This is a genomic window from Streptomyces sp. NBC_01255, assembly GCF_036226445.1.
GTDB lineage: Bacteria > Actinomycetota > Actinomycetes > Streptomycetales > Streptomycetaceae > Streptomyces.
Map to the genome: position 1 here is coordinate 5,521,548 of NZ_CP108474.1, position 56,858 is coordinate 5,578,405.

General features: G+C 71.8%; 51 protein-coding genes and 1 tRNA gene (2 of these 52 cut by a window edge). 16 read left to right on the forward strand and 36 right to left on the reverse strand.

Going from position 1 to position 56,858, the window contains the following annotated elements:
• Window positions 1-182 carry the start of a hypothetical protein gene (locus tag OG357_RS25045; RefSeq protein WP_329623281.1) on the reverse strand. The gene continues 1,411 nt to the left of window position 1, outside the view, so 182 of the gene's 1,593 nt are visible here — the first part of the coding sequence; its start codon is at window positions 180-182; the stop codon falls past the left edge of the window.
• Complete coding sequence (locus tag OG357_RS25050; RefSeq protein ID WP_329623282.1) at window positions 173-1,351, reverse strand: hypothetical protein; 1,179 nt, start codon at window positions 1,349-1,351, stop codon at window positions 173-175. Before OG357_RS25050 ends, OG357_RS25045 begins: the two co-directional genes overlap by 10 nt.
• A 124-nt stretch (window positions 1,352-1,475) precedes the next feature.
• Between OG357_RS25050 and OG357_RS25055 the strand changes: the two genes are divergently transcribed.
• Window positions 1,476-2,069, forward strand: a complete 594-nt coding sequence (locus OG357_RS25055) for a histidine phosphatase family protein (protein WP_329623283.1) — start codon at window positions 1,476-1,478, stop codon at window positions 2,067-2,069.
• 24 nt (window positions 2,070-2,093) lie between these two features.
• Here the strand turns inward: OG357_RS25055 and OG357_RS25060 are convergent, their stop codons facing one another.
• Window positions 2,094-3,380: a tetratricopeptide repeat protein gene (locus tag OG357_RS25060; protein ID WP_329623284.1), complete on the reverse strand. Its 1,287-nt coding sequence runs from the start codon at window positions 3,378-3,380 to the stop codon at window positions 2,094-2,096.
• Between the two features lie 224 nt (window positions 3,381-3,604).
• Here OG357_RS25060 and OG357_RS25065 point away from each other — a divergent pair, with 224 nt between their 5' ends.
• Both OG357_RS25065 and OG357_RS25070 read left to right on the forward strand, forming a co-directional pair.
• Entirely contained in the window at window positions 3,605-4,051 is a 447-nt protein-coding gene (locus OG357_RS25065) for a hypothetical protein (protein ID WP_329623285.1), read from the forward strand.
• A 36-nt stretch (window positions 4,052-4,087) separates the two neighbouring features.
• A complete protein-coding gene (locus OG357_RS25070) occupies window positions 4,088-4,963 on the forward strand; it encodes a spermidine synthase (RefSeq protein ID WP_329623286.1) in 876 nt (291 codons plus the stop codon).
• 15 nt (window positions 4,964-4,978) lie between these two features.
• Here the strand turns inward: OG357_RS25070 and OG357_RS25075 are convergent, their stop codons facing one another.
• Window positions 4,979-5,584, reverse strand: a complete 606-nt coding sequence (locus OG357_RS25075) for a hypothetical protein (protein WP_329623287.1) — start codon at window positions 5,582-5,584, stop codon at window positions 4,979-4,981.
• 87 nt (window positions 5,585-5,671) lie between these two features.
• On the opposite strand from OG357_RS25075, the gene OG357_RS25080 reads away from it, so the two are divergent.
• The 3 genes from OG357_RS25080 (at window position 5,672) to OG357_RS25090 (ending at window position 9,511) form a co-directional block, all read left to right on the forward strand.
• Window positions 5,672-6,373, forward strand: coding sequence for a response regulator transcription factor (locus OG357_RS25080; protein ID WP_055643319.1), 702 nt, complete (start codon window positions 5,672-5,674; stop codon window positions 6,371-6,373).
• On the forward strand, window positions 6,370-7,782 hold the full coding sequence (locus OG357_RS25085) for a HAMP domain-containing sensor histidine kinase (protein ID WP_329623288.1): 1,413 nt from the start codon (window positions 6,370-6,372) through the stop codon (window positions 7,780-7,782). The genes OG357_RS25080 and OG357_RS25085 overlap by 4 nt, the downstream gene beginning before the upstream one ends.
• 184 nt (window positions 7,783-7,966) lie before the next feature.
• The gene (locus OG357_RS25090) at window positions 7,967-9,511 is read left to right on the forward strand and encodes a glycoside hydrolase family 18 protein (RefSeq protein ID WP_329623289.1); all 1,545 of its coding nucleotides are present in this window, start codon (window positions 7,967-7,969) and stop codon (window positions 9,509-9,511) included.
• A 71-nt stretch (window positions 9,512-9,582) separates the two neighbouring features.
• Here the strand turns inward: OG357_RS25090 and OG357_RS25095 are convergent, their stop codons facing one another.
• The 7 genes from OG357_RS25095 to OG357_RS25125 all read right to left on the reverse strand — a co-directional run bounded on the left by OG357_RS25095 (window position 9,583) and on the right by OG357_RS25125 (window position 18,745).
• Complete coding sequence (locus OG357_RS25095; RefSeq protein ID WP_329623290.1) at window positions 9,583-10,068, reverse strand: nuclear transport factor 2 family protein; 486 nt, start codon at window positions 10,066-10,068, stop codon at window positions 9,583-9,585.
• 74 nt (window positions 10,069-10,142) lie between these two features.
• Window positions 10,143-11,792, reverse strand: a complete 1,650-nt coding sequence (locus OG357_RS25100) for a bifunctional aspartate transaminase/aspartate 4-decarboxylase (RefSeq protein WP_329623291.1) — start codon at window positions 11,790-11,792, stop codon at window positions 10,143-10,145.
• Window positions 11,793-11,824: 32 nt separating this feature from the next.
• Window positions 11,825-13,528, reverse strand: a complete 1,704-nt coding sequence (gene aspT / locus OG357_RS25105; RefSeq protein WP_329623292.1) for an aspartate-alanine antiporter — start codon at window positions 13,526-13,528, stop codon at window positions 11,825-11,827.
• Window positions 13,529-13,537: 9 nt separating this feature from the next.
• Window positions 13,538-15,220, reverse strand: a complete 1,683-nt coding sequence (aspT, locus tag OG357_RS25110; RefSeq protein ID WP_329623293.1) for an aspartate-alanine antiporter — start codon at window positions 15,218-15,220, stop codon at window positions 13,538-13,540.
• A 152-nt stretch (window positions 15,221-15,372) separates the two neighbouring features.
• Complete coding sequence (locus OG357_RS25115; RefSeq protein ID WP_443066820.1) at window positions 15,373-16,284, reverse strand: carbohydrate ABC transporter permease; 912 nt, start codon at window positions 16,282-16,284, stop codon at window positions 15,373-15,375.
• On the reverse strand, window positions 16,194-17,213 hold the full coding sequence (locus OG357_RS25120; RefSeq protein WP_443066724.1) for a carbohydrate ABC transporter permease: 1,020 nt from the start codon (window positions 17,211-17,213) through the stop codon (window positions 16,194-16,196). The genes OG357_RS25115 and OG357_RS25120 overlap by 91 nt, the downstream gene beginning before the upstream one ends.
• A 191-nt stretch (window positions 17,214-17,404) precedes the next feature.
• A complete protein-coding gene (locus OG357_RS25125; protein WP_329623295.1) occupies window positions 17,405-18,745 on the reverse strand; it encodes an ABC transporter substrate-binding protein in 1,341 nt (446 codons plus the stop codon).
• Between the two features lie 191 nt (window positions 18,746-18,936).
• Here OG357_RS25125 and OG357_RS25130 point away from each other — a divergent pair, with 191 nt between their 5' ends.
• Together OG357_RS25130 and OG357_RS25135 are read left to right on the forward strand one after the other, a co-directional pair.
• Complete coding sequence (locus OG357_RS25130; protein WP_329623296.1) at window positions 18,937-21,582, forward strand: cellulose binding domain-containing protein; 2,646 nt, start codon at window positions 18,937-18,939, stop codon at window positions 21,580-21,582.
• The gene (locus OG357_RS25135; RefSeq protein WP_329623297.1) at window positions 21,567-22,910 is read left to right on the forward strand and encodes an endo-1,4-beta-xylanase; all 1,344 of its coding nucleotides are present in this window, start codon (window positions 21,567-21,569) and stop codon (window positions 22,908-22,910) included. The genes OG357_RS25130 and OG357_RS25135 overlap by 16 nt, the downstream gene beginning before the upstream one ends.
• Before the next feature lie 69 nt (window positions 22,911-22,979).
• On the opposite strand, the gene OG357_RS25140 is transcribed toward OG357_RS25135, so the two are convergent.
• From OG357_RS25140 to OG357_RS25155, 4 genes are all read right to left on the reverse strand, one after another.
• Window positions 22,980-23,052 (reverse strand) — tRNA-His (locus OG357_RS25140).
• Between the two features lie 116 nt (window positions 23,053-23,168).
• Complete coding sequence (gene orn / locus OG357_RS25145; protein WP_329623298.1) at window positions 23,169-23,771, reverse strand: oligoribonuclease; 603 nt, start codon at window positions 23,769-23,771, stop codon at window positions 23,169-23,171.
• A 124-nt stretch (window positions 23,772-23,895) separates the two neighbouring features.
• Entirely contained in the window at window positions 23,896-25,065 is a 1,170-nt protein-coding gene (locus OG357_RS25150) for a helix-turn-helix domain-containing protein (protein WP_329623299.1), read from the reverse strand.
• A gap of 409 nt (window positions 25,066-25,474) precedes the next feature.
• The gene (locus OG357_RS25155; RefSeq protein WP_329625836.1) at window positions 25,475-25,870 is read right to left on the reverse strand and encodes a hypothetical protein; all 396 of its coding nucleotides are present in this window, start codon (window positions 25,868-25,870) and stop codon (window positions 25,475-25,477) included.
• 343 nt (window positions 25,871-26,213) lie between these two features.
• Between OG357_RS25155 and OG357_RS25160 the strand changes: the two genes are divergently transcribed.
• On the forward strand, window positions 26,214-26,735 hold the full coding sequence (locus tag OG357_RS25160; protein WP_024758120.1) for a universal stress protein: 522 nt from the start codon (window positions 26,214-26,216) through the stop codon (window positions 26,733-26,735).
• 165 nt (window positions 26,736-26,900) lie between these two features.
• Window positions 26,901-27,467: a GPR1/FUN34/YaaH family transporter gene (locus OG357_RS25165; protein WP_329623300.1), complete on the forward strand. Its 567-nt coding sequence runs from the start codon at window positions 26,901-26,903 to the stop codon at window positions 27,465-27,467.
• 122 nt (window positions 27,468-27,589) lie between these two features.
• Here OG357_RS25165 and glmS read toward each other — a convergent pair whose 3' ends face one another.
• Complete coding sequence (gene glmS, locus OG357_RS25170; RefSeq protein WP_317595425.1) at window positions 27,590-29,407, reverse strand: glutamine--fructose-6-phosphate transaminase (isomerizing); 1,818 nt, start codon at window positions 29,405-29,407, stop codon at window positions 27,590-27,592.
• A gap of 46 nt (window positions 29,408-29,453) precedes the next feature.
• On the reverse strand, window positions 29,454-29,729 hold the full coding sequence (locus tag OG357_RS25175) for a hypothetical protein (protein WP_329625692.1): 276 nt from the start codon (window positions 29,727-29,729) through the stop codon (window positions 29,454-29,456).
• Between the two features lie 222 nt (window positions 29,730-29,951).
• Here OG357_RS25175 and OG357_RS25180 point away from each other — a divergent pair, with 222 nt between their 5' ends.
• On the forward strand, window positions 29,952-31,589 hold the full coding sequence (locus tag OG357_RS25180) for a beta-N-acetylhexosaminidase (protein WP_329623301.1): 1,638 nt from the start codon (window positions 29,952-29,954) through the stop codon (window positions 31,587-31,589).
• An 81-nt stretch (window positions 31,590-31,670) separates the two neighbouring features.
• Here OG357_RS25180 and OG357_RS25185 read toward each other — a convergent pair whose 3' ends face one another.
• From OG357_RS25185 to OG357_RS25230, 10 genes are all read right to left on the reverse strand, one after another.
• Window positions 31,671-32,357, reverse strand: a complete 687-nt coding sequence (locus OG357_RS25185) for a hypothetical protein (RefSeq protein ID WP_329623302.1) — start codon at window positions 32,355-32,357, stop codon at window positions 31,671-31,673.
• Entirely contained in the window at window positions 32,350-32,877 is a 528-nt protein-coding gene (locus tag OG357_RS25190; RefSeq protein ID WP_329623303.1) for a SigE family RNA polymerase sigma factor, read from the reverse strand. The genes OG357_RS25185 and OG357_RS25190 overlap by 8 nt, the downstream gene beginning before the upstream one ends.
• 152 nt (window positions 32,878-33,029) lie before the next feature.
• Window positions 33,030-33,434: a cupin domain-containing protein gene (locus OG357_RS25195; RefSeq protein WP_329623304.1), complete on the reverse strand. Its 405-nt coding sequence runs from the start codon at window positions 33,432-33,434 to the stop codon at window positions 33,030-33,032.
• 97 nt (window positions 33,435-33,531) lie between these two features.
• Entirely contained in the window at window positions 33,532-33,897 is a 366-nt protein-coding gene (locus OG357_RS25200) for a hypothetical protein (protein ID WP_329623305.1), read from the reverse strand.
• A 104-nt stretch (window positions 33,898-34,001) separates the two neighbouring features.
• Window positions 34,002-35,792: an IucA/IucC family protein gene (locus tag OG357_RS25205; protein ID WP_329623306.1), complete on the reverse strand. Its 1,791-nt coding sequence runs from the start codon at window positions 35,790-35,792 to the stop codon at window positions 34,002-34,004.
• On the reverse strand, window positions 35,789-36,319 hold the full coding sequence (locus tag OG357_RS25210) for a GNAT family N-acetyltransferase (protein WP_329623307.1): 531 nt from the start codon (window positions 36,317-36,319) through the stop codon (window positions 35,789-35,791). The genes OG357_RS25205 and OG357_RS25210 overlap by 4 nt, the downstream gene beginning before the upstream one ends.
• Complete coding sequence (locus tag OG357_RS25215) at window positions 36,316-37,599, reverse strand: lysine N(6)-hydroxylase/L-ornithine N(5)-oxygenase family protein (RefSeq protein ID WP_329623308.1); 1,284 nt, start codon at window positions 37,597-37,599, stop codon at window positions 36,316-36,318. The genes OG357_RS25210 and OG357_RS25215 overlap by 4 nt, the downstream gene beginning before the upstream one ends.
• Window positions 37,586-39,025, reverse strand: a complete 1,440-nt coding sequence (locus OG357_RS25220; RefSeq protein ID WP_329623309.1) for a pyridoxal phosphate-dependent decarboxylase family protein — start codon at window positions 39,023-39,025, stop codon at window positions 37,586-37,588. The genes OG357_RS25215 and OG357_RS25220 overlap by 14 nt, the downstream gene beginning before the upstream one ends.
• A 149-nt stretch (window positions 39,026-39,174) precedes the next feature.
• Complete coding sequence (locus OG357_RS25225; protein WP_329623310.1) at window positions 39,175-40,023, reverse strand: siderophore-interacting protein; 849 nt, start codon at window positions 40,021-40,023, stop codon at window positions 39,175-39,177.
• A 3-nt stretch (window positions 40,024-40,026) separates the two neighbouring features.
• Window positions 40,027-41,079: an ABC transporter substrate-binding protein gene (locus OG357_RS25230; protein WP_329623311.1), complete on the reverse strand. Its 1,053-nt coding sequence runs from the start codon at window positions 41,077-41,079 to the stop codon at window positions 40,027-40,029.
• Between the two features lie 195 nt (window positions 41,080-41,274).
• On the opposite strand from OG357_RS25230, the gene OG357_RS25235 reads away from it, so the two are divergent.
• On the forward strand, window positions 41,275-42,828 hold the full coding sequence (locus tag OG357_RS25235) for a hypothetical protein (protein WP_329623312.1): 1,554 nt from the start codon (window positions 41,275-41,277) through the stop codon (window positions 42,826-42,828).
• A 105-nt stretch (window positions 42,829-42,933) separates the two neighbouring features.
• Here OG357_RS25235 and OG357_RS25240 read toward each other — a convergent pair whose 3' ends face one another.
• The 4 genes from OG357_RS25240 to OG357_RS25255 are packed head-to-tail and all read right to left on the reverse strand — an operon-like array spanning window position 42,934 to window position 48,588.
• Window positions 42,934-44,094 carry an acyl-CoA dehydrogenase family protein gene (locus OG357_RS25240; protein ID WP_329623313.1) on the reverse strand — a complete coding sequence of 387 codons (1,161 nt, stop codon included), beginning with the start codon at window positions 44,092-44,094 and terminating at the stop codon, window positions 42,934-42,936.
• Between the two features lie 8 nt (window positions 44,095-44,102).
• Window positions 44,103-45,020 (reverse strand): hydroxymethylglutaryl-CoA lyase, encoded by a 918-nt coding sequence (locus OG357_RS25245; RefSeq protein ID WP_329625693.1) that lies wholly within the window; start codon window positions 45,018-45,020, stop codon window positions 44,103-44,105.
• A 17-nt stretch (window positions 45,021-45,037) separates the two neighbouring features.
• The gene (locus OG357_RS25250) at window positions 45,038-46,966 is read right to left on the reverse strand and encodes an acetyl/propionyl/methylcrotonyl-CoA carboxylase subunit alpha (protein ID WP_329623314.1); all 1,929 of its coding nucleotides are present in this window, start codon (window positions 46,964-46,966) and stop codon (window positions 45,038-45,040) included.
• A 14-nt stretch (window positions 46,967-46,980) separates the two neighbouring features.
• Window positions 46,981-48,588 (reverse strand): carboxyl transferase domain-containing protein, encoded by a 1,608-nt coding sequence (locus OG357_RS25255; RefSeq protein WP_329623315.1) that lies wholly within the window; start codon window positions 48,586-48,588, stop codon window positions 46,981-46,983.
• Window positions 48,589-48,675: 87 nt separating this feature from the next.
• On the opposite strand from OG357_RS25255, the gene OG357_RS25260 reads away from it, so the two are divergent.
• Together OG357_RS25260 and OG357_RS25265 are read left to right on the forward strand one after the other, a co-directional pair.
• The gene (locus OG357_RS25260) at window positions 48,676-49,263 is read left to right on the forward strand and encodes an SACE_7040 family transcriptional regulator (RefSeq protein ID WP_317595390.1); all 588 of its coding nucleotides are present in this window, start codon (window positions 48,676-48,678) and stop codon (window positions 49,261-49,263) included.
• Window positions 49,264-49,335: 72 nt separating this feature from the next.
• Entirely contained in the window at window positions 49,336-50,109 is a 774-nt protein-coding gene (locus tag OG357_RS25265) for a phosphatase (protein WP_329623316.1), read from the forward strand.
• Here the strand turns inward: OG357_RS25265 and OG357_RS25270 are convergent.
• The 4 genes from OG357_RS25270 to OG357_RS25285 form a co-directional block, all read right to left on the reverse strand.
• Window positions 50,095-51,099: a cation diffusion facilitator family transporter gene (locus OG357_RS25270; RefSeq protein WP_329623317.1), complete on the reverse strand. Its 1,005-nt coding sequence runs from the start codon at window positions 51,097-51,099 to the stop codon at window positions 50,095-50,097. The genes OG357_RS25265 and OG357_RS25270 overlap by 15 nt on opposite strands.
• 22 nt (window positions 51,100-51,121) lie before the next feature.
• The gene (gene tesB / locus OG357_RS25275; RefSeq protein ID WP_329623318.1) at window positions 51,122-52,009 is read right to left on the reverse strand and encodes an acyl-CoA thioesterase II; all 888 of its coding nucleotides are present in this window, start codon (window positions 52,007-52,009) and stop codon (window positions 51,122-51,124) included.
• A 5-nt stretch (window positions 52,010-52,014) separates the two neighbouring features.
• Window positions 52,015-53,172: an acyl-CoA dehydrogenase family protein gene (locus OG357_RS25280; protein ID WP_329623319.1), complete on the reverse strand. Its 1,158-nt coding sequence runs from the start codon at window positions 53,170-53,172 to the stop codon at window positions 52,015-52,017.
• A gap of 82 nt (window positions 53,173-53,254) precedes the next feature.
• The gene (locus OG357_RS25285; protein ID WP_329623320.1) at window positions 53,255-54,409 is read right to left on the reverse strand and encodes a helix-turn-helix domain-containing protein; all 1,155 of its coding nucleotides are present in this window, start codon (window positions 54,407-54,409) and stop codon (window positions 53,255-53,257) included.
• A 163-nt stretch (window positions 54,410-54,572) separates the two neighbouring features.
• On the opposite strand from OG357_RS25285, the gene OG357_RS25290 reads away from it, so the two are divergent.
• Window positions 54,573-55,181 (forward strand): hypothetical protein, encoded by a 609-nt coding sequence (locus tag OG357_RS25290; RefSeq protein WP_329623321.1) that lies wholly within the window; start codon window positions 54,573-54,575, stop codon window positions 55,179-55,181.
• A 194-nt stretch (window positions 55,182-55,375) separates the two neighbouring features.
• A complete protein-coding gene (locus OG357_RS25295; RefSeq protein WP_329623322.1) occupies window positions 55,376-56,416 on the forward strand; it encodes a hypothetical protein in 1,041 nt (346 codons plus the stop codon).
• An 86-nt stretch (window positions 56,417-56,502) separates the two neighbouring features.
• On the opposite strand, the gene OG357_RS25300 is transcribed toward OG357_RS25295, so the two are convergent.
• Window positions 56,503-56,858: the 3' end of a PucR family transcriptional regulator gene (locus OG357_RS25300; RefSeq protein ID WP_443066725.1), read on the reverse strand. It continues 1,144 nt past the right edge of the window; 356 of the gene's 1,500 nt are visible here — the last part of the coding sequence; the start codon falls outside the window, past its right edge — the gene reads right to left on this strand; its stop codon occupies window positions 56,503-56,505.

Genomic DNA, 56,858 nt, shown 5'->3' on the forward strand with positions numbered 1-56,858 from the left:
CGGGGCTCGTCGCGGTCGGTGCCGACGAGCGCGCCGAGCGGCGCCCCCGCCTCACCGGCCGTCGTCAGCGGTACGAGGACGAGCGGCCGCGCGGACACGTGCCGGTGGCGGACGGTGGCCAGCGGCTGGGCACGGCCCGACTCGACGGCCTCCATCCGGGCGAGCGCGGAGATCAGCGACATGCGGGGTCCTCCTCGGACAGCGAGGACGCGAAGTCCGGGGCCTTCACGCCCGGCGCCGACGCCCGGTCCAGCGCCTCCTGGCGCAGCGCCCGCGCCCGGCGCAGGGCCGCCACCGCCGGATCGTCCGGGTCACCGGCCTCCCCGCGCGCCGCCGCCAGGACCGCGCCGACCGTCGTGAGGCCGCCCAGCTCACCCCGTACCGCACGGCCCAGGGTCTCCACCGCGCCCGCTTCCCGGGCCCGCGCCCGGCAGTGGAAGGCCAGCTCGCAGGCGGCCAGGCACTCCGGCGCGTACGCGTGGGGCACGGACTCCACGGCCTCCGTCAGCTCCGCCGGCGAGCACCCCTCCACATCGAAGGTGGTGCCCTCCGGCAGGGCGTCCGCGATCTCCTCGATCCGGGTCAGCCGGGCCAGCTGCCGCCGGGTCACCGACCGCTGCTTGCGCACGTCCACGACGGAGGCCGTCGGCACGTTCGAGAAGTCCTTCGGGCAGACGAGGAGCACCGAGTGCGCGACCCGCGCGCCCTCGGTCACCGCCGCCATCCGTTCGAGCGCGAGCACGTACACGGCGGACTGCCGGGCCGCCGCGCCCACCTTCGACGCGTCGGCCGCGCCGTCGATCATCGGGAAGGACTTGATCTCGACGACCGTCCACCGCCCGTCGGGATCGACCACCACCGCGTCCGGCTCCAGATAGACCGGGGAGCCGGCCACCTCCAGGGCGAGCAGCGGATGGTCGAGCAGCGCCCATGTCCCCGCCCCGGTCGCCTCCCGCAGCGCGAGCGCCGTGCGGGCCGTCCGCCCCTGGGGTCCGGCCGCGGCCAGATCGGGCACGGAGACCGCGCCGGGCTCCTCGACGCCGAGCAGGCGCAGCAGCTCACGGCCGCCGTCCGCCTTGACCTTCGCCTCGAAGGAGTTGCCCCGCATGATCGCGAACTGCGACTGGCCGAAGGGCGCGGGGGAGCCCAGCTTCGACGCGAGCGCCGCCTTGTCGACCCCGGCGCCGTCGAGCAGTGCCCGCCGTCGGCAGCCCGGATTGGCGGCGAGCGCGGCGAGCGCCCGCGCGTCCAGAGCGCGCGGCGGCGTGCCCGGTCCGCGCAGCTCGGCCAGAGCCTGTCGGAGTGTCGTCTGCGCGGGTCGGGGCAGTCCGGTGTCCAGGGATGCGCTCACCCGCGGAAGTCTCGCATCCACCACTGACAACCGTCCGGAGGTCGCCCGGACGTCACCCCGAATTCGCGTGGGCGATGATGGGAGAGGCACGTCCGCACACCGTGAACCAATGGAGAGCCTTCCCATGGCACCGCGCATCCTGCTCGCCCGGCACGGCCAGACCGAGTGGTCACTTCTCGGCCGGCACACCGGCAGGACCGACATCCCCCTGCTCGACGAGGGCCGGCGCGGCGCGAAGCTGCTCGGCGAGCGGCTCCACCGCGGCCCCTGGCAGGGACTGCCCGACGTGGAGGTGCGCACCAGCCCGCTGGTCCGCGCGAGCGAGACCTGCGCCCTCGCCGGCTTCGGCGACCGCGCCGAGCCGTGGGACGCGCTGATGGAGTGGGACTACGGGGCGTACGAGGGAATGACCCCGGCCCAGATCCAGGCGATCCGCCCCGGCTGGCTGATCTGGCGCGACGGCGTCCCGGAAGGCGAATCGCTCGCACAGCTCTCGGACCGGGCCGACGAGATCGTGGAGTGGGCCCGCTCCGCCGACCGTGACGTGCTGGTCTTCGCCCACGGCCACATCCTGCGCTCGATCGGCGCACGCTGGCTCGGCGAGGACGTCTCGTTCGCGTCCCGCATCCGCCTCGACCCGACGAGCCTCTCGGTCCTGGGCTGGGCGTACGGCGCACCGGCGATCGAGCGCTGGAACGACACCGGGCACCTGGAGTAGGCGCCCCGGCGGTCGGTACGCGAGTCAGTACGCGGCGAGGACCCGGCTCGTCTCGGCGAGCATCCCGCGGATCCGGGCCGAGGCGATGCCGTCGAGGGAGTCCATGACGCGCTTCGCCTCCGCCGCCGCCTCGTCCGGGCGCCCGGCGTGCGCCAGGTCCTTGGCCAGGTGGGCGCGGTAGAGCGCGAGGTTCCGGGCGAAGTACGGATTCTGCAGGACCGTCGCCCGGTGGGCGTGGCGGGCGGCACGCCCCCAGTCGCCGAGGGCCGCCCAGCACTGGGCCTCCAGGGCCTCCCGCTCCGGCTCGCCGAAGAACGACATCCACTCGGGGTCGCCGTCGGAGGGCCCCCGCTCGAAGTGCCCGTGGGCGCGGCCGAGGGCCTGCTCGCAGGCGGACCGGTCGCCGAGCCCCGCCCACGCCGCCGCCTCCCGCAGCGACAGCAGCGACAGCAGCCGGGCCGAGTCGAGGGGCTGCGCGGCCCGCAGCCCCGCCTGGGCCGCCCGGACCGCCTCGCGGTACCGGCCGGTGTCCCGGGCCAGGAACGACGTGTTGCAGAAGGCGTGCGCCTCCAGGGCCGCGTTCCCGGAGAACCGCGCGGTGGCGAGGGCCTCGGCGTAGTGCGAGCGCGCGTCCTCGTGGCGGCCCGAGTCATGGGCGAGCCAGCCGACGGAGAGGGACAGCTCGCCGGCGCCCGCGTGCAGCCGGTCCTCGGTGGAGCGACGGGTCATGGTTCCCGTGTCGAGCAGCGCGTACGCGGTACGGAGCGGCTGCGCGGCCACCTTGTAGAGCCCGTCGGCGCCGTGCCGGTCGTCGAGCAGACGGATCTGCCGTACGGCCTCCTCGACGGCCCGGACCTCGGTCTCGCCGATCCTGTGACTGCCGCGGGGGGCTGGGATCGCGACGGCGGGGCCGCCGAGTCCCAGCGAGGCGGCCGCCAGGGTGGCGGAGCCGCTCGTCATGAATGCGCGACGCAGCACGTCGCTCTCCTCATCGTTCCGGGTCGAGATCGCGACGGGAGGCGGAGCCCCGGCCGCGACCGGCTGCCGCCGGCCACGTACCGTCTCCCGCGCGGAGAAGCCCAGGTCGGAGAGGCCGAGTCCGGGGAACATGTGCAGGAAGACCCGCTCGTACGCGTAGTTGGGGCAGCGGATCTCGCCCGCTTCCACGCGCCCGATGTAGCGGGCGTCGCACGCGACCTGTTCGCCGATCTCCCGCGCCGCCCGGCGGACAGCCGCGGCGAACTCCGCCGGCGAGTGCTGTCCGCGGAGCCGGCGGAAGGCGAGGTTGGGAACTGCCCGTGACATCGCCATGGCCGAGCCCTCTCCTGGTGCTGCCGGGTGGTCCGGCGGCAAGAACGTACCTGCTGTGACCGGATGCGTACGCTGAGTTTGGCTACAAATCGGATATCTCGCCTGCGATCTGCCATGAACTGCCATCCTTTGCAGCGGCATGGCGCCGTAGCCGTTGACGCGCACGGGCGTTGAACCGTAAGGGAGAGACGGAACGTGTCTCCTCTGGAGCGAGGAGGCGTCCCATGTCGGAGATCGGTTCGCAGTCGGCCACGTGGCACGCGCCCGCCCCGGACGCCGGCACCACCCCCCAGCCCCCCGCGGAGCCCTGGGACCTGGTGACCGTGCCGGTCCGGCAGGGCCTGGAGGCCGTCGACATCCTGCGCCGCGGCAGCACCCCCGCGGTCGGCCCGGTCGTGCACGACGGGGCCTGCGACACCCTCGGCTTCCTGGTTCCGCCGGGCACGGCCGCCGCCTGGGACATGCCGGGCAGCGCGTGTACGCGGACCTCGGGGCGCGGCCTCCGCCTCCCCGAGCTGCCGGAGCTCCCCGAACCGACGGGCGACACCCCCCGCCCCGCCGGCTGGCTGCTGCCGCCGAAGGACACCGGCCCCGTCACCGACCCGGCCGTCCTGCGCGAGGCGCTCGGCGAGGCGGCCCGCCTGATCGAGGCGGCCGACGGCTGCCACTGAGCCACTGGGCGGTGCCCACCCGGGCGTGCCCGGATAATGGGGCCCGTGGCCAGGAACAAACAGCGCGACCGGGCGGCGTCCGCCGCCTCCGTCGTCGAGACCGTCGACGGCGGGCTCGCCGAACTCATACCCGACCGGGAGCGCCCGCGCGCCTGGACGCTGCTCATCGACGGCGCCCCGCAGTCGCACGTCGACCTCGACGACCCGGCCCACCTCTCCTTCGAGTACCAGCGGCGCCTCGGCCACATCGCCGACCTCGCCGCCCCGCCGAACCGGCCGCTCCAGGTCGTGCACCTCGGCGGCGGCGCCTTCACCCTCGCCCGGTACGTCGCCGCGACCCGGCCCCGCTCCACCCAGCAGATCGTCGAACTCGACGGACAGCTGGTCCAGCTCGTCCGCCGTGAACTGCCGCTCGACCCCGGGGCCCGTATCCGCGTCCGTTCCACCGACGCCCGCGCCGGACTCGCCAAGGTGCAGGACGGCTGGGCGGACCTCGTCATCGCCGACGTGTTCAGCGGTGCCCGCACCCCGGCCCATCTGACCAGCACCGAGTTCCTCGGCGAGGTGCGGCGGGTCCTGCGGCCCGGCGGCTTCTACGCGGCGAACCTCGCCGACGGCCCGCCCCTGACCCACCTCCGCGGCCAGATCGCCACGGCCGCCGCCGTCTTCCCCGAACTGGCGCTGACCGCCGACCCCACGGTGCTGCGCGGCCGCCGCTTCGGCAACGCCGTACTGCTCGCCTCCGACCGCGAGCTGCCGGTGGCCGAGCTGACCCGCCGGGTCGCCACCGATCCGCACCCGGGCCGGGTGGAGCACGGACGGGAGCTCGCCGACTTCGCCGGCGGCGCGGCCCCGGTCACCGACGCGAGCGCCAAGCCCTCGCCCGTACCGCCCGCGTCCGTCTTCCGCTGAGACCGCTGAGGCCTCTCAGGCCGCGCGGTCCTCGATCTCCACGCGGGGCGCGCTGTCGTGCCACAGGCAGAAGACCGAGAGTTCACGGCCGTCCTTGGTGAAGGTGACCCGGATCCAGGTCGGCTGCTTCCACACCTGCATCTGCCAGCCCGACGCGGGCGTCGCCGAGACCAGTTCGGCCGACGTCTCGCCGAGATCGAAGGTGACCCGGCCGCCGTCGACCGGGTAGCTCTTCACCGAGGACGCGGTGGTGGGCGCGGGGCTCGTGGCGGGTGCGGCCGTGGTGGTGGGGGGCGTCGCCGGCGTGGACTCCGGGCCGTCGGAGGGCGGCGAAGCGGGTGTCGACGGCGGGGCGGCGGACGTCGTGCGGTCCTCGCTCGGCGTGGGCTTGCGGGACGGCGGCGAGGTCGCCGGGGGCTCGGCCCTTTGCGTCGAGGAGGCCAGCGGATCGCTGCCGGACGTGCCCGGTGCGACCTCGGTGGCACCGACCGGGAGCGGCAGCGCGCGCGGAGGGTCGTAGACCGTGCCGGACAGCACCGTGTGCACTCCCCACCAGGACAGGGTGACCGCCGCGCCGGTGGCGAGCGACCAGGCCAGGGCGTGAACGAGTCCTCTTCGCACCGGCCCATAGTGCACCACCCTGTGAGGGGGAGTACCGGAGGGTACGGATTGCTCGCCCGTTCCCCCGAATGGCGTACGGTGCGGCCCATGGCAAGTGTGCTCGTGGTCGAGGACGACCAGTTCGTGCGCTCCGCCCTCATCCGCCAGCTCTCCGAGGCCTCCCACACGGTACGGAGCGTCGGGACGGCTCTGGAGGCGTTGCGCGAGGTCGCCCATTTCCGTTTCGACGTGGTCATCCTCGACCTCGGACTGCCCGACCTGGACGGGTCCGAGGCGCTCAAGATGCTGCGCGGGATCACCGACGTACCGGTGATCATCGCGACCGCCCGGGACGACGAGGCCGAGATCGTCCGGCTCCTGCACGCCGGCGCCGACGACTACCTCGTGAAGCCCTTCTCGGTGGACCACCTTTCGGCCCGCATGGCCGCCGTCCTGCGCCGGGCGCGGTCCGCCGCCGGCGAGGCGCCCCCGCCCCGGGTCATCCGGGTCGGCGGCCTCACCGTCGATCCGCTGCGCCGTCAGGCGGAGCTCGACGGGGCGCCGTTGGACCTCACCCGGCGCGAGTTCGACCTGCTGGCCTTCCTCGCCGGGCGGCCCGGCGTGGTCGTCCCGCGCAAGGAACTGCTCGCCGAGGTGTGGCAGCAGTCCTACGGGGACGACCAGACCATCGACGTACATTTGTCATGGCTGCGGCGGAAATTGGGTGAAACGGCCGCGCGGCCCCGCTACTTGCACACCCTGCGCGGGGTGGGCGTGAAGCTGGAGCCGCCCCGGGAGCCGCAGCCGTGAGGTGGGCGCTCGTCAAGGTGTCACTGGCCGTCACCGTCATGGTCGTCGTCGCCTTCGCCGTACCCCTCGGGCTCGTCGTCAAGGAGATGGCCCGCGACCGGGCCTTCTCCAACGCCGAACGGCGGGCCGCCGGGCTCGCCCCCGTCCTCGCGATCACCACCGACCGCGAGGAGCTGGACAAGGCCGTCGCCACCACCGAGGACGGGGCCGCCGGACGGCTCGCCGTCCACGTGCCCGCCGCGGAGCCGGGCGGGACCGCGCTGGAGATCGGCACCCGCAGGGCCGACGCCGAGGAACTCGCCGCCACCCGCCGGCTCGGCCGGGCCTCCATCGCCGAGGTGCCGGGCGGCTACGCGCTGCTCCAGCCCACCGCGATCAGCAGCGGTCAGGTCGCCGTCGTCGAACTCTTCGTCCCCGAGGGCGAGGTCACCAACGGCGTCGCCACCGCCTGGCTCGTCCTCGCGGGGGTCGGCATCGCCCTGATCGTCGGCTCCGTCGCCGTCGCCGACCGGCTCGGCGTCCGCATGGTCCGGCCCGCCCAGCGACTCGCGGGCGCCGCCCACGACCTCGGCGAGGGCAGGCTCGGCGCGCGGGTGCCCGAGGAGGGCCCGCCGGAGCTCAAGTCGGCGGCGGTCGCCTTCAACTCGATGGCCGACCAGGTCGTCCAGCTCCTCGCCAACGAACGCGAGCTCGCCGCCGACCTCTCCCACCGGCTCCGCACCCCGCTGACGGTGCTGCGGCTCAACACGGCCTCGCTCGGCTCGGGACCCGCCGCCGAGCAGACCCGGGCCGCCGTCGAACAGCTGGAGCGCGAGGTCGACATCATCATCCGTACGGCCCGGGAGGCGAAGCCGCAGACCCAGGCGACCGGACCCGGCGCCGGCTGCGACGCCGCCGAGGTGGTCCGCGCGCGGATGGACTTCTGGTCGGCGCTCGCGGAGGACGAGGGCCGGCGGGTACGGGTCGCGGGCGTCGAGCGTCCGGTACGCATCCCGGTGGCCCGCCCCGAACTCGTCGCCGCCCTCGACGCCCTGCTCGGCAACGTCTTCCGGCACACCCCCGAGGGCACCGCCTTCTCCATCGACGTCCACAACGGCGACGACGCCGTCATCGTCCTGGTCTCCGACGCGGGCGCCGGCATCGCCGACCCCGCCGCCGCCCTGGCCCGCGGCAACAGCGGAGGCAGGCCCGGGTCGACGGGCCTCGGCCTGGACATCGTGCGGCGGATGGCGGAGGCCACCGGGGGAGACGTCGCCATCGGGCACTCCGTCCTCGGCGGCACCGAGGTCCGCGTCTGGATCGGGCTCGACGGGCGCCGCTCGGGCACCACGACGGGCCGCCGCGGCCACCGCCCGGCCCGCCGCCGCCGCGGTGGCGGCACGGGCACCCGGCGCGCCGCAGACGCCTGAATCCTCCCGACGCCCGAGCCCCGTCGGGGCCGAACCTTTCGTGGTTCCGATGCCTTCCTTAAGCGGACCCTAAGAATCCCAACCCCGGGCCGATCGCGGTCATTTGTCCGTTTCCCAGTCGCTAGCGTGCTGCCGCACCCCACCCTCACAACCCCACACCCCGGCACACAGAGGCAGGCACCCGATGGGCACCAGTTCGCACCGGCGCAGGGCGAGCGCCAGGACCAAGGTCGTCGGAGCGGTCGTCGCGGCGGCGATCGCCGGCGGCGCCGCCTTCGCGCTCGGCGGGACCGCGCAGGCCGCCGCCGTCGGCGCCGCGTACACCCGGACCAGCGCCTGGACCGGCGGCTACACCGGCCAGTACGTCGTCACCAACGAGACGGCCACCGCCCAGTCCGACTGGACCCTGGAGTTCGACCTCCCGGCCGGGACGACCATCGGCTCCCTCTGGAACGGCGAGCACACCGTCTCCGGCGGCCACGTCACCGTGAAGCCCGCGAGCTGGAACAAGCAGCTCGGCCCCGGCCAGTCCGTCACCGTCGGCTTCGTGACCGCCGCCGCGGGCGTGGCCGGCGACCCGACCGGCTGCCTCATCAACAAGGCCGCCTGCTCCGCCGGAGGCCCCGCCCCCACCCCCAGCGGCCGCCCCACCGACCAGCCGACCGCGACCGCCTCCCCGAAGCCGACGGCCACGGCCACGGCCACGGCGACGGCCACCGCCACGGCCACCGCGTCCCCCAAGCCGACGGCCACCGCCACCGCCACGGCGACCCCCACGGCCACGGTGAAGCCCACCCCGACCCCCACGGCGACGGGTGGCCCCGCCCCTGAGCCCACGGCCGCCAAGTACGCCCCGTACGTCGACACCTCGCTCTACCCGACGTACGACCTGCTCGCGACCGCCGACGCCACCGGCGTGAAGGAGTTCAACCTCGCCTTCATCACCTCCGGCGGCTCCTGCGCCCCGCTCTGGGGCGGGGTCACCGACCTCGCGAACGACAAGGTCGCGGCCCAGATCGGCGCCCTGCGCGCCAAGGGCGGTGACGTCCGCGTCTCCTTCGGCGGCGCCGCCGGCCACGAGCTGGCCCTGAACTGCTCGTCGTCCTCGGCGCTCGCCGCCGCGTACGGCAAGGTCATCGACCAGTACAAGCTGACCAAGGTCGACTTCGACGTCGAGGGCGCGGCCCTGCCGGACACGGCCGCCAACACCCGCCGGTCCCAGGCGATCGCCCAGCTCCAGCAGACCCACCCGGGCCTGAACGTCTCCTTCACCCTGCCGGTCATGCCCGAGGGCCTGACGCAGCCGGGCGTGGCCCTGCTCGCCGACGCGAAGAAGAACGGCGTGCACGTCGACGCCGTCAACATCATGGCGATGGACTACGGCCCGGCGTACAGCGCGGACATGGGCACGTACGCGATCCAGGCCGCGACCGCGACCCAGGCCCAGGTCAAGGGCGTCCTCGGGCTCTCCGACGCGGCCGCCTGGAAGGCTGTCGCCGTCACCCCGATGATCGGCGTCAACGACGTCACCACCGAGATCTTCCGGGTCGACGACGCCACGCAGCTCGTCGACTTCGCGAAGTCGAAGGGGCTCGGCTGGCTCTCGATGTGGTCCTCGACCCGTGACAAGCAGTGCGCGGCCGGCGCCGTGAACTACGCCGACGCCACCTGCTCCTCGATCCTCCAGCAGCCTCTGGCCTTCACGAAGGCCTTCGCCGCCTACAAGTAGGCAGGCCCTCAGGCCCCCCACACCGCGCGCCCCGGCCGGAACCACCCCACCGCCGGCCGGGGCGCGCACCCCTACCCGGCCGTCGCCGGCCGCTCCGCGCAGGCGTCGGCGATCGCCGCGGTGTCCCAGTAGAAGGGCCGGACCTCGGCGATCCGGCCGCCCCGCACGGTGATCGTCTGCAGGATCGGGAAGGTCAGCTCGCTGCCGGTGGCACGCGCGCGGGCACGCACGCGCGTGAGGACCACCGCAGTCGCACCCGTGGCGAGGAACTCCTGCTCCGTCATGTCGAAGGACTCCCACACCCGGCTCATCGTGAGGAAGAAGCGCTCCACGCCCGCGTGCCCGCGCCAGGTCCCGCCGTACGGCAGGGCGGCTGCCTGGTGGAGGACGACGTCGGGCGCGAAGTAGGGGGCGAGCGGTGCGAAGGAGGCCCTGCCGGGGCCTCCGGCCGCCAGATAGGCGGCTTCCGCCGCGTACATACCGGTGAGGACGGCCGCCGAGTCAGTGGCGGAGTCGGCGGTGGTCTCTGTGGCGTCTGTTGTGGAGGGAGTCGTCATGCCGCCAGCGTGATCGCCCAAGGCGGATCACACTGGCGGCTGTCGGACGTCGACCTCGCTCGCCGACCCGCGCCTTACGCCCGCGAGGCCTTCCACTCCTCCGCGTAGTCGTTGAAGATCGCCCGCAGGTGGTGGCCGATCTTCAGGTAGTCCAGGTCGTCGAGGTTGGCCAGGGAGACGCGTACGGACCACTCCGGGCCGTCGAAGCCGCCGCCGTTGAGGAGGACGACGCTGGTCTGCTCGGCCAGCCGGAACAGCGGGTCCACCGGCTCGTAGTTCTTCTCCAGGAAGGCCGCGAAGTCCTTCCCGTGGACCCGCTCGGCCTCCGCGATCAGGTCGAGCTCGATGTAGTACCCGGCCCGCTTCGGGTCGTCGGCGATCTTCATCTGGGCGCCTTCGAGGAGCAGGTCGAGGCGCTGGCGCACGATCGCCCGGATCTTCGCCTTGTACGCCTGTCCCTCCTCCAGCATGTCGAAGAGGGAGAAGAGCACCATCATCACCTGCTGGGGGAGCGAGAGCCCGGCGGTGTGGTTGAGGGCGACCTGCCGGGAGTCGGCGACGAGCCGGTCGATGAACCGGATCTTCTCGGGCTCCAGGGTCAGCGTGCCGTACCGCCTGCTCAGGCGGTCCTTCTCGGCCTGCGGCAGGTTCACGATCATCTCGTCGATGACGTTGTCGTCGTGGAGGCCGATGACGCCCAGCCGGTGGCCCGTGCAGCCGTAGTGCTTGGAGTACGAGTACACGAGGAGCGTGTTGCGGGGAAGGTCCGCGGCGAGCGAGCGGAAGCCCTCGACGAACGTGCCGTACACGTCGTCCGTGACGAGCAGCAGGTTCGGGTTCTGCGTGGCGACGATGTCCTTGATCTGGTCCGTGACCCGTTGGCTCAGCGCCAGCGACGGCGGGTTGGACGGGTTGACGACGCAGACCAGCTTCACCGACGGGTCCGCCAGCTTGGCGACCTCCTCCTCGGGGTAGCGCCACTCGCGCACGCCGGTCTCGGCGAAGAGGGACGCTTCGACGTGGACGACGTCGAACTCGTACGTGTCGAGCTCGGGGATCTCGATGTACGGCGTGAAGACCGGCACCATCAGGGCGATCCTGTCGCCCTTCTTCAGGATCCCGTTCTTCATGAGCGAGTCGAAGATGTAGCACATGGCGGCCGTGCCGCCCTCGGTCGCGAAGAGCGACAGACGGCCGGCCGGCGGGCGCTTGTCGAACATCTCGTCATGCAGGTAGCCGCGGACGATCTGCTCGGTGTGGGCCAGGATCCGGTCCGGCACCGGGTAGTTGTCGCCGATCGTGCTGTCGGTCAGCTCGTGGACGAAGGCGTCCTTGTCGAAGCCGAAGCGCTCGACGGCGTACTCCACGCAGTTCTGCAGCATCTCGATGCCGGGCAGGTCCGGGTGTCGGCGGACGAAGGTGTCGAAGCGGGCGCCGGAGCCGGCGAGTTCGGGCATGCCGCCGAGGTTGTCGGCGGTCCACACGCGGCGCGACTCGGAGAGGGCGAAGTAGCCGAGCGCGTAGAACGCCTCGCGGGGGCCGGTGGCGACCCAGTTCGGGTTGCCACGGCCCGCGTTGAGCATCTGCGTCTGCGACTTCTCCTTCTGGCCGGGCTTGTCGGCCTGCGCGGCCTGCGCGATCTGGATGAACTTGTCCTTCAGCTCGAACGGCGAGAGCTGCGCGAAGGACTGGATCTCCTCGCGGGTGAAGGTGGTCTTGGGCACGGTGACTTCCTTACGTACGTGAGGGGGGTGCGTCAGTGGTTGAGGATGACGATCACGGCGCCCCAGATGGTCAGCAGGACGTTGCCGACCGCGTAGGGGATCGTGTAACCGAGCGTCGGGATCTGCGACTTGGACTGCTCGTTGATCGCGCCGATCGCCGCGGTCGTCGTCTGGCCGCCCGCCAGCACGCCCATCAGGATCGGGAAGCGGATCTTCTGCACGTAGTGGCCGTACAGGAAGCCCACGATCAGCGGGACGACCGTCGCCACCGCGCCCCAGAGGAGCAGCCCCCAGCCGGCCGTCGACAGGCCGCTGGTGAAGCTCGGACCGGCGTTGATGCCGACGACCGCGACGAACAGGCAGAGGCCGAGGGTGTCCATGAACCACTGGGCACCGGGCGGCACGTTGCCGTACGTCGGGTACTTGCCGCGGATCCAGCCGAAGACCAGACCCATGATCAGCGCGCCGCCGGAGGTGGAGAGCGAGATCGGCACGCCCGACACCGTGAGCGCCGGGATGCCGATGCAGCCGCCGAGGAAGATGCCGAGGCCCACCCAGAGCATGTCGGTGGCGAAGGAGGTCGGCACGGGCTTGCCGATCGCCTTGCCCGCCGGGTCCACGAGCCGCTTCGGGCCGGTCAGGATGACGGTGTCACCGCGCTCCAGGGTCGTGGAGAGCCGGTACGGGAACTCCGTACCCGAGCGGTAGATCTTGTCGATGTACACGCCGACCATGAAGGGCTCGCGGCGCAGGTCGGCGACCGTCCTGCCGAGCTGCGCCTTCTCCGAGGCGACGACGTGCAGCGACTCCGTCTGATAGCCGAGCAGTTCGACGTCGTCCGTCTCCGCGCCGATGTGGGTCCGGGCGTCGAACTCGACGAGCGAGCCGCGCAGTGCGCTGACCGCCACGATGTCGCCCTCGCGGAGCACCGTCGACTGCGTGTGGTCGATGATCTTCCCGTCGCGCCGCACCCGCGTGAGGTAGATGCGGTGACCGAGCGCCTGCTGCTGGTTCTCGAAGTCGTCGATCGTGCGGCCGACGAGGTCGGGACGGTCGATGCGGTACGCGCGGAGGACGACCTCGTAGTACCCCTCGGCCAGGTCGGGGTCGTCGCCCGGGGCGTCCAGCTCCTTCGCGAGCCGCGCCGACTCGGCGGCCAGGTCCCGCTTGTAGAGCTTGGGCAGGACGTTGGCGAGGAGCATCGCGCAGAGGATCGTGCCGAGCGGGTACGTGACGGCGTAGCCGATCGCGACCAGGTTCTCCTCGTTCTTCATCTGGTCGGCGGAGAGCCCCGGCAGGTTGCCGATGGCGTCCTGGGCGACACCGATGACGGCGGACTGGGTGAGCGCGCCGCCGAGGAGACCGGCCGAGAGCCCGGGGCCGTACCCGAGCATCACGGCGAAGCCCCAGGAGACGAGGAGGCCCGTCACACAGACGATGACCGCGTTGAGGACCTGCGGCAGGCCGTCCTTCCTCAGACCGCGGAAGAACTGCGGACCGACCTTGTAGCCGAGGGCGAAGAGGAACATGGTGAAGAAGAGGTTCTTCACCGTGCCGTCGATCGTGACCTTGAACTGCGCGCCGAGCAGCAGGCCGGCCACCAGACATCCGGTGACGGCGCCCAGCGCGATCGCCTTGTAGCGGAGCTTGCCGAAGAGGAAGCCGAGCGCGACCGTGATGAAGATCAGCAGCTCGGGATGGGGCTGGAAGATGTTCCGGTTGAGGAAATCGATCATGGGGTCCTCTCACGCTCCGAGGATGCCGACGAGCAGCGGGCCGGTCAGCGGAAGCAGGAAGTTCGAGAGCGTGTACGTGATGGTGTAGCCGAGCATCGGCACGGAGCTCTGGGCCACCTGCGTGATCGAGGTGATGGCGGGCGTCGAGCACTGCTGGCCCGCGATGGCACCGATGAGCAGCGGCTTCTCGATCTTCAGGAGCTTGCGGCCGACGACCAGCGAGATCGTCGCCGGCACCAGGACCATCGCGATCCCGGCGAACGGCAGCAGCGCCCCGTACTCCTTGAGGAGGGGCCAGGCCTGCGGGCCGGAGACCAGACCCGTACAGGCGATGAAGATCGCCAGGCCCATGTCCTTGAGGGTGGAGGCGGCCTGCGGCGGGAAGGCGCCGAAGGTCTGGGTGCGGGAGCGGAACCAGCCGAAGAGCAGGCCGGAGATGAGGCAGCCGCCGCCCGTGCCGAGCGACAGCGGGACGTCGCCGAACTCGACCACGACCTGCCCGAGGAGCGAACCGCAGACGATGCCGAGACCCAGGTAGATGAAGTCCGTGGCGTCGTTCTTCACGACCGCGCCGACCTTGGACGCCAGCTTCCCGAGGCCCGAGCGGGAGCCGACCAGGGTGAGGACGTCACCGCGGCTGACGACGGTCTCCGGGGTCGCGGGCAGATGCTGTTCGTTGCGCACCACGTCCGTCACGTACACCCCGCCGGAGGAGAACTCCGGGTGCTCCTTGAAGAGGGTGTCCAGGGACTTGTCGACGACGCTCTTGTCGGTCAGCGAGACCTCGGTGGTGGCGAGCGGGGTGTCCAGGCCGGGGACGGCCGGGGTCTCCGGTCCGATGACCCGCCCCGCCTCGATGATGTTGGCCCGCCGGCCGACCGTCAGCACCAGGTCGGAGAGGGTCAGTTCGAAGTCGGGCGGGGGAGGGGTGAGGATCTTGCTGCCCCGCTTCACCGCCTCGACCGTGACCCGGCCGCCGAGCCGTCGCTCGAGCTCGCCGACCTTGGCGCCGTCGGCGAGCGTGACCAGGAACGTCCGGCCGACCATGCCCGGGAGCGCCTCGCGCTCATCGGACTCCAGGGCGCCACCCGTGCCGCGCAGCTTCTCCCACAGCTCGCGCGAGGCGTCGCGGAGGTTGATCCGCAGCATCATCGGCATGATCTGGCTGGTGTAGATGACGATGGTGACGAGGCCGAAGAGGTAGCAGACCGTGTACGCGGTGGCCACATGGCCCTGGTACTCGGTGATCTGCGCCTGCGTCAGGTCGGACAGGTTGCCGATGGCCTCCGTGGCCGTACCGACGACCGCGGACTCGGTGGCAGCCCCGGCGAGGATGCCGGCGGCGGTGCCGACGTCCAGGTCGAACGCCTCGGCGAGGCCGAGGGCGATGCCGACGACGCAGACGACCTCGATGAGGCAGAGGGCGAAGAAGCGCAGGCTCTTCTTGTTGAGGTTGGAGAAGAACTGGGGTCCGGCCATGTAGCCGAGGGAGAAGATGAAGAGCGCGAAGAAGATCGTCTTCACGTCGTCGGAGACGGTGACCTTCGCCCAGGCGCCGAGGAGCAGCGAGACGATCAGGGTGCCGCAGATGCCGCCGAGCGTGATGGGGCCGACCCGGAGCTTGCCGACGAGGTAGCCGGCCGAGAGGCAGAGGAAGAGGGCGAGTTCGGGATTGTCACGCAGGACTCCCATCCGCCGTCACCTTACCCAATGGGGAGGAAAAGTGAGAATGTCGGACATAAGGGGAAGTTAACAGGGGAAACGGGGGAAATGGATCACCGCCTCACCCGTCCGGGTGAGGGGCAGGTGTTCGAATGTGCCTCACCCCTTCACCGCGCCCCGCCTCACCCCTTCACCGCGCCCCGCATCACGCCTCCCACGATGTGCCGGCCGAACAGCGCGAGCACGACGAGCAGCGGCAGCGTCCCGAGCAGCGCGCCCGCCATGACCACCGACTGGTCGGGCACCGTCCCCCGCCCCAGACCCGTGAGCGCCACCTGCACCGTCGGGTTCCCGGTCTGCGTCAGGGCGAGGACCGGCCAGAAGAAGTCGTTCCAGGCCGCCACGAACGACAGCATCCCGAGGACCGCCATCGCCGGGCGCGCCGCCGGCAGCACCACGTGCCACACCGTCCGCAGGGTCCCCGCCCCGTCCATCCGGGCGGCTTCGAGCACCTCGGCCGGCAGGGCCCGCCGCAGGTGCTGGACCATGAAGAAGACCCCGAAGGCGGAGACGAGCGAGGGCAGGATCACCGCCTGGAGCTCGTCCGTCCAGCGCAGCCGCGCGATCAGTAGATAGAGCGGCACGACCCCCAGCTGAGGCGGGATCAGCATCGTCCCGGCCACGAGCAGGAGCAGCGTGCCCCGGAAGCGGAACCGCAGCTTGGCGAAGGCGAAGCCGGCGAGGGTCGAGAACAGGACCGTGCCCGCCGCGACCGTCCCCGCGACCAGCGCCGTGTTCGCCAGGGCCTCGCCCAGCCTGGCATCGGTCCAGGCCGACGCCAGGTTCCCGGGCAGGTTCCGACCGAACCGGAAGGGCGGCGGGGTGGCCGCGAGCCGCGTACTGGTCCGCGAGGCGGCGACCGCCGTCCACAGCAGTGGGAAGAGGGAGACGGCCGTGAAGAGCGCGAGCAGCGCGTACGTGCCCCAGCCGGCCCGCTCCGTCCTCACGAGGCCCGCCCCGGGCGCCGTGCGAGACCGCCGCGCAGGAGCCGTACGGCTCCGAACAGCACGACCAGGATGAGGAGCATCGCCCAGGCGATGGCCGCGGCCCGCCCCAGATGGAGGTTCACCCAGCCCTGCTCGTACAGATAGAGCCCGAGGGTCTGGAACTGGTGATCGGCGCCACCGGAGGCACCGGCCCCGCTCCCGAACAGCAGCGGCTCGCCGAAGAGCTGGGTCGCGCCGATCGTCGAGACCAGCACGGTGAAGGCGAGGGCGGGCCGCAGCCCCGGCAGCGTCACGTGCAGGAACTGCCGCCACCGTGACGCCCCGTCGAGCGCCGCCGCCTCGTACAGCTCGCGCGGGATCGTCTGCATCGCCGCCAGGTAGATCAGCGCGTTGTAGCCGGTCCAGCGCCAGACGACGATCGACGAGACCGCGAGCTTCGACGCCCACGGGCCGTTCTGCCAGTCCACCGGGGCCAGACCGACCACCCCCAGGGCCCAGTTGGCCATCCCGTGGTCCCGCCCGTAGAACAGCGCGAAGACCAGCGTCGCGGCGGCGACCGAGGTGGCGTACGGGGCGAGCGCCACGACCCGGAAGAACCCCCGGCCCCGCAGCCGTACGTCGAGCAGGTGGGCCACGCCGAGCGCGAGCAGCAGCTGCGGGACGGTGGAGAGGACGCCGATGACGACGGTGTTCGCGAGGGCGTTCCAGAAGAACGCGTCGTCGAGCAGCCGCGCGTAGTTGTGCAGCCCCACCCACTCAGGCTCGGCGGGCGCGGTCAGCTCGACCCGGTGCAGCGAGGTCCAGGCGGTGGCGGCCAGCGGGAACACCCCGAAGGCCCCGAAGAAGAGGAAGAATGGCGCGACGAGCACGTAGGGCGCCCAGCGCGAGCCGACGGGGGTACGGCGGAGGCGCGGGCGCCGAGGCACGCCCTGGCGCGGGGTCCCGGCCCGGTCTCCGGGCCCGGCCCCGGCCCGGTCTCCGGGCCCGGCCCCGGCCCGGTCTCTGGCTCCGTCCACGGTGCCGGCCTCCTGAGGGCGAGCCCCGACCGGGGCTCCGGCCTCGGTTTCGGCGGGCCCCGGCCCGGCTGTCGGCAGGCCGGCCGTCGGCAGGCCGGCTGTCGGCGGGCCGGCAGGCCGCCGGGGCGCCGGCGGGTCGGTCGGCTCCGGCGGGTCCGTGGGTGTCTGCGTCTCCGTCATCGCGCGCGCCCTCACCGGTCCAGCGCGTTGTCGATCGCCTTCATCGCGGCCTTCCAGGCCGACTCCGGCGGGCGGCCCGTCTGGTCGACCTGGAGCATGCCGACGTCGGCGAGGGTCTGGGCGACGAGGGCGTCCTTCGGGCCGACCGGGGCCTGCGGGACGCCCCGGGCCGCCGCGGCGAAGATCTCGCCGACCGGGGCGTCGCCGAAGTGCGGGTGCCGGGCGTCCGCGACCGCCGGGAGCGCGTACGAGGCCGAGGCGCTCGGGAAGCTGCCGCGCCGCTCGAAGAGCACCGCCTGCTGGGCGGGCGCCGTCAGCCAGGCCGCGAGCCGGGCCGCCTCGGCGCGGTGCCGCCCGGCGGACGGCACGACGAGGAACGAGCCGCCCCAGCTGCCGGGCCGGGGCGCCGCCGCGACGTCCCACCGGCCCCGCCCGGCCGGGCCAGCCTTGTCCTGGATGTAGCCGAGCATCCAGGCGGGGCAGGCGACCGTGGCGAACGCGCCGTTCGCGAAGGCCTGGTCCCAGCCGGGCGTGAACTGCTGGAGCCGGGCCGTGAGCCCCTGCCGGGCGAACATCGCGGCGAGGTCCCAGGCCTCCCGTACGGCAGGGTTGACCGCCACGATCAGATCGCCCCGCTCGTCGTAGTACCGGAGCGCCGCACTGCCCGTGACCGCCGCCATCACCCCCGAGGCGGAGTCGGTGAAGGCCGTGCCCTCCGGGGACCGCTCGCGGTAACGGACCCCGGCTGCCAGGTACTTGCGCCAGTCCCCGGCCCACAGCCGCCCCACCGCGCCCCGGTCGGTGGGCAGTCCGGCGCGGGCGAACAGGTCCTTGCGGTAGCAGACGGCCTGCGGCCCGATGTCGGTGCCGAGCGCGAGCGTGCGCCCGTCGGGGGCGGTGCCCTGCGCCCACTTCCACGGCAGGAAGGCGGCCCGGTCGACGCCCGGCGCCGAGCCGAGCGCGTCGAGCCGGCCCGCCTGGGTGGCGAGCACCTCGGCGATGTTGCCGACCTCGACGGCCTGGACGTCGGCGAGGCCGGAGCCGGCGGTGAGGTGGGTGAGCAGCTGCGGGTAGTAGACGTCGTTGCGGGTGAGGGAGGTCTGCCGGACCGCGATGTCCGGGTGGAGCCGCATGTACGTGTCGTAGAGCCCGGCCTCCTGGAGGCCGAACGTGCCGAACACCCCGACCGTGAGCGTGATCCGCCGCCCGCTCCCGTCGACCGGCTCCCGCGCGGGGACGCCCGCCCCGGGCGGCGGTGCGGGGTCGGTCGCGCAGCCGCCGGAGAGCGCCGCGCCCAGGAGGAGGGCGAGGGCGAGTACGACGACGGGCCCGTTCCTCCTCCTGCTCCCCATGCGCCCCGACCGTAGTGCGGCTCCGCCCGGGCAGCGGGGGACAGCTCGCCGGGCCGCGCGGAAGTCACCCGCACGCACCACACCCCCACCCCCGCGTCGTCGAACGTCTTCGACGACTCCCGGACCTTGACCGTGTTCTGACCCCGACTCAATAGTGGGAGCGCTCCCATTCAATCTTCGACGGGATACCCATGCGCAGAACACGCCACCTCCTCGCGGGGCTCGCCCTGACAGCGGGCCTCCTCGCGGGAGCGGTCCCCGCGACCGCCGCCCCGGAGACGCCCGTACCCACGGCCGCGGCAGCACCTTCGTACAGCTGGAAGAACGCCCGGATCGACGGCGGCGGCTTCGTCCCCGGCATCGTCTTCAACCGGACCGAGAAGGACCTCGTCTACGCCCGCACCGACATCGGCGGCGTCTACCGCTGGAACCAGGCCGCCTCCTCCTGGACCCCGCTCCTCGACTCCGTCGACTGGGACCACTGGGGCCACACCGGAGTCGTCGGTCTCGCCTCCGACACCGTCGACCCCGACCGGCTGTACGCGGCGGTCGGCACGTACACGAACGACTGGGACCCCGGAAACGGCGCCGTCCTCCGCTCCGCCGACCGCGGCGCCACCTGGCAGCGCACCGACCTCCCCTTCAAGCTCGGCGGCAACATGCCAGGCCGCGGCATGGGCGAACGGCTCGCCGTCGACCCGCACAAGAACAGCGTCCTCTACCTCGGCGCGCCCAGCGGCAACGGCCTGTGGCGCTCCACCGACTCCGGCGTCACCTGGTCGAAGGTCACCAGCTTCACCAACCCCGGCAATTACCGGCAGGACCCGACCGACACCAGCGGCTACAACTCCGACGAGCAGGGCATCGTCTGGGTCACCTTCGACGAGTCCACGGGCACCCCCGGGTCCGCGACCGGCACGATCTACGTCGGCGTGGGCGACAAGGAGAACGCCGTCTACCGCTCCACCGACGCGGGCGCCACCTGGACCCGACTGCCCGGCCAGCCCACCGGCCACCTCGCCCACAAGGGCGTCCTCGACGCGGAGAACGGCTTCCTCTACCTCGCGTACAGCGACACGGCGGGACCGTACGACGGCGGCAAGGGCCAGGTCTGGCGGTACGCCACCGCCACCGGCGCGTGGACGGACATCAGCCCCGTCGCCGAGGCCGACACCTTCCACGGCTTCAGCGGCCTCACCGTCGACCGGCAGCGGCCCGGCACGGTCATGGTCTCCGCCTACAGCGCCTGGTGGCCGGACACCCAGATCTTCCGCACCACCGACTCCGGCTCCACCTGGACCAAGGCCTGGGACTACACGTCGTACCCGACCCGCGCCAACCGCTACACGATGGACGTCTCCTCCGTCCCCTGGCTGACCTGGGGTGCCACCCCGGCCCCGCCCGAACAGACCCCGAAGCTCGGCTGGATGACCGAGGCCCTGGAGATCGACCCCTTCGACTCGAACCGCATGATGTACGGCACGGGCGCCACGATCTACGGCACCCAGGAGCTCACCCGGTGGGACACCGGCACGAACTTCACCATCAGGCCCATGGTGAAGGGACTCGAGGAGACCGCCGTCCTCGACCTGGCCTCCCCGCCGTCGGGCGCCCCGCTCATCAGCGCCCTCGGCGACATCGGCGGCTTCCGTCACACGGACCTCACCACGGTCCCGTCGATGATGTTCACCTCCCCGAACTTCACCTCCACGACCAGCCTCGACTACGCCGAGACGAACCCGAACACGGTCGTCCGCTCCGGACACGTCGACGGCGCCCCCCACGTCGCCTTCTCCTCCGACAACGGCGCCAACTGGTCCGCCGGGCAGGAGCCTTCGGGCGTCACCGGCGGCGGCACGGTCGCCGCGTCCGCCGACGGCAGCCGTTACGTGTGGAGCCCGGACGGCACCGGAGTGCACACCGGCACCGGGGGAGCCTGGACCGCCTCCACCGGCATCCCCGCCGGCGCGACCGTCGAGTCCGACCGCGTCGACCCGAAGACCTTCTACGGCTTCAAGGACGGCACCTTCTACGCCAGTACGGACGGCGGCGCGACCTTCACCGCCCGCGCCACCGGCCTCCCGGCCAAGGGCAACGCCCGCTTCAAGGCCGTCCCCGGCAGGAAGGGCGACCTCTGGTTCGCCGGCGGCGCCCCCGACTCCACGTACGGCCTCTGGCACTCCACCGACGGCGGCGCGACCTTCGCCCGGGTCTCCGGCGTCGAGCAGGCCGACACGATCGGCTTCGGCAAGGCCGCGCCCGGCGCCACGTACCCCGCGCTCTACACGAGCGCGAAGATCGGCGGCGTACGGGGGATCTTCCGCTCCACCGACGCGGGCGCGAGCTGGGTTCGGATCAACGACGACGCCCACCAGTGGGGCTGGACCGGCGGCGCGATCACCGGCGACCCCCGGGTCTACGGCCGTGTGTACGTCTCCACCAACGGCCGCGGCATCATCTACGGCGACACGACGGAGACCGGCGGCGGCACCGACCCGGGCACACCCCCGGCTGGAGGCGCCTGCAAGGTCGCGTACAGGGTGACGAACCAGTGGCAGGGCGGCTTCCAGGCCGACGTCACCCTGACCAACACCTCCGGCACCGCCTGGACCGGCTGGAAGCTGGGCTGGGACCACCCGGCGGGTCAGCGCGTCGGCCAGATGTGGAACGCCACCCCCGTCCAGACCGGCACCGCCGTCACCGCCCGGAACGTCGGCTGGAACGGCACGGTCGCCGCCGGGGCCTCCGCCTCCTTCGGCTTCACCGGCACCTGGACCGGCACCAACCCCGTACCGGCCGCCTTCACCCTCGGAGGTGCGACGTGCTCCGTCGCCTGATCGCCACGACGGCCCTCCTGGCCGCCGCCCTGGCCCTCACCCCCGCCACTCCGGCAGCAGCCGCCGCCGACGCCCCGCTCCGGGACCTCGCCGAGGCCCGGGGCGTCTACCTCGGCACCGCCGTCACCGGCGGGAAGCTCACCGGTGGGTACGCGGACGTCGCCGCCGCGCAGTTCGACTCGGTCACCCCCGGCAACGAGATGAAGTGGGGCTCCGTCGAACGCACGCGGGGCACGTACGACTGGACCGGCGCCGACCGGGTCGTCGACTTCGCCGAGGCCCACGGCCAGCGCGTCCGCGGCCACACCCTCGTCTGGCACAGCCAGCTGCCCACCTGGGTGACGGGCGGCACCTGGACCGCCGAACGGCTCCGCACCCTGATGACCGACCACATCGCCGCCGAGGCCGGCCGCTACAAGGGCCGGATCGACCACTGGGACGTCGTCAACGAGCCCCTGAACGAGGACGGCACCCTCCGGCAGTCCGTCTTCGGCGCGACGCTCGGCGAGTCGTACATCGCCGACGCCTTCCGCGCCGCCCGGGCCGCCGACCCGGCCGCGAAGCTCTACCTCAACGACTACTCGACCGACGCGCTCGGCGCGAAGAGCGACGGCATGTACGCCCTGGTGAAGCGGCTCCTCGCGCAGGGCGTCCCGGTGGACGGCGTCGGCTTCCAGGCCCATCTCGTCCTCGGCCAGGTCCCCGCCTCCCTGGAGGCCAACCTCCGCCGCTTCGCGGTGCTCGGCGTGGACGTGGCGATCACCGAGCTGGACATCCGCATGACCCTGCCCGCGACCGACGCGAAGCTCGCGCAGCAGAAGGCCGACTACGGCTCCGTCCTGCGCGCCTGCCTGGCCGTCACCCGCTGCGCGGGCGTCACGGTCTGGGGCTTCACCGACTCCGACTCCTGGATCCCGGACTTCTTCCCCGGTCAGGGCGCGGCCACCCCGTACGACGAGGGCCTCGCCCCGAAGCCCGCCCGCGCCGGGATCGCCGAGGCGCTCGCCCCGGTCACCCCGCCCGCCCCGGGTGTGTGCTCCGTCACGTACGCGGCCACGAGCCAGTGGACGGGCGGCTTCACGGCCCAGGTCACCGTCCGGAACACGGGTACGGCCCCGCTGAACGCCTGGACCGTCCGCTGGTCCTATCCGGCCGGGCAGCGGCTCACCCAGGCCTGGAACACCACGGCGACACAGACCGGGACGGAGGTGACGGCGACGAATCTCGCGTACAACGCGACGGTCCCGCCGGGCGGCTCGACGGCCTTCGGCTTCAACGGCACGTGGTCGGGCACCAACCCGCCCCCGACGGCCTTCAGCTGCTCCTAGGGGCAACTCCGGCGACATACGAAAACGACCGAGGCCCCGGTTCTTCCGAACCGGGGCCTCGGCCTTAAGGGTGAGTAACGGGACTCGAACCCGCGACATCCTGGACCACAACCAGGTGCTCTACCATCTGAGCTATACCCACCATGACCGGCGATTTTCTCGGGTTTCCCCGACCGGCCGAGAAGAAGTCTACAGGGTCCTGGGGGGTGCTCGCGCCCGCATTGATTCCGGACGCGAGCGACCCCGTTCGGGCGGGGTCTACTCCGCGGACGCGGCGTGGCGCGCGGCGATCCGCTTCGCGGTCTCCGAGTCCGGCCCGGGCTGCGGGACGAAGACCGCCTCGCGGTAGTAGCGCAGCTCCGTGATGGAGTCGCGGATGTCGGCGAGTGCCCGGTGGTTGCCGTTCTTCTCCGGACTGTTGAAGTACGCCCTCGGGTACCAGCGGCGGGCCAGCTCCTTGACCGAGGAGACATCGACGATCCGGTAGTGCAGGTGGCTCTCCAGGGTAGGCATGTCCCGAGCGAGGAAGCCGCGGTCCGTGGAGACCGAGTTCCCGCACAGCGGCGCCTTGCCGGGTTCCTTGACGTGCTCGCGGATGTACGCGAGGACCTGGGCCTCCGCGTCGGCGAGCGTGGTGCCGCCGGCGAGCTCGTCGAGAAGCCCCGAGGCCGTGTGCATCTGGCGCACGATCTCGGGCATGGTCTCCAGGGCCGCGTCCGGCGGGCGGATCACGATGTCCACCCCGTCGCCGAGCACGTTCAGTTCCGAGTCGGTGACCAGTGCGGCCACCTCGATGAGTGCGTCGTCCGTCAGCGAGAGCCCGGTCATCTCGCAGTCGATCCACACCATGCGATCGTTCATGCGTCCACCTTAGGTGCTCTTCTTCCCGGGGGAAGCGGCCGACGGGCGCCCGGGGGAGGTGTCCCCGGGCGCCCGTCGGTCCTGCGGTGCGCCGCTTGTGGCCGCGCGGGTCGGTATTACGGCGTTACGGCGCGCTGCGCTGGCCCGGCAGGGAGGGGCGGCCGGGACCGTAGGCGTCCGCGTGCGGCTTCCCCGGCTCCAGCGGCGAGGCCGGACGGCGCATGCCGGCGGCTACCTGGACGGGCATGACCGGGTCGAGCACCGCGGTGCCGACCTCGCTCTGCGGCCGCCTGGCCCGGTACGCCGCCCGATAGGCGGCCGGCGAGGAGCCGAGCTGGCGCCGGAAATGGCCGCGCAGCGCCACCGGCGAACGGAAGCCGCACCTGCCCGCGACCTCGTCGACCGAGTAGTCGGAGGTCTCGAGCAGCCGCTGCGCCTGGAGCACCCGCTGCGTGATCAGCCACTGGAGCGGGGCGGACCCCGTCAGCGAGCGGAACCGGCGGTCGAAGGTCCGCCGTGACATGTACGCGCGCGCGGCCAGGGTCTCCACGTCGAACTGCTCGTGGAGGTGCTCCAGCGCCCAGGCGACGACCTCGGCCAGCGGGTCGGCGCCGATCTCTTCTGGTAAAGACCTGTCGAGGTAGCGCTCCTGACCGCCGCTGCGCCGCGGCGGGACGACCAGCCGGCGCGCCAGCGCGCCCGCGGCCTCGGTGCCGTGGTCGGTCCGCACGATGTGCAGACACAGATCGATTCCGGCCGCGGTGCCGGCGGAGGTGAGGACGTCGCCGTCGTCGACGAAGAGCTCCCGCGGGTCCACGTGGACCGACGGGTAGCGCTTGGCGAGCGTCGGCGCGTACATCCAGTGCGTCGTCGCCGGCCGGCCGTCGAGCAGGCCCGCGGCGGCGAGGACGAAGGCCCCGGTGCAGAGGCCGACGATCCGCGCGCCCTCCTCGTGGGCACGGCGCAGCGCTTCGAGCGCCTCCGGCGGTGGCGGCGACGTGATCGACCGCCAGGCCGGCACGACGACCGTCCCGGCGCGGCCGATGGCCTCCAGGCCGTATGGCGCGGTGAGTTCGAGACCGCCGGTGGTGCGCAGCGGGCCGTCCTCGCCGGCGCAGACGAGCAGCCGGTAGCGGGGCACGCCCGCGTCCTGCCGGTCGATGCCGAAAACGGAGAGCGGGATGGAGCTCTCGAAGATGGGGCCGCCGCTGAACAAAAGCACTGCGACGACTTCACGGCGGCGGCGTCCGGACAGCTTCCGTGCGACCTCCGTTACAGCGGAGTCCTGGCTCATGACGCTAAGCCCCCCTCGGTGTTCGCGTCTCCCTGGTCGTGTCGCTCCTGCACGTTTCCCCTCGGTTTTGCACGAGACCCCAGTCTTCGGTACCCATGATCGAATCTACTGCGTCCCGTGGCACCGGCGTGACAAGTTCTCCATCCGGTGGATTGTCGACAAGGCCACTTGGCGCGAAGCGATCGATCGCGAAGCGTTCCACCTGACGGCCGCCAGGGGAAGGGGCAGCGCCGCGAACACCCCGTGAGCGTAGGGTGCGGGGCCGTGAATCAGGGCTTCGGGGGCTGTCGGCGCCAGGGTTGGCCAACCGTTCCGCCAAGGACTCGCCGACGAATGGAAGTTGGCTGAAAACATATGGGTTCGGGTGTGCGAACCTGTCAACTCGAAGGGGGTCGGGCCGGTCTTCGGGTCAGTTCCGGCGCCTGGTTCGTACCGTTTCGGCCTGGAGTCCGCGCTCCGAGCGGCGCAGCAGCACCCGGCACGCCGCCGTCACCGAGACGAGCCCCAGTGCCGTCCCGGCGGCCCCGCCGAGCGAGGTGCCGAAGGCGACGAGCACCACGGGCACGAGGGCGCAGCAGAAGACCGCCCATCGGACGACGTCACCGGCCGGATCGGCGGTTCCCGCCCCGGCGGCCGCTCCCCTTTCCCGGTCCGGGTCCGCCGAGCGGGGGGCGGCGGCTGTCGTGGTGGCGGTCGGGAAGGGGCCCGCCGGGGCGACGGGCGCCCGGCGGCGGCCGCGGGACGAGCCGAGCGCGGGCGCGGGGGCGGTGGAGGTAGGGCCGGCGGCGGTCGATGGTGCGGGCACGGGCGGTCTCCCTGCGACGGGGGCTGGACCTGTGGCAACGAGGAACGGAACGTTCCGGTCACTGTGTGCGACGTCCGTTTGGCCCCCGTACCGACGCCTGTAGGGCACAACCGGCATTGCCAGATCGCGAACCCCTCGGGCATGCTCCCTGGAACGCCACGCGAGAGCGGGGTGCACGCCGGGGAGTGGCACGGCGGGCTCTGGGCAGGAGAGGAGTGTCGCCGTACCCTTGGGGGTATGGGCTTGGGAAGATGATTCCCGGACACAGCTCCGCCGCCACCCGTTGTTCCCTCCCCTCCATTCCCCGTCCCTTCCCACGAGGACTCCTTTCGCCGAGACACCGATGGCCGGTCACGAATTCCCCGAACCCGCGGACCGCAAGCGCGTCGCCGACTCCACGGTCGACCCCCTCGCGGTAGAACAGCCACGCCACTCCTGCGACCCGGCCTTCCGGCACGGGGTGGTCGTCGGTTTCGACGGCTCCACGTCAAGTGAGCGAGCCCTCGCGTACGCCATCGGCATGGCCCGCCGCTCCGGCTCCGGCCTGATCATCGTGCACGTGGCCAACCGGCTGCCGACCACGGTGTGGGCCGGCTGCGAGCCGCCGGTCTTCGTCGATGTACCGGATCACCGCACCGAGGTCCTCGGGCTCGAGCTGGCCTGTGCCGAGCACCTCTCCGAGGTGCCGTGGATCCTCGTCGAGCGCGGCGGGGACATCTGCCACGAGCTGGAGGAGGTCGGCCGCGAGTACTCGGCCGACGCGATCGTGGTCGGCTCCACGCACGGGATCGTCGGCCGGATCTTCGGCTCGGTGGCCGGCCGCCTCGCACGCCGCGCGCAGCGGCCCGTGATCGTCATCCCGTAGGGCCCCTTCGCGGCGGCTCGCTCCCGTGGTCCGATCCCCAACTGGCGTTCACCGGCCATAATTTCGGCCTTCCTCAGGTGAATTGTGCGCTTGTGAAGGGTAGATAAGGCTCACCGGATCACAGCAGCTCACGCAGCACGACTGCACTCCTGAAGGGAGCCCGCCGTGGACAACGAAGTCGCCGCGGGGAACAGCACTTCCACTCTCGGCAACCTCGCACTCGGACTGACCCTGCTGGCCTTCGGGCTGGGCGGGACGGGTGTCATCGACAACGTCGCGGCAGCGGATGCCGCGGGCCTCGCCACCTGGGTCGGCGGGGTGGCGCTCTTCCTCGTCGGACTGATCGCCCTGCGCGGCGGCAGCACCGGCGAGGGCACGGCGTACACCGCGCTCGGCGCCTTCTGGTTCACCTGGGGGACCGCCGTCGGCGGCGGGGCCTCGGCGGACGCCGTCGGGCTCTTCATGCTCCTGTGGGCGCTCCTCGCGCTCACGCTGACCATGGCCGCGTCGGGGAGCGGTCTGTTCGGACAGGGCGTGTACGGGCTGCTGTTCGTCGCGCTGCTGCTGATCGGCATCGGCGCGCTGGCCGACAACGGCGGTCTGGCGAAGGCGGGCGGCTGGGTCGCGGCCGTCGGGGGTCTCGTCGCCTGGTACGGCGCCACGGCCGCGGTGGCGGGGTGGCCGACGGCCCTCCGGCGCTCGGCGGGCACGAGCGCCCCGGCCGCGGGGTAACAGGGGAAAAGAGAACGGTCCTTGCCGCACCTGGGTGTGCGGCAAGGACCGTTCTCGTGTCCGGTCGACGCCGGGGGACAGGCCCGACGGCGCGGGTCGGGGGGACAGGCCCCGACCGGCTGCTACTCGACCGTGACGGACTTGGCCAGGTTGCGCGGCTTGTCGATGTCGCGGCCCATGGCGAGCGCCGTGTGGTACGCGAGGAGCTGGAGCGGGATGCCCATGAGGATCGGGTCCAGCTCGTCCTCGTTCTTCGGCACGACGATGGTGTGGTCGGCCTTCGCCTGCGGCTGGTGCGCGACCGCGAGGATGCGGCCGCTGCGGGCCTTGATCTCCTCCAGGGCGGCGCGGTTCTTCTCCAGCAGGTCGTCGTCGGGGACGATCGCGACCGTCGGCAGGGCCGGCTCGATGAGGGCGAGCGGGCCGTGCTTCAGCTCGGAGGCCGGGTACGCCTCGGCGTGGATGTAGGAGATCTCCTTCAGCTTGAGGGAGGCCTCCAGGGCCACCGGGTAGCCCCGGACGCGGCCGATGAACATCATCGACTGGGCGCCCGCGTACTCCGCGGCGATCTTCTTGATCTCGTCCTCGGTCTCGAGGATCTCGCTGATCTGCGCGGGCAGCTTGCGCAGGCCCTCGATGATCCGCTTGCCGTCGGTGACGGACAGGTCGCGGATGCGGCCCAGGTGCAGGGCGAGCAGCGCGAAGGCGGTGACCGTGTTGGTGAAGCACTTGGTGGAGACGACGCAGACCTCGGGGCCTGCGTGGACGTACACGCCGCCGTCGGCCTCGCGGGCGATGGCGGAGCCGACGACGTTCACGACGCCGAGGACGCGGGCGCCCTTGCGCTTGAGCTCCTGGACGGCGGCGAGCACGTCGTACGTCTCACCGGACTGGGAGACGGCGATGTAGAGGGTGTCGGGGTCCACGACCGGGTTGCGGTAGCGGAACTCCGAGGCCGGCTCGGCGTCGGCGGGGATGCGGGCCAGGGACTCGATGAGCCCGGCGCCGATGAGACCGGCGTGGTACGAGGTGCCGCAGCCGAGGATCTTGATGCGGCGGATGGTGCGGGCCTCGCGGGCGTCGAGGTTCAGGCCGCCCAGGTGCACGGTGGAGAAGCGGTCGTCGATCCGGCCGCGCAGCACGCGGTCGACCGCGTCGGGCTGCTCGGAGATCTCCTTGTGCATGAACGTGTCGTGGCCGCCCATGTCGTAGGAGGCGGCCTCCCACTCGACGGTCTCCGGGGTGGCGGTGGTCGTCGCGCCCGAGGTCGTGTAGGTGCGGAAGTCGTCGGCCTTGAGGGTGGCCATCTCGCCGTCGTCGAGGGTGACGACCTGGCGGGTGTGGGCGATCAGGGCGGCGACGTCGGAGGCGACGAGCATCTCCTTCTCGCCGATGCCGAGGATGACCGGGGAGCCGTTGCGGGCCACCACGATGCGGTCGTTGAAGTCGGCGTGCATCACGGCGATGCCGTAGGTGCCCTCGATGACCTTGAGCGCCTCGCGGACCTTCTCCTCGAGGGTGTCGGCCTGGGAGCGGGCGATGAGGTGCGTGATGACTTCGGTGTCCGTCTCGGAGGCGAAGACGACGCCGTCGGCCTCCAGCTTCGCGCGCAGCTCCTGGGCGTTGTCCACGATGCCGTTGTGGACGACCGCGACCTTGTTCTCGGGGTCCAGGTGCGGGTGCGAGTTCACGTCGCTGGGGGCGCCGTGGGTGGCCCAGCGGGTGTGGGCGATGCCGGTGGTGCCGGAGAAGCGCTTGGGGACGCGGGCTTCGAGGTCCCGGACGCGGCCCTTGGCCTTCACCATCTTCAGGCCGGTGGCCTTCGGGCTGGTGATGACCATGCCGGCGGAGTCGTATCCCCGGTACTCCAGACGCGCCAGGCCCTCAAGGAGCAGCGGGGCGACGTCGCGCTTTCCGATGTAACCGACAATTCCGCACATAAAGGTGAAACCCCTCCAGGTTGACGATGGTGCTGCTCGGCCGTGCTCAGCCGTAGACGATGCGGCGCAGCTGCCGGAGCGAGAGCTCCGGTGGCGCCACGGCCCGGTGTGGCAGTTCCGCCGAGATCCGTTCGAAGATCTCGGCGTTCACGGCCCCGCCGGACTGCAGTTCGCGGTGGCGGCGGCGGACGAACACCTCGGTCGTCTCGTCGAAGTACGCCAGGACGTCGAGTACCACCCGGGCGGCCTCACCGCGCTGGAGCGCGGTGCTGCGGACCAGATGGTCGACGAGGTCGTCATGCGACGGGCGGCGTTCGAGCACCCGTGAATACTGCGGGGTACCCATCGCTCTTTGCAAGAATCCTGCCCGAAATCGGGCAGGCGGCGCATGATCGCCGTCGAAAGTGAGGATATTGGTCCAGACCTTGACCCGGAGTGGGTGCGGCGGTACGCATGGTTGCCGACTGGATATACAGAACTGAAGAACAGCAGGACGTCGGACGTGCCGATCACCCGAAGACGTGTCGATCACCCGAAGGGGACCATGCCCGTGAGTCAGCGCCGAAGGATCCCTCGCCTCATCGGATCACTCCTCCTGGTCGCCACCGCCGGTGTCGGCTGCGGCGAGGCCACCGCCGACACCGGAAGCGCCGACGGCAAGGCCGCCGCCGCCGAACCCGAGGTCCGCCCGCTGGGCCGCATCGTGCCCGTACCCGCATCCGTCACCCCCGAGGGCGAGCCGTACACCCTCACCCACGCCACCCGCATCGGCATCGACGAGAGCTCCCGCGAGTCCCGGGCCGTCGGCCGCTACCTCGCCGGACTGCTCCGCCCCGCCACCGGCTTCCCGCTGCACATCGTCGACGAGGCCGCGGCCCGCGACGGCATCCGCCTCCGGCTCGACCCCGGTGCCGGCGAGCTCGGAGCCGAGGGCTACCGCCTCCGCTCCGGACCCGACGGCGTCACCCTCACCGCCCGCGAACCCGCCGGCCTCTTCCGCGGCGTCCAGACCCTCCGCCAGCAGCTGCCCTCCGCCGTCGAGCGCCGCTCCGTCCAGCCGGGCCCCTGGAAGATCGCCGGCGGCACGATCACCGACACCCCGCGCTACGCCTACCGGGGCGCGATGCTCGACGTCGCCCGCCACTTCTTCACCGTCGACGAGGTGAAGCGGTTCATCGACCAGCTCGCCCTCTACAAGATCAACACCCTGCATCTGCACCTCTCCGACGACCAGGGCTGGCGCATCGCCATCGACTCCTGGCCGCGCCTTGCCACGCACGGCGGCTCCACCGAGGTCGGCGGCGGAGGCGGCGGTTTCTACACGAAGGAGCAGTACAAGGAGATCGTGCGGTACGCGGCCTCCCGCTACCAGGAGGTCATCCCCGAGATCGACGTGCCGGGCCACACCTTCGCGGCCCTCTCCTCGTACGCCGAACTCAACTGCGACGGCGTCGCCCCGCCCCTCTACACCGGCATCAAGGTCGGCCTCAGCTCCCTCTGCGTGCCCAAGGTCGTCACGTACGACTTCGTCGACGACGTGATCCGCGAGATCGCCGCCCTCACCCCCGGCCGCTACATCCACATCGGCGGCGACGAGGCCCACTCCACCAGCCACGCCGACTACGTGACCTTCATGGACAAGGTGCAGCCGCTCGTCGCCAAGTACGGCAAGACGGTCGTCGGCTGGCACCAGCTGACCGGCACGAAGCCCGTCGACGGCGCCCTCGTCCAGTACTGGGGCCTCGACCGCACCCCGGCCGCCGAGAAGGAGCGGGTCGCCGCGGCCGCCCGGGACGGCGCGGGCCTGATCCTCTCGCCCGCCGACCGCTCCTACCTCGACATGAAGTACACGAAGGACACCCCGCTCGGCCTCGCCTGGGCCGGCACGGTCGAGGTCCAGCGGTCGTACGACTGGGACCCGGCGACGTACCTGCCGGGGGCCCCGGAGAGCGCGGTCCGGGGCGTCGAGGCCCCGCTGTGGACGGAAACCCTCGCCACGACGGACGACCTCGACGTGATGGCCTTCCCGCGCCTCCCGGGCCTGGCGGAACTGGGCTGGTCCCCGGCGGAGACCCACGACTGGGACACGTACAAGGTGCGGTTGGCGGAACAGGCCCCGCGCTTCGACGCACTGGGCATCGACTACTACCGCTCGCCGCAGGTGCCCTGGCCGGGGGAGTAGCGCGTACGTCCGCACGGGAACGCCCTGTATCCGCTGAAGTGCGACGGCTTCGGCTTCGCAGGGCGCCGTGGACTCCGAGCGTCAGGGATGGCCGTTCCTCGCAGCAGACTGAGGCCCGGTCACTGCGGCACGCAGGCGCTCCATCTCCACGCTGCCCTCACTGCCGTCCTCACACGTCAACCGCACACGGCCGTCGGTACCGAGGGGCAGTGCCTCCTCAGGCCTGAACTCGAAGAGGGGCCGGCCGTCTTCTGCGGGACGCTCCGCCTGCGCGAGCAGCAGCACATAGCGGCCGGGCCGAGGAAGGTGCGTCTCGGATACCGGATACCACGTGAGGGCAGAGCCGGAGGAGGGGACGCCGTCGCCGTCCGTAAGGGCGCCGTCGATCTCGAAGCGGAAGGCCGAGCCCTCGGTGATGCCGTCGTCCATGGCGATGCCGCCCGCTCGCAGCTCCCCGTACACGGCCCGGAAGCCCGCCTGCTTGCCATCCTGGAGGTTGCGGACAGTGCTCTGCAGGCACTGCGCCGAGGCAGCCGGAAACTGTTCCTCCTGCCCCGCCATGCCCCTGAGCACGGCGGGGGCGCCCACCGCGGTCGCGATGAGCACCGCGGCGACGCCCGCTCCCACCCCCAGCCGCCGGCGCGCCAGCCGGCGCCGGGCGTGGGCGGTGAAGTCGGCGCCGGGTGTGGCGGGGGTGCCCGGCAGTTCCGCCGCGGCGGCGAGCAGGTGCTGCACCTGCTCCTCCTCGACATGCCGCTGGTCAGTCATGGTCCACACTCCTGTCGCGGTCGTATGAGACGGCGGTGAGAAGACCCCCGTTGCGAAGGGCCGAAAGGGCACGAGCCGCGCGGCTCTTCACCGTGCCGGGGGAGCAGCCCAGGGCGTCGGCGATCTCTTCCTCGCTGAGCTGGTGGTAGTAGCGCAGCACGAGCACAGCCCGCTGAGCCGGCGGGAGGGTCTGTAACACGTTGCGCACCGCCATGCCTGTTGCCGTCTGGTCTTCGTGGCCCGGAAGAGCGACCTCAGGCAGGTGCTCTGCCGGCATCTCGGCATGCCACCTCCGTCGGCGGTCCTTGACCAGCAACCGGACCATCGTGGTGCGCGTGTACGCCTCCGCGGCTTCCAGCCGCCCGATCCGGTGCCATGCGCGATAGGTACGCAACAGCGCCTCCTGCACGAGATCCTCGGCCCGCGTGCCGCCGCCCACCAGCAGCCTGGCCGTCCGCAGGAGTGAGGGGTAGCGCGCGCCCATGAACGCCGTGAACGCCTCGTCCCTTCCGTTGCGCATCCGTTCCACTCCTCGCTGGCCGCCATCCGGGTCCTTCACCCTGAGAGAGGACCTGGGTGGCGAGGAAGGTTCCATGGGGGCGAGTGAGCAACCGTGACCGTCAAGCCGAGCCGCCTGCTCATCCGTCAGGAACTCGACGGCCACCACGGCTCTCAGCTCACGATCCGACCCGGGTGTTCCTCGAGCCGGTACAGCTCGGGTACGGAGACCTTGATCGGCTCCTGGGTGGTCCGGGCGATCACGACGACCGCGGGCTCATCGGGGTCGGGGTTCTCCTCCCGGTGCGGGACGAACGGGGGGACGAGGAAGAAATCTCCCGGGTTGGCGGCGAGCCGTACCTCCTGTGTGCCGTCGTGATAGACGAACACGGGGTGCCCGCTGACCACGTAGATCCCGGCCTCCGAGTCGCCGTGATGATGGTTGTCCGTCGAGCTCAGCGGCGGGTTCTCCACCAGGCCCATCCAGAGTCTCTTCGAACCGACCGTGCGTCCGCTGATGGCGGCGAATCCGGCCGGCTCGCCGGAGCCGACGTGGTGGACGCGGTTGTTGATCGTCATTGCGCAGCCTCTCGGTTTCGATCACCTTGACCGAGACCAGGCTGCGACTCCCGTACAGGTACGGGCAATTACTCTTGCCGTTCCGGCAAGACACTCCCTAGGCGCAGATGCGTTTGAAGGCACTCGCACCCGGCCGGGCGCGGAACGTCACCTCATGCCCGGCATCGTCGGTGAAGACGGCCTCCGTCGCGGACGTCACGGTCATCGTGCCGCGCTGGGTGGGGTTGCCCCACCCGTCGGGCGGGTTTCCCGAGCCGTCGGAGAGCGGGGTCTCCGCTTCGAAGTACGTCGAGCCGATACGGGCCTCGTCGATTCCGCAATGTGTGTAGAGCTCGAAGGGAATCGTCCGGCCGGACGGCGTCGCCCGGACGGCCTCCGCGCCCGGGCCGGCCTTGGTGCAGCCCGTGAGCACCCCGGTGACCAGCGCGACGGCGAAGACGATGTGTCCAGCTCTGGCAGCCATGGACGTTCGACGTCCGGACCACGTCGACGGTTCCCCGCCTCACGGCCGCGAGCCCCGTCGGAGGACCGTACTCCGGCGGGGCTCGCAGCAGTCTGGGGGGCGGGTCAGGCGAAGCGGGCGATCGGGTTGGCCAGGTCGCCGACGAGCTGGAGGGCTGCCGACGGGTCCGACAGGTCGACCATCTGCTTGTTGTTGCGCAGCTGGAGGCGGTTGAGCGCCGACAGGGCGAAGGTCTCCTCGAACATGTCGTACTGGGCGAACTTGTCCGCCAGTTCCGGCTTCGCGTGCTCGTAGCCGCGTACGCACTCCGCCACCGTCCGCCAGAAGTCGTCCTCCGCGAGGACGCCCTCCGTCGCCAGCGTCGCCGCCAGGAAGCGGAAGAAGCAGTCGAAGACGTCCGTGAAGACCGAGAGGAGCTTCATGTCCTCCGGGATCTCGGCGCGGACGCGCTCCACCGCCGGCGGCAGGACCGCCGTCGGGTCCATGACGACGATCTCCTCGGCGATGTCCTTGAAGATCGCGCGGGAGACCGCGCCCTGCTCGTCGAGGACGAGGATCACGTTCTCGCCGTGCGGCATGAACGCCAGGTCGTAGGCGTAGAAGCTGTGCAGGATCGGGAGGAGGTAGGCGTCCAGGTACTGGCGGAGCCAGTCCGTCGGCGCGACGCCCGACTCCTTGATCAGGGCGCCCGCGAAGGACGCGCCCGTGTGGTCCACGTGGAGGAGGGAGGCCATCGTCGCCAGGCGCTCGCCCTCGGCGAGCGACGGCACCGGGGACTCGCGCCACAGCGCGGCCAGCATCTTGCGGTACGGGGAGTAGCGGTCGGTCGCGGCCTCGTACTCCATGTGCCGGTAGCCGACCGCCGCCCGCTCGCGGATGATCGAGAAGCGGGCCGACCGGAAGGTCGCGTCCGACTCGATCAGGGTGTGCAGCCAGTCGTTGATCGCCGGCGTGGCCTCCATGTACGCGGCCGACAGGCCCCGCATGAAGCCCATGTTGAGGACCGAGAGGGCCGTCTTGACGTAGTGCTTGGCCGGGTCCGAGGCGTTGAAGAACGTACGGATCGACTGCTGCGCCAGGTACGTGTCGTCGCCCTCGCCCAGGTAGACGAGGCGCTGCTGCGCGACCTCGGCCGCGAAGGTGACGGACAGCTTGTTCCACCACTGCCAGGGGTGGACCGGCATCAGGAGGTAGTTCGCCAGGTCCAGGCCGCGGGCCGCGAGGGTCGCGGCGAAGGCGTCCACCGTCACGTCGCCGAGTTCGGTGCGTACGAACGTCTCGTAGTCGATGCCCGCGCCGGCGGTGAAGGTGGTGCGGTCGCGCCGTGCCGCCAGCCAGATCAGGTGGATGTCGCTCGCGGCCTCCGGGGCGTACGCCCGGAACTCGTCGACGCCGAAGCCGAGCCGGCCGTTGTTGGCGACGAAGCAGGGGTGGCCCTCGGTCATCCCGGTCTCGATCGCCTGGAAGCCGGCGTGCGCCAGTTCGGCGGAGGTGACCGGGGGCTTCGTCGACTTGTAGGCCGTGCCGGCCAGGGTGGAGGAGATCTCTTCCAGGTAGACCGGCAGGATCTCGTCGCTGAGGCCGAGGGCGCCGCGCAGCTCGGTGATGAACTGGAGCGCGTCGAGCGGGAGCTGCTCGTCGCCGCGGTGCTTGCTGATCGAGTCGGGGTAGACCTGCCAGTGGTCCAGCGCGAACCGGTCGGCGGTGAAGCGGTACTCGGTCGTGCCGTCGTCGCTGAAGACCTTGTAGCGGCTCTCGCCCAGCTCCTGCGGGTTGAGGAGCCGCTCGTGGGCGAACTCGGCGAGGCCCTTGCGGATCAGCGCGCGGTTGGCGGTCGCCCAGCGGCCGGGGGTGAGGTGGGCCACGGGGTCGGGGGAGTGGTTGATCGTGCTCATATCGACACCGCCACGGCCGCCTCGAACTGTTCCCGGGTGCAGAAGCTCAGCAGCGCCTTCTTCTCCGGCTTCTGGATCTCGCGCTCGGGGACGAAGCCCACGGCCTCGTTGAGCGCGTGGACGGCCTTGTTGGACACGTCCGGCTCGACGACCACGCGGGCGGTCGCCGGGTCGGCGAACAGCTCCGCCATCACGGCGGTGATCACCTTGCGGGTGAAGCCGTGCACCGGGGTGTCGGTGGGGGCCACGAGGAAGTGCATGCCGACGTCGCCGGGGAGCGGGTCGTAGAGGCCGACCAGCTCCAGGTGGGTGGGGTCGTAGCGCTCCATGAGGATGGCGGGGACCTCGTCGACCAGGCCGATGAAGGCCTGGTGGTGCGGGTTGGCGGCGAACGCCATGTACTCGCGCTCGACGTCCTCCAGTCTCGCGTCCTGCATCATCCAGAAGGCGGCCTTGGGGTGGGTGACCCAGGCGTGGATCAGCTCCGCGTCCTTGAGGGGATCGAGCGGGCGGAAGCGGATGGTCATGCGGCGAACTCCTGGAAAGCGATGGTCTTCTCGACGGGGTAGTACTCGGAGCCCAGCATCTCCCCGATGATGTACGCGTTGCGATACGCCCCCATGCCCAGGTCGGGCGCGGTGATCGAGTGGGTGTGCACGGCGGCGTTCTGGAGGAAGATGCCGCGGCCGGTCGTGTCGATCGAGTAGTTACGGGCCACGTCGAAGCGGCCCTGGCCGTCCCAGCGGATGCGGTCGTGGACCGGCTCCAGGAAGGCGGGGGCGGCGTACTTGTACCCGGTGGCGAGGATCAGGCCCTCGGTGTCGAGGGTGAAGTCCTTCTCCTGCTCCTCCTGGCGGAAGCCGAGCGTGTACGTGCCGCTGGTGTCGTCGTACGCGGCGGCGTGCAGCGCGGAGTTGGTCAGGAGACGGGTGGGGACGGGCCCGGCGAGGTTCTTCTGGTAGAGCAGGTCGAAGATGGCGTCGATGAGCTCGCCGTCGATGCCCTTGAAGAGGCCCTTCTGCTGGGTCTCCAGGCGGTAGCGGGTCTGCTCGGGGAGCGCGTGGAAGTAGTCCACGTACTCCGGGGAGGTCATCTCCAGGGTGAGCTTGGTGTATTCGAGGGGGAAGAAGCGGGCGGAGCGGGTCACCCAGTTGAGCTTGTAGCCGTGGACGTCGATCTCCGACAGGAGGTCGTAGTAGATCTCCGCCGCGCTCTGGCCGCTGCCGACCAGGGTGATCGACTTCTTCTTCTGGAGCGCCTCCTTGTTCGGGAGGTAGCGCGAGTTGTGGATCAGGTCGCCGCCGAGGTTCGCGCAGGTCTCCGGGACGTACGGCGGGGTGCCGGTGCCGAGGACGATCCGGCGGGCGCGGAAGGTCTCCCCGGCCTCGGTGGTGACGACGTACACCTGCGCGGTCTCGTCGAAGGTGACGGAGGCGACGGTCGTCGACCAGCGGACCGAGGTCAGCTTTCCGGCGGCCCAGCGGCAGTAGTCGTTGTACTCGGTCCGCAGCGGGTAGAAGTTCTCGCGGATGTAGAACGAGTACAGCCGGCCCTTCTCCTTCAGGTAGTTGAGGAAGGAGTACGGGGACGTCGGGTCGGCCATGGTGACCAGGTCCGACATGAACGGCGTCTGGAGGTGGGCGCCTTCGAGGAACATCCCCGAGTGCCACTCGAAGTCCGGCTTGGACTCCAGGAAGAGACCGTTCAGGTGGTCGATGGGCTCCGCCAGGCAGGCGAGTCCGAGGTTGAACGGGCCGAGCCCGATGCCGATGAAGTCGTACGTCTCGGTCGTCTCAGGCGTGGACAAGGGTCTCTCCCAGGTACTGCTCGGCGTGGCCGGCGATCAGGTCGAGGACGGCGGTGATGTCGGCCGCGGTCGTCTCGGGGTTGAGCAGGGTGAACTTGAGGTACTGGCGGCCGTCGACCTTGGTGCCGGCGACGACGGCCTCGCCGGAGGCGAAGAGCGCCTTGCGGGCGTAGAGGTTGGCCCGGTCGATCTCGGCGGGCGAGGTGACGGCCTCGGGGATGTAGCGGTAGACGAGGGTGGAGAGCTGCGGCTCGACGACGACGTCGTAGCGCGGGTCGGCGGCGAGCAGTGCGAAGCCCTCCCGGGCCAGGTCGCAGACCTCGTCGAAGAGCTCGCCGACGCCGTCGGCGCCCATCACGCGCAGCGTCATCCAGAGCTTGAGCGCGTCGAACCGGCGGGTCGTCTGGAGCGACTTGTCGACCTGGTTGGGGATCAGCTCGGTGACCGCGCGGCGCGGGTTGAGGTAGTCCGCGTGGTACGTCGCGTGGCGCAGCGTGGCGCCGTCGCGGACCAGGAGCGCGGAGGAACTCACCGGCTGGAAGAAGGACTTGTGGTAGTCGACCGTGACCGAGTCGGCCCGCTCGATGCCGTCCAGGAGGTGGCGGCGGGTGCGGGACGCCAGCAGTCCGCAGCCGTAGGCCGCGTCGACGTGCATCCAGGCGCCGTACTCGTCGGCGAGGGCGGCGACCTCGGGCAGCGGGTCGATGGAGCCGAAGTCGGTGGTGCCGGCGGTGGCGACGATCGCCATCGGGGTCAGGCCCTCGGCGCGGCAGGCCTCCAGCTCGGCGGCGAGGACGACGGACTGCATGCGCTTGTCGCGGTCGACCGGGATGGAGATGACGGCGTCGGCGCCGAGGCCGAGGAGGGTGGCCGACTTCTGGACGCTGAAGTGGCTGCACTCGGAGGAGAAGATGCGGAGCCTGGACAGGTCGTCGGTCTTCGCCTCCTCGCGGGCCAGCAGCATGGCCTGGAGGTTGGACTGCGTGCCGCCGCTGGTGAACACACCGTCCGCGGCGGGGCCGAAGCCGATCCGGCCGGTCGTCCAGTCGATCAGCTTCCGCTCGATGAGGGTGCCGCCGGCGCTCTGGTCCCAGGTGTCGAGCGAGGAGTTGACGGCCGAGAGGACGGCCTCGCCGAGGACGGCGGGGATGACCACCGGGCAGTTGAGGTGGCCCAGGTAGCGGGGGTGGTGGAAGTAGACGGCGTCGCGGAGGTAGACGCTCTCCAGCTCGTCGAGGGCGGCGGAGGAGTCACCGAGCGGCCGGTCGAGGTCGACGGCGTCGATGACGGGGGCCAGTTCGGCGGGCGTCACGCCGCTGAACGGGCGGCGCGTCGTGGCGAGTTTGTTCGCCACCCGCTCGACTCCTTCGGTGACGGAGCGCCGGTAGCTCTCCGCCGTGGCGTCGTTGAGCAGGTGGGAGCGCATGTGGGGGCCCTTTCGGGAGAAACGCTGAGGGATGCCGCTGAGGGATGCGGTGTAAAAGTAAGGTTAGCCTAACCTAATTTTGGAACGCAATGACCCCCCAACCCGTCAGGGCTGGGGGGTCATTGCGGAAGGGGAGGGCCCTCTGCCGGCTAGGCGTCTTCCTGCGTCTCGTCCGGTACCTCGCGCAGGGCGTCCTCGGACAGCCCCTTGCGCCAGTAGCCGACGAACGTCACCCGTCGGCGGTCGAGTTGGCGCTCGTGCACGAAGTGGCGGCGCAGCGCCTTCACCGCGCCGGACTCGCCCGCGATCCAGACGTACGGAGCCTCGCCGGGCAGCTCGGCACCGCGTACCGCGTCCACGGCGGAGGGCGCCCCCTCCTCCCGTACGAGCCAGGTGACCGTGGCGTCCGCCTCCGTCACGAGGTCCATGCGGTCGCCGGAGTACGGCACTTCGAGGAACACCTGCGCGCGGGTCTCGGCCGGCAGCCACTCCAGGATCGCCGAGGCGGCCGGCAGGGCCGTCTCGTCCGCCCAGATCAGCACCGAGTCGGCGTCCTCGGGGAGCTGGAAGCGGACGCCCGTGTTCGCGGCGACCGCCGGGCCGAGGACGACCACCCGGTCGCCCGGTGCGGCACGGCCGGCCCAGCGGCAGGCCGGTCCGCCGTCCGTGTGGATGGCGAAGTCGATGTCCATCTCGTTCGGATCCGTGCGCTGTTCACGGACGGTGTACGAGCGCATTACGGCCCGCTCGTCGTCCGGCATCGCCCGCCAGGCGCCGAGGATCGCGTACATGTCCGGGTCGTCGAGCGGCGGCAGGACGGGCGCCTCCTGGCCGGGGTGCGGCAGGAAGAGCGAGAGCGACTGGTCGCGGCCCCCGGTGGCGAACCTCTTCAGGTCCTCGCCGGTGAAGGTGACGCGGACCAGCGACGGGCCGAGCCGCCGGGTCCGGTCGACCTGGAGGGAGAAGAACTGGAACGGGGCGGTGTCGGCGGTCGTCATGGGTCAGGACACCTTCTTCGCGTTCTCCAGGGCCTTCGCCAGGTCCTCCAGGAGCGGGGCGCACTTGGCGTACGAGTAGACGGGCTCGGTCACGCGGGGGATGACCTGGCCGGCCTTGACGGCGGCCAGCGCGCCCCAGGTCGGCTTGGCCTTCAGCTGCTCCGGCTGGAGGGTGCCGGTGCGGTTGTCGAGCATGATGACGTCGGCCTGGTACTTGTCGACGTTCTCCCAGCTGAGGCCCTCGAACCAGCCGCCCTGGTCCAGCTTGGTCGGGACGACCAGGTTGACGCCCAGCTCCTTGAAGAAGAGCGTGTCGGTCGGACGGGCCGGGGTGGAGACGTAGAACAGGTCGGGGGAGCCCGAGCCGATGAGGACCTTGATGTCCTTCTTGGCCTTGGCGGCCTTGCGGACACGCTCGGCGGCGGCCTCGAAGCGGGCCTTGTCGGCCTTGATCTGCGCGGTCTGCACGTCGGCGCCGAGCGAGGCGGCCAGGTCGGCGTGGCGCTGGAGGACGGCCGGCATCGACAGGTCGGAGGCCCACAGGGCGACGCTCGGGGCGATCTTGAGGATCTTGTCCTTCTGCTCCGCCGGGACGTACCAGAGGTCGTTCTTCTCCCACATGTCCGTGATGAGGACCTCGGGGTTGAGCTTCAGGTACTCCTCGATCTTGAACTCGCCCCAGACGTTGCCGATGACCGCGACCTTGTTGATGTCGAGGTCGCCCGCCTGGACGTCCGGCTTCCGCTCCTTGGTCTTCGGGTCCTCGACGTAGGTCGGGCCGAAGACGCCGACGGCCTCGATGCCGAAGTCGTGCAGGGCGGCGGCCATGCCGGTGAAGGCGACGATCCGCTTCGGGGTGGACTTCGCCTTCACGGCCAGGCCGCGGTCGTCCTTGAACTCCCAGGGGCCGGACTTCGCCGAGGCGGAGGGAGCGGCGGAGCCGCCGTCCTTCTTCTCGCTGCCGCAGGCGGCGAGTGCGGCGCCGAGCCCGAGAGCGCCGCCGGCGGCGAGCAGTCCGCGACGGGTGAGGGAAGTGGCTCGGGCGGTGCTGGGCATGGCGGAGTCGCTTTCGATACGAGCCGGTGTCGGCCGGGGCAAGTCGAAGATAGGTTAGCCTAACCTCACGTTTCGTCGACAGGGTGGAACTTCCCCCGACGGCTGTGACACTCGCTACTCCTGACGAGGCGAAGGACGCGCCCCGCGCGGCGCGCCGCAAGGGGCGGGTGGGGCGCCAGTCGGACGATGGACGGGATGGCCACCGTCGACACGACCGCGAACGCCTCGGATCCGCCGGACCCCCGCACGTCCACGTCCACGTCAACGTCCACCTCCGCCGGTCCACCGCCCGGATCGCCGCTCTGGCCGGCCGGGCTCGCGGTGCTCTTCACCCTCACCCAACTTGCCCTGGTCGTCCCGGGGTCGGGCCTCGGCTGGGACGAGGCGGTGTACGTCAGCCAGGTCGGCGGCAACGCCCCGGCGGCCTTCTTCAGCGCCCCCCGCGCCCGGGGCGTCTCGTACCTCGTCGCCCCGGTGGCCGCGGTCACCGACTCCACGACCGCGATCCGCGTCTACCTCGCCGTGCTGTCCGGGGCCGCCCTCTGGGGAGCGCTCCGGGCCTGGCGCGGAATCCTGCCCGCGTCGGTACTGACGGCGGGAGGCGCGCTGTTCACCGGGCTGTGGGTCACGCTGTTCTACGGCCCGCGGGTCATGCCCAACCTGTGGTGCGCGTTCGGCGCGCTGGCCGCGGTGGGCTTCTTCCTGCGGTTCGCCGACGGCGGCCGCGGGGGCGTGGCCGGTCGTGCGGCGCTCGTGGCGCTCGTGGGGCTCGGGCTCACCGTGGCCGGGGTCACCCTGTTCCGGCCCGGCGACGGGCTCTGGCTCGTTCTGCCGCTCGGCGCCGCGGCGCTGCTGGTGCCCGCCTGGCGGCGCCGCGCCGCCGTGCTCACCGCCGTGCTCGCCGGAGGGCTCGCGCTCGGAGCGCTGCCGTGGATCGCCGAGGCGTACGCGCACTACGGCGGCCTCGCCGCGCGACTGCGGCGCGCCGGGGAGATCCAGGGCTCGCTGGGCTGGTACCTGTCCGTGGACGACCACGCGCGCGCTCTCGCCGGCCGCACCCTGTGCCGCCCCTGCGACGTGCCCTGGGAGCACCCGTTCACCGCGGTCTGGTGGTTCCTGCTGCCGGCGGCCGTCGCTGCCGGAACGGTCGCCGCCTTCCGCGCCGGCCGGGGAGCCCCGGCCCTGCTCGCCACCCTGACCGCGGCCGCGCTGGCCGCTCCGTACCTCTTCACCGTCGGCTACGCGGCCCCCCGCTTCCTGCTCCCCGCGTACGCCCTGCTGGCCGTGCCCGTCGGCGAGTGCGCCGTGTCCCTGCTCGCCCGGGTACGCCCCGCGCGGCGCCGGGCGGCCACCGCCCTGCTCGCCGCCGTCCTGCTCGGACACCTCGCGGTGCAGTACGCCGTGCTCGACCGGGCTGTCAGCAACAGCCGTGCCGTGCAGGCCCAGTTCACCAACGTCGCGACCGCGCTGCACGGTCTCGGCGTCCGGCCGCCCTGCCTGGTCACCGGCCGTGAGTACGTGCTGATCGGCTACTACGCGGGCTGTTCCTCCCGGCAGCCGCGCGGGCACGACGAGAGCATCACCCCGGACGGCATCGCCGCGGCCGCCCGGCGGATGCCGGTGGCGGTCATCGTGCCCGCGGGCGCCGCACCGCCCGGCTACGCCCGCGCCTGGCGCTCCGTGCGGCTCCCGTCGGCCGAGGGCTGGGAGGACTACGACGTGTACGTCTCGCCCCGTACGAGGCGGTGACCGGAACGGCGTTGCCGCCGCCGCTCCGTACGGGGCTGCCGACACGGCCGTGCCCGCCGCTCCGGGGAAGGGGCGGCGGGCACGGTCCCGTACACGCGTCGAGGATCAGGCCGGGAGGCCCAGCTCCCGGGCGATCAGCATCCGCTGGACCTCGCTCGTGCCCTCGCCGATCTCCAGGATCTTCGAGTCGCGCCACATGCGGGCCACCGGATACTCGTTCATGAAGCCGTAGCCGCCGTGGATCTGGGTCGCGTCACGGGCGTTGTCCACGGCCACCGTGGAGGAGTACAGCTTCGCGATCGCCGCCTCCTTCTTGAACGGCTCGCCCAGGACCAGTCGCGAGGCCGCGTCCCGCCAGCCGATCCGGGACATGTGCGCCTTCGTCTCCATGTCGGCGATCATGAACTGGATGGCCTGGTTGTCGGCGATCGGCCGCCCGAAGGCGTGGCGCTCGTGCGCGTACTTCACCGACTCGTCCACACAGCCCTGCGCGAGACCGGTCCCCAGCGCCGCGATCGCGACCCGGCCCTCGTCCAGGATCCGCAGGAACTGCGCGTAGCCGCGGCCCTCCTCGCCCAGGAGGTTCTCCACCGGGACGCGGACGTCGGAGAAGGACAGCTCGCGGGTGTCCGAGGCGTTCCAGCCGACCTTGGAGTACGGGGCGGCGACCGTGAAGCCCGGCGTACCGGACGGGACGATGATCGAGGAGATCAGCGGACGGCCGTCGGGCTTGCGGCCGGTGACCGCCGTGACCGTCACCAGACCCGTGATGTCCGTACCGGAGTTGGTGATGAAGCACTTCGAGCCGTTGATGACCCACTCGTCGCCGTCGCGGACGGCGGTGGTGCGGGTGCCGCCGGCGTCGCTGCCCGCGCCCGGCTCCGTCAGACCGAACGCGCCGAGCATCTCGCCGCTGGTCAGCTTCGGCAGCCACTCCCGCTTCTGCTCCTCCGTGCCGAAACGGAAGACCGGCATGGCGCCGAGGGAGACGCCCGCCTCCAGGGTGATGGCGACGGAGGAGTCGACCCGGGCGAGCTCCTCCAGGGCGATGCCGAGCGCGAGGTAGTCACCGCCCATGCCGCCGTACTCCTCGGGGAACGGCAGACCGAACAGGCCCATGCGGCCCATCTCGGCGACGATCTCGTACGGGAACTCGTGCCGCTCGTAGTAGTCGCCGATCTTCGGGGCGACGACGTCGTGCGCGAAGGCCTCGACGGTGCGGCGGAGTTCCTGGTGCTCTTCGGAGAGCCGGTGGTCGAGGGACATGGCGGTGGTCACTCCTTGTGGGAGAGGGCGCGGACGGTACGGGAAGGGCTGGGCCGGCCCAACTGCTCGGCCATCCACCCGCTCGTGGCGGTGAGGGCGGCCAGATCGACCCCGGTCTCGATGCCGAGACCGTCGAGCATCCACACGAGATCCTCGGTGGCGAGATTGCCGGTCGCGCTCTTCGCGTACGGGCAGCCGCCGAGGCCGCCGGCGGAGGCGTCGACCGTCGTCACCCCGTGCCGCAGCGCGGCGAGGGTGTTGGACAGGGCCTGCCCGTAGGTGTCGTGGAAGTGCACGGCGATACGGGAGGTGGGGACCCCGGCCTCGTTCAGCGCCGTCAGGAGCGCCTGGACGTGGCCCGGGGTGGCGACGCCGATCGTGTCGCCGAGGCTCAGCTCGTCGCAGCCCATCTCGGCGAGCGCCTTCGTGACGCGGACGACCTGCTCGACCGGGACGGCACCCTCCCAGGGGTCGCCGAAGCACATCGACAGATAGCCGCGGACCTTCAGCCCCGCCTCTATGGCGCGGGTGACCGTCGGCGCGAAGAGCGCGAGCGCCTCGTCGACGGTCCGGTTGAGGTTGGCCTTCGCGAAGGACTCGGTCGCGGAGGCGAAGACCGCGATCTCCCGCGCCCCGAGCGCGAGCGCCCGGTCGAGGCCGCGCTCGTTCGGCACGAGGACCGGGAGACGGACGGGCAGGTCGCGGACGAGCGGGAACAGCTCCTCGGCGTCGGCCAGCTGGGGCACCCACTTCGGGTGCACGAAGCTGGTCGCCTCGACCGTGTCCAGACCGGCGGCGGCGAGCCGCCGGATGAACTCGGCCTTCACGTCGGTCGGGACGGCAGACTTCTCGTTCTGCAGCCCGTCGCGGGCGCCGACCTCGTGGATCCGCACGCGGGTCGGGAGCGCGGGATCGGGCACGACCATGGGCAGTCCGGTGGCGGTCACGATTCCTCCCGGGGGGCGACGACGGCCAGGATCTGGTCCATGGCGACGGTGGAGCCGGGCGTGACGTCGAGCTCGGTGACGGTGCCGGCGTGCGGGGCGGAGATGACGTGCTCCATTTTCATCGCCTCGACGACGAGCAGACTCTGCCCGGCCTCGACCTCGTCCCCGACGGCCACCTTGACGACGGTGACGGTGCCGGGCATCGGCGCGGCCAGCGTGTCCGCACCCCCGTGCTTCGCCCCGCTGAGCGCGGCCTCGACGGGGTCGTGGTCGAGCACGTGCCAGGAATCGCCGTCCCGGCCCAGCCAGTTGCCGCTGCGGTGGAAGTGATGGGTGACCCCGTCCACCGTGACCATCGCCGAGGTGTCCGTGACCCGGGCGCCGCCCGGCGCCTCGACCGCCACCGGTTCGGATCCCGGTACGCGTACGGGGAAGGGCAGCGGCGCCGGGCGACCGCCGAGCCGCCAGCCGCTCGGGACCGAGAACGGGTCCGTCCAGCCGTCCCGGGGCTCCGGGGCCAGCTCGGCGAGCCGTACGGCCGCCGCCGCCGCGTACACCTCGGCCGGGACGCCCTCCGGGACCAGGGATTCCGCGTCCCGTTCCACCAGGCCCGTGTCCAGGTCGCCCGCGACGACGTCCTCGTGGGCCAGGAGGCGGCGCAGGAAGCCCGCGTTCGTGGGGACGCCGAGGGTGACCGTGTCGGCGAGGGCCGCGCGCAGCTTGCGGAGGGCCGTGGGGCGGTCCTTCGCGTGGACGATGACCTTCGACAGCATCGGGTCGTAGAGCGACGAGACCTCCGTGCCCTGCGACAGGCCCGAGTCCGTACGGACCCCGTTCCCCTGCGGCTCGTTCAGCGAGAGGACCGTGCCGCCCGAGGGGAGGAAGCCCCGCGAGGGGTCCTCCGCGCAGATGCGGGCCTCGATCGCCCAGCCGGTCAGGTGGATGTCGTCCTGGGTGAAGGGGAGCGCTTCGCCGGAGGCGACCCGCAGCTGCCACTCCACCAGGTCGATGCCCGTGACCAGCTCCGTCACCGGGTGCTCGACCTGGAGGCGGGTGTTCATCTCCATGAAGTAGTACGCCGACGGGTCGACGCCCGGGACGATGAACTCGACCGTGCCCGCGCCCACATAGCCGCAGGAGCGCGCCGCCTCGACCGCCGCCGCGCCCATCGACGCCCGGATCTCCGGCGTGAGGAGGACGGAGGGCGCCTCCTCGATGATCTTCTGGTGGCGGCGCTGGAGGGAGCACTCGCGCTCGCCCAGGTGGATCACGTTTCCGTGGGTGTCCGCCAGGACCTGGATCTCGATGTGCCGGGGCCGGTCGATCCACCGCTCCACGAGCAGCGTGTCGTCGCCGAAGGAGGAGCGCGCCTCCCGCCGCGCCGCCGCGATCTCGTCCTCCAGGACCGCCAGGTCCCGGACGAGCCGCATGCCCTTGCCGCCGCCGCCGGCGGACGGCTTGAGCAGGACGGGCGCGCCCAGCTCGCGGGCCGCCTCGACCAGGTCGGGGTCGGCGGCGCCGGGGACGACGGGCACGCCCGCCGCCTTCACGGTCTCCTTCGCCCGGATCTTGTCGCCCATCAGGGAGATCGCCTCGGCGGTCGGGCCGATGAAGACCAGACCCGCGTCCGCGCACGCCCGCGCGAACGCGGCGTTCTCCGCGAGGAACCCGTACCCCGGGTGCACGGCCTGCGCCCCGGTCCGGGCGGCCGCGTCGAGGAGCGCCGGGACGGACAGGTACGACTCGGAGGCCGGCGGCGGACCGATCCGTACCGCCGTGTCCGCCTCCCGTACGTGCCGGGCGTCGGCGTCCGCGTCGCTGTACACGGCCACCGAGCGGACGCCCATCTCCCGCAGGGTGCGGATGACACGGACGGCGATCTCACCTCGGTTGGCCACAAGCACGGTGTCGAACATGCTGTGCATCTCTTGAGGGCCCTTCACATCCGGAAGACGCCGAACTGGGGGTCACCCAGGGGCGCGTTGGCACAGGCGGTCAGGGCGAGGCCGAGGACCTGCCGGGTCTCCATCGGGTCGATGACCCCGTCGTCCCACAGCCGGGCGCTCGCGTAGTAGGCGCTGCCCTGGGTCTCGTACTGCTCGCGGATCGGCGCCTTGAAGGCCTCCTCGTCGTCCGCGCTCCACTCGTCGCCGAGCTGGTCCCGCTTGACCGTCGCGAGGACGGACGCGGCCTGCTCGCCGCCCATGACGGAGATCTTGGCGTTGGGCCACATCCACAGGAAGCGGGGGGAGTACGCCCGGCCGCACATCGAGTAGTTGCCCGCGCCGTACGAACCGCCGACGACGACCGTCAGCTTCGGGACCCGGGTGGTGGCCACGGCCGTGACCATCTTGGCGCCGTGCTTGGCGATGCCGCCGTGCTCGTACGCCTTGCCGACCATGAAGCCGGTGATGTTCTGGAGGAAGACGAGCGGGATCCCGCGCTGGTCGCACAGCTCGATGAAGTGCGCGCCCTTCTGGGCCGACTCGGCGAACAGGATGCCGTTGTTGGCGACGATCCCGACGGGGTGGCCGTGGATGCGGGCGAAGCCGGTGATCAGCGTCTGCCCGTACTCGGACTTGAACTCCTGGAAGCGGGAGCCGTCCACGACCCGGGCGATCACCTCGCGCACGTCGTACGGGGTACGGGAGTCCACCGGCACCGCGCCGTAGAGCCCGGCCGGGTCCACCTTCGGCTCCTCGGCCTGCTCGACCGACCAGGGGAGCGGGCCGCGCTCGGGGAGCGTGGCGACGATGTTCCGCACGATCCGCAGCGCGTGCGCGTCGTCCTCCGCGAGGTGGTCGGTGACGCCGGAGATCCGCGAGTGGACCTCGCCGCCGCCCAGCTCCTCCGCCGTGACGACCTCGCCGGTCGCCGCCTTCACGAGCGGCGGACCGCCCAGGAAGATCGTGCCCTGGTTCCGGACGATCACGGCCTCGTCGCTCATCGCCGGGACGTACGCGCCGCCCGCCGTGCACGAGCCGAGGACGGCCGCGATCTGCGGGATGCCCGCGCCGGACATCCGGGCCTGGTTGTAGAAGATCCGGCCGAAGTGCTCCCGGTCCGGGAAGACCTCGTCCTGCATCGGCAGGAACGCGCCGCCGGAGTCGACCAGGTAGAGGCAGGGGAGACGGTTCTCCAGCGCCACCTCCTGGGCGCGCAGGTGCTTCTTCACCGTCATCGGGTAGTACGTGCCGCCCTTGACCGTGGCGTCGTTGGCGACGATCACGCACTCGCGGCCCGAGACCCGGCCGATGCCGGCGATGACCCCGGCGGCGGGCGCCTGGTCGCCGTACATCCCGTTCGCCGCCAGCGGGGCCAGCTCCAGGAAGGGCGAGCCCGGGTCCAGGAGGGTGTCCACGCGGTCCCGCGGCAGCAGCTTCCCGCGCGCCGTGTGCCGGGCGCGGGACTTCTCACCGCCCCCCAGCGCGGCGGCGGCGAGCTTGGCGCGCAGGGTCGCGGCCAGCTCGTGGTGCGCTGCCTCGTTGGCCTGCCAGGCCGCGGACGCGGGATCCGCCGCGCTCGTCAGCACAGGTGCCTGCTGCATCCCTCGAGCTCCCTTGCTCGGTTAATGAGCGTTAACGTATGTCGCCCAGGTTAACGACCGCTAACCGGGTTGTCTAGAATCGATCGCATGACCACGACCGCCAGGACCACCGCACCGACGCGACGCGAGCAGATCCTCAAAGAGGCCGCCCGCCTGTTCGCCGAGCGCGGCTTCCACGGCGTGGGCGTGGACGAGATAGGGGCGGCCGTCGGCATCAGCGGCCCCGGGCTCTACCGCCACTTCCCCGGCAAGGACGCGATGCTCGCCGAACTGCTCGTCGGCATCAGCGAGCGCCTCCTCACGGGCGGCCGCATCCGGGTCGGCGAGACCACCGGCGACCCCGAGGCCGTGCTCGCCTCCCTCGTCGACGGACACATCGACTTCGCCCTCGACGACCGGCCGCTGATCACGCTGCACGACCGGGAGCTCGACCGGCTCAAGGACGAGGACCGCAAGCGGGTACGGCAGCTCCAGCGGCAGTACGTGGAGCTGTGGGTGCCGGTGGTGCGGGAGCTGTACCCGGCCGTGGGGGAGGCCGAGGTGCGGACCACCGTCCACGCCGTCTTCGGGCTCCTGAACTCGACCCCGCACCTGGCCGCACTGGGGCGCGAACCGATGGAGGCGCTGCTGCGGCGCCTGGCCCACGGGGCGTTCGGGGCGCTGGCGGCCGAGTAGGGCGCAGGAGAGGGGGTCCGGGAACCGGGACGCGCCGCTCGTCACGCAGCGCACTCGGACAGAATGAACCCCATGCCGATACTCAGCCGCCCCGCCCTTGTCGAGCACCTCGTCCGTACCCGGATCGCCGGGGACGTCGCCACACCGCGCGACAACAACCTGTCCCACTACAGAAAGCTCGCCAACGGCGACCGGCACTACTGGCTCGGTCTGGAGCTCGGCGACCGCTGGAGCGACGAGCAGGACGTCCTCGCCGTGATGGCCGAGCGGTGCGGCGTCGTCGACGACCCGGCCCACCGGACCGGCCAGGACACCATCGACCCCGAGCTGACCGTCGACGGTCTCGACCGGATGGCCGCCCGGCTCCGCAAGGCCGCCGCCGGCAAGGAGCGGGTCCTCTTCGCGACCGGCCACCCGGGCGCGCTCATCGACGTCCACAGCCGGGTCGCCGCCGCGCTGCGCGCCCAGGGCTGCGACATCGTCCGCATCCCCGGCGGGCTGATCGCCGACGAGGGGTACGTCGTGCAGTTCGCCGACGTCGCCGTCTTCGAGCGCGGTGCCACCCTCTGGCACACCCACTCCCCGGAGCCGATGAACGCGATCCTCGACGCGCTCGGCGAGGAGGGGCGCCCCGACCTGGTCATCGCGGACCACGGCTGGGCCGGGCGCGCGGGCCAGCGCGGCATCGACTCCGTCGGTTACGCGGACTGCAACGACCCCGCCCTGTTCATCGGGGAGGCCGAGGGCACGATGCAGGTGACGATCCCGCTCGACGACCACGTGATCGACCCCCGCTCCTACGAGCCGATGACGGCGTACACGCTGGATGCCTCAGGCCTCCTCTGAGGGCCTGGCCCGGCGCTGGCCCAGGCCAGGCGTCGGGTCCAGGTACACGCGGCGGATCGCCGGGAACCGCTCGTGGAGCTGGGCCTCGGCGTCCTCGCAGGCCCATTCGATCTGCTCCGCCGAGGCGACGTCCCGGAAGTCGATCTTCGCGGCGACCAGGACCTCGGAGGGCCCCTGGATGAGGGTCGTCAGCTCGACGACGTCCACGATGTGCGGGACGGTGAGCAGTTCCTCGCGGACCGCTTCCCGCATGGAGCGGGGCAGCGGCCGGCCGATGAGCAGTTCGGCGTTGGAGCGGCCGAGGACCCAGGCCACGTACACGAGCAGGACGCCGATGAGGATCGAGGCGACGCCGTCCCAGACGCCGGAGCCGGTGATCTGGCCGCCGAGCAGGCCGCCTGCCGCCAGCATGAGGCCGGCCAGGGCGGCCGAGTCCTCCATGACCACCGCCTTGACGGTGGTGTCGGCGGTGAACCGCAGATAGCGGTTGAGCGGGGCCTTCATCCGTTCCGCCTCGGCCTGGACCTGCTTGATCCCGGTCCGCAGGGAGAAGCCCTCCAGGACGAACGCGACGCCGAGGACGATGTACGAGACGAGCGGATCGCCGAGCTCCTCGCCGTGGACGAGGGTGTGGATGCCGTCGTAGATCGAGAAGACCGCGCCGCCGACGAAGGTCGCGACGGCCGCCAGCATCGCCCACACGTACCGCTCGCCCGCGTACCCGACGGGATGGTCCTCGTCGGCGGGCTTCTCGCTCCGCTTGAGCGCGGTGAGCAGCATGCCCTCGGTGACGGTGTCGGCGACCGAGTGCGCGGCCTCCGACAGCATCGCGCTCGACCCGCTGATGACACCCGCGACGGCCTTGGCGACGGCGATCCCGAGGTTCGCCGCCGCCGCCACGATCACGGTGAAGGTGCTCTCGCCGTTCCCGGCGCCTGCGCTGTTCTCCGCGCTTGCGCCGGTCCCCGGGTTTTCGCCGTTCTCCGCCATGATCGGACGGTATGTCCGATCATCAGCGCGGAACGCGAACGACACCCTCCTGGATGACGGAGATCGCCAGCTTCCCGTCCTGGGTCCAGATCCGGGCCTGGCCGAGTCCGCGCCCGCCGGAGGCGGAGGGGGACTCCTGGTCGTAGAGGAGCCATTCGTCGGCCCGGAAGGGCCGGTGGAACCACATCGCGTGGTCGAGGGAGGCCCCGACGACGTCGCCGACGGCCCAGCCGCCCCGCCCGTGCGCGAGCAGGACGGAGTCGAGCAGCGTCATGTCGGAGACGTACGTCGCCAGGCAGACGTGCAGCAGGTGGTCGTCGGCCAGTTTGCCGTTCGTACGGAACCACACCTGCGAGCGCGGCTCGCGCGGCTCCCCGACGGAACCCCAGGGCGGGGTGTCGGCGTACCGCAGGTCCACCGCGGCCCGCGCCTCGACCAGCCGGTTCGCGACCTCCGCCGGCAGGTGCCGGGGCAGCATCTCGGCGGCCGTCGGCAGCGACTCCGGGTCCGGCGCGGCCGGCATGTCCGACTGGTGGTCGAGCCCCTCCTCGTACGCCTGGAAGGAGGCGGAGAGGTGGAAGATCGGCTGCCCGTGCTGGACGGCGACGACCCGGCGGGTGGTGAAGGAACGGCCGTCACGGATGCGGTCGACCGTGTAGACGATCGGCGCGCCCGGGTCCCCGGGGCGCAGGAAGTACGCGTGCAGGGAGTGCGCGAGACGGTCTTCGGGCACGGTCCTGCCCGCCGCCACCAGGGCCTGGGCGGCCACCTGGCCGCCGAAGACGCGGGGGACGACGGCGGAGCGGGACTGGCCCCGGAAGATGTCCCGCTCGATCTGCTCAAGGTCGAGCAGATCGAGCAGGGCATCCAGGGCATCCGGAGCGCGGTGCTCGTCGTGCGGGTCGGGCACTTGGACTACAGGCCCATCGACTTCGCGATGATCGACTTCATGATCTCGCTGGTGCCGCCGTAGATGCGGTTGACGCGGTTGTCGGCGTACAGGCGGGCGATCGGGTACTCGTTCATGTAGCCGTAGCCGCCGTGCAGCTGGAGGCAGCGGTCGATGACGCGGTGCGCGACCTCGGTGCAGAAGAGCTTGGCGCTCGCGGCCTCGGCCGGGGACAGCTCGCCGGCGTCCAGGGCCTCCAGGGCGCGGTCGGCGACGGCCTCGGCCGCGTCCACCTCGGCCTGGCAGGCGGCCAGCTCGAACTTGGTGTTCTGGAAGGAGGCGACCGGCTTGCCGAAGACCGTGCGGTCCGTGACGTACTGCTGGGCGAAGCGGACGGCGGCCTTGGCCTGGGCGTAGGCGCCGAAGGCGATGCCCCAGCGCTCGGAGGCCAGGTTGTGGCCGAGGTAGTAGAAGCCCTTGCCCTCCTCGCCCATCAGGTCCTCGACCGGGACCTTGACGTCGACGAACGCCAGCTCGGCCGTGTCGGAGGTGCGCAGGCCCAGCTTGTCCAGCTTGCGGCCGATGGAGTAGCCCTCGGACTTGGTGTCCACGGCGAAGAGCGAGATGCCGAAGCGGCGGTCGTCGGCCGACGGGGCGGACGTACGGGCGCAGACGATCACGCGGTCGGCGTGGACGCCGCCGGTGATGAAGGTCTTCGAGCCGTTGAGGACGTAGTGCGTGCCGTCCTCGGAGAGCTTGGCGGTGGTCTTCATGCCCGCGACGTCGGAGCCGGTGCCCGGCTCGGTCATCGCCAGCGCCCACATCTCCTCGCCGGTGACGAACTTCGGCAGGTAGCGCTTCTTCTGCTCGTCGGTGGAGAGCATCTTGATGTAGGGGAGGGCGAGCAGCACGTGCACGCCGGAGCCGCCGAACTGGACGCCCGCGCGCGAGGTCTCCTCGTACAGGACGGCCTCGAACTTGTGGGTGTCCAGGCCCGCGCCGCCGAACTCCTCGGGCACGTTGATGCCGAAGATGCCCAGCTCGCCGAGCTTGTCGTAGAACTCGCGGGGCGCCTGGCCCGCCGCGAACCACTCGTCGTAGACGGGGACGACCTCGGCCTCGATGAAGGCGCGGATGGTCTCCCGGAACGCCTCGTGGTCCTCGTTGAATACGGTACGGCGCACGGTGCGTCTCCTCCGGGTGTGCGGGGCGGGCCCAGTTGTCTAAGCGCTTGCTCAGGGTTGTGGGTACGAAGTTACCGACCAGTCAACCCCTCTGTCCAGAGCTCGCGCTTGTGATCCAGCGCCTACCGACGGCGTCGTACTCGTGGACCGGCCTCCCCGCGATCCCGCTCGTACGGAACGGCTTCCCCGCCCCGTCCGCGATCCGGACCGTGCCCGAGCGGCCCTCCGAGCTCCACTCCAGCTCCAGGTACCAGCGGCAGTCACACCCCGCCGCCCCCGCCGAGACCAGCAGCTCCTCCGGCTCGGCGGCGCTGACCACGTACGGGAAGGAGACCGCCGGGAGCGGCCGGCCCTCCTCCCCGGAGGCGTCGTACCCGTCCAGCGCCCGCGCCACCGGTCGCGGCCGGTCCAGGTCCACCTCGAAACGGCGCGGCGTCACCGCCCCGCCGCACCCCTCGTCCATCCGGTACGCCGCCCACGGCAGCGGCGCGCCCCGCTCCACCACCCGCACGTGCAGCGCCTGGAGCACCACCGCCGCCGCGCCCTTCCCCTGCACCGACACCCGCACCAGCGTCTCCCCGCCGTCCACGGCCCCCTGCGCCGCCGCCCAGCTCCGCGCGTCGGCCGCCTCCGGCGGGGGAGGGGGCGTCCGCTCCACGAGGTAGGTGTGCCCGCACCCGTTCTTCCAGATGTGCGAGGCGACCGTCCACGTCAGCGGCGCCGGTGGTTCGGCGGCCCGCTCCCGGGTCTTCCCGGGCAGGAGTACGGCTCCGAGCGTCACCGTCCCCACGACCGCCAGCGCCCCGCCGACCAGGCCCACCCACCCCCACCGGCGCCTCCGCCGCTTGGACGGGAGGCCCGGCACGCGCGCGTGCACGGGTTCCAGCTCGGGCTCGGACGCAGGCTCCGGCGCCGGCTCGGGCTCCGGCGCCGGCTCGGGCTCCGGGCCGGGCTCGGGCTCCGCGTCGGGCTCCGGCACCGGCGGGCGACGGGTGCGGTCCGCGCGGCTCCAGGCCACCTCCAGGGCCCGCCGCTCCTCCTCGTCCGCCCCGCACAGCAGGGCGAGGCGGTCGACCACGGCGAACTCCTCCGGGACGGTCGCGCCCGAGCAGTAGCGGTGGAGGGTGGACGCGCTGACGCTCAGGCGCCGGCCCAGCGCCTCGTAACTGCGCCCGTCCCGCGCCTTCAGCGCGCGCACGACCCGCGCGAACTCCTCGACGGCGGCGTCCTTCGGCATTCCATCCCCCTTGACCCTGCGTCCCACGCTTCACGTCCTTGCACGTCAGCGGGGGTGGAATGGTTCCGGGACGGATGGTGGGCGCGTCACCGTTGCAGGCGGCGGGCGCCGGCCCGACGCTGGTTGAGCACTGACCGAACGACCCGACGGGGGATCCACCACCATGAACAAGCTCCGTACCGCATTCGCCGCCACCGCCGCTGCCGCCCTGGGCCTCGCCGCCCTCGCCACCGCCCCGGCGCAGGCCGCTGCCCAGCCCGCCTTCCTCGCCGCCTCCCAGATGCCGCCGTCGTCGACGCCGTGGACCGCCACACAGGTCTTCACCGGCATCCCGGAGAACGGCGGCGCCCTCTGCGCCCCGTACAAGATCCCGGCGCAGAACACCCGCTACCGCGAGTTCAACACCGAGCTCGACACCAACGGCGTCCAGATCACCACCGTCGCCCGCACCGAGGCCGACGCCGTGAAGCTGGTCGACACCCTTCGCAAGGCCCTCGCCGGCTGCGGCCCCCTGCTGGAGCGGCAGAACCCGGGCCTGCACGCCGTCAGCGCCTCCCACGGCAAGCTCGCCGTCGAGGAGGGCGCCTGGGTCTACAGCCTGGACACCGCCGACCCGCAGATCGGCAACACCGACATCCACCTCTTCTCCGTCGGCCGCGACGGTCGCACCGTCACCCTCGTCCGCTGGGGCCAGATGGGCGACTTCAAGGACGCCCCGCTGACGGCCTTCAAGACGACGACCCGTACTGCCGTGAACAAGCTCTGGTCCTGACGCAGTGTCACCCTGGCGCGCACTGAACTACCCAGAGTGACAGTGGAGTCGCAGAGTACCCCCATTCGGGGGATACTGGGACGGGAGTTTCCGACGTCGGCACGCTCGCGCGACGAGCCGAGCAGCCCATCCGTCATCAGGCCGGTACCGGTCGGGGGGACCGATTTTCCGCATGTGATGCGAAAGGACGCGTCATGGAACTCGAATCCCTCCCTCTCGAATCCCTCCCTGACGAGGTCGTCGCGGAGATCGAAGTACGGGACCGCTGGAGGCGCGCAACGGCCGCCGACGGCATGGAATTCCTCGTCACCGACATCGGGCGGTGGCCACTGGGCAAGACGGTGCGGGTCGCGTTCCTCGACGGGGACGACCAGTTGCACGCGGACATCGCGGGAGCGACGAAGCAGATCACCGACGCCTGCAACCTGACACTCGACTTCGGGCAGAACGGCGGGCCCGGAACGTTCCGGCGATGGACCACCTCCGACACCGCCCTGGCCGCCGAGATCCGGGTCAGCTTCGACCTGCCGGGCTTCTTCTCCCTGGTGGGCACCGACAGCACGGACAGTGTCATCGGTGCGGGAGGAGGCCCGGTCGGCGGCAACCCCGGCCAGCGCAGCCTGAACCTCGGGCAGTTCGCGTCGAACAGGCCGGCCCAGTGGGAGGGCACCGTGCGGCACGAGTTCCTGCACGCACTGGGGTTCCACCACTCCCACCAGAACATGCGCGGCACCTGCGAGGGCGAGTTCCGCTGGGAGGACCCGGCCGGGTACGTCATCACGCAGGACCCGACCGGTGCCTTCGTGGCGGACGCCCAGGGTCGGCAGCCCGGCATCTACACGTTCCTCGCGGGTGCGCCGAACCGGTGGCCGCGCGCGAAGGTGGATCACAACCTGCGCACCGTGGACGCCCCGGATCTCGTCGCCGGGCCCTTCGACGCGAAGTCCGTGATGCTGTACCGGTTCCCGGCGTTCTTCTACAAGTCCACCCCCAGCAGCTGCGCGCCGGCCGGTAACGGGCAGAACCTGTCCGACGGCGACAAGCGCGGGCTCGACCTGCTGTACCCGCACACCATGGGCGCGTTGGCGGACCGTCAGGCCCGTGCCGACGCGGTCCTGGAGGCGCTCGGGGTCGGTCCTGAAGGGGTTCCCGGTGCGAACGGCGGCGACCTGGCCGAGGCGTACCGCAGCCGGGTCGAGGAGTTGGCCGCCGCCCAGGCCGCGGGTGTCCACTGACCCGGGCCGAGCAGGGGCGACGCCCCGGAATCACCGCCGCGACACCGGGGCGGTGATTCCGGTGACGGCGTCCTGGGCCCCGCCTCTCACAGGGACTTGAGCGCGAACCACAGCTCCATACGGACGTCCGGGTCGTCCAGGTCCCGGTCCAGGAGTGCGGCGCAGCGGGTGATCCGCTGGCGGACGGTGTTGCGGTGCAGGCCCGTCGCCACCGCCGTCCGGTCCCAGCTGCCGTGCAGCGAGAGCCACACGCGCAGGGTCTCGGCGAGTGGCTCGGCCAGCGGGGCGAGGAGGGCGCGCGCGTGGGCGGTGGCCTCGTCCGGGTCCACCAGGGCGGCGATCCCGCCCGGGCGGTGCCGGAGCAGATCCGCCCCGGTCGCCTCCGCCCGCCGCAGGGCTCGCGCCGCCTGCACGTCGGCCGCCGCGAGCTCGCACGCCTCGA

Coding starts and splice junctions, on each gene's coding strand:
- OG357_RS25055 (WP_329623283.1), top strand. CDS start 1,476: ATGGCACCGCGCATCCTGCTCGCCCGGCACGGCCAGACCGAGTGGTCA.
- OG357_RS25060 (WP_329623284.1), bottom strand. CDS start 3,380: ATGGCGATGTCACGGGCAGTTCCCAACCTCGCCTTCCGCCGGCTCCGC.
- OG357_RS25065 (WP_329623285.1), top strand. CDS start 3,605: ATGTCGGAGATCGGTTCGCAGTCGGCCACGTGGCACGCGCCCGCCCCG.
- OG357_RS25070 (WP_329623286.1), top strand. CDS start 4,088: ATGGGGCCCGTGGCCAGGAACAAACAGCGCGACCGGGCGGCGTCCGCC.
- OG357_RS25080 (WP_055643319.1), top strand. CDS start 5,672: ATGGCAAGTGTGCTCGTGGTCGAGGACGACCAGTTCGTGCGCTCCGCC.
- OG357_RS25090 (WP_329623289.1), top strand. CDS start 7,967: ATGGGCACCAGTTCGCACCGGCGCAGGGCGAGCGCCAGGACCAAGGTC.
- OG357_RS25095 (WP_329623290.1), bottom strand. CDS start 10,068: ATGACGACTCCCTCCACAACAGACGCCACAGAGACCACCGCCGACTCC.
- aspT (WP_329623292.1), bottom strand. CDS start 13,528: ATGATCGATTTCCTCAACCGGAACATCTTCCAGCCCCATCCCGAGCTG.
- aspT (WP_329623293.1), bottom strand. CDS start 15,220: ATGGGAGTCCTGCGTGACAATCCCGAACTCGCCCTCTTCCTCTGCCTC.
- OG357_RS25125 (WP_329623295.1), bottom strand. CDS start 18,745: ATGGGGAGCAGGAGGAGGAACGGGCCCGTCGTCGTACTCGCCCTCGCC.
- OG357_RS25130 (WP_329623296.1), top strand. CDS start 18,937: ATGCGCAGAACACGCCACCTCCTCGCGGGGCTCGCCCTGACAGCGGGC.
- orn (WP_329623298.1), bottom strand. CDS start 23,771: ATGAACGATCGCATGGTGTGGATCGACTGCGAGATGACCGGGCTCTCG.
- OG357_RS25150 (WP_329623299.1), bottom strand. CDS start 25,065: ATGAGCCAGGACTCCGCTGTAACGGAGGTCGCACGGAAGCTGTCCGGA.
- OG357_RS25160 (WP_024758120.1), top strand. CDS start 26,214: ATGGCCGGTCACGAATTCCCCGAACCCGCGGACCGCAAGCGCGTCGCC.
- glmS (WP_317595425.1), bottom strand. CDS start 29,407: ATGTGCGGAATTGTCGGTTACATCGGAAAGCGCGACGTCGCCCCGCTG.
- OG357_RS25180 (WP_329623301.1), top strand. CDS start 29,952: ATGCCCGTGAGTCAGCGCCGAAGGATCCCTCGCCTCATCGGATCACTC.
- OG357_RS25185 (WP_329623302.1), bottom strand. CDS start 32,357: ATGACTGACCAGCGGCATGTCGAGGAGGAGCAGGTGCAGCACCTGCTC.
- OG357_RS25190 (WP_329623303.1), bottom strand. CDS start 32,877: ATGCGCAACGGAAGGGACGAGGCGTTCACGGCGTTCATGGGCGCGCGC.
- OG357_RS25195 (WP_329623304.1), bottom strand. CDS start 33,434: ATGACGATCAACAACCGCGTCCACCACGTCGGCTCCGGCGAGCCGGCC.
- OG357_RS25200 (WP_329623305.1), bottom strand. CDS start 33,897: ATGGCTGCCAGAGCTGGACACATCGTCTTCGCCGTCGCGCTGGTCACC.
- OG357_RS25205 (WP_329623306.1), bottom strand. CDS start 35,792: ATGAGCACGATCAACCACTCCCCCGACCCCGTGGCCCACCTCACCCCC.
- OG357_RS25210 (WP_329623307.1), bottom strand. CDS start 36,319: ATGACCATCCGCTTCCGCCCGCTCGATCCCCTCAAGGACGCGGAGCTG.
- OG357_RS25220 (WP_329623309.1), bottom strand. CDS start 39,025: ATGCGCTCCCACCTGCTCAACGACGCCACGGCGGAGAGCTACCGGCGC.
- OG357_RS25225 (WP_329623310.1), bottom strand. CDS start 40,023: ATGACGACCGCCGACACCGCCCCGTTCCAGTTCTTCTCCCTCCAGGTC.
- OG357_RS25230 (WP_329623311.1), bottom strand. CDS start 41,079: ATGCCCAGCACCGCCCGAGCCACTTCCCTCACCCGTCGCGGACTGCTC.
- OG357_RS25235 (WP_329623312.1), top strand. CDS start 41,275: ATGGCCACCGTCGACACGACCGCGAACGCCTCGGATCCGCCGGACCCC.
- OG357_RS25240 (WP_329623313.1), bottom strand. CDS start 44,094: ATGTCCCTCGACCACCGGCTCTCCGAAGAGCACCAGGAACTCCGCCGC.
- OG357_RS25245 (WP_329625693.1), bottom strand. CDS start 45,020: ATGGTCGTGCCCGATCCCGCGCTCCCGACCCGCGTGCGGATCCACGAG.
- OG357_RS25250 (WP_329623314.1), bottom strand. CDS start 46,966: ATGCACAGCATGTTCGACACCGTGCTTGTGGCCAACCGAGGTGAGATC.
- OG357_RS25255 (WP_329623315.1), bottom strand. CDS start 48,588: ATGCAGCAGGCACCTGTGCTGACGAGCGCGGCGGATCCCGCGTCCGCG.
- OG357_RS25260 (WP_317595390.1), top strand. CDS start 48,676: ATGACCACGACCGCCAGGACCACCGCACCGACGCGACGCGAGCAGATC.
- OG357_RS25265 (WP_329623316.1), top strand. CDS start 49,336: ATGCCGATACTCAGCCGCCCCGCCCTTGTCGAGCACCTCGTCCGTACC.
- OG357_RS25270 (WP_329623317.1), bottom strand. CDS start 51,099: ATGGCGGAGAACGGCGAAAACCCGGGGACCGGCGCAAGCGCGGAGAAC.
- OG357_RS25285 (WP_329623320.1), bottom strand. CDS start 54,409: ATGCCGAAGGACGCCGCCGTCGAGGAGTTCGCGCGGGTCGTGCGCGCG.
- OG357_RS25290 (WP_329623321.1), top strand. CDS start 54,573: ATGAACAAGCTCCGTACCGCATTCGCCGCCACCGCCGCTGCCGCCCTG.
- OG357_RS25295 (WP_329623322.1), top strand. CDS start 55,376: ATGGAACTCGAATCCCTCCCTCTCGAATCCCTCCCTGACGAGGTCGTC.